Source organism: Undibacterium sp. 5I2, assembly GCF_035019605.1.
GTDB lineage: Bacteria > Pseudomonadota > Gammaproteobacteria > Burkholderiales > Burkholderiaceae_D > Undibacterium.
On sequence record NZ_JASJVS010000039.1, the window covers coordinates 1 to 42,875 of the forward strand.

Genomic DNA, 42,875 nt, shown 5'->3' on the forward strand with positions numbered 1-42,875 from the left:
CACTCATGGTCTGCCTCGTCTCTTTTCGACAGACACTAGTTTAAACTGTTGTCCGGATATGTGGATCCACTATAGCATTCCCGTGTTCCATATCATCTTCCTTCTAGCCGTGTAGTTTCGCAAACGAGCGCAAGGTCTTTCCCAGTCTGGACAGGATAAACTCCGCCACGTCGGGATCTAGGCACATGGTCACGCCAGTATCCATCAGCGCAGCTAACAGAATGCCGAGATGCCAGGCAGCGCCGTCCGCATCGACGCCATGGCGGCGTAAAAAAGTGCTGACGTCGCTGCGCTGAGCGCGTTGAGCCTGCGCCAACAGGTAATCGGCGATATCCTGCTCGAAATCCTGCAGCCGCAGGGTAACACCACCGATGCCACAGGCGCAGCCCGTCGCCAAGGCGACGTGCTGGCTAGACAAGCGTTGCCAGATATCGAGCAATTCCTGCGCAATGCAGGCTACTCCGGTGCTCATGGCAAGTTCCATGATCTCAGACCGTGGCAGACGGTTCGAGCGCGCGCAGACGCTCTGTGGCTGCGGCATCCACCTGACCATCCGCGGTCAGCGCTACCCGATATGCCTGTTCGGCTTGCAGCGTGCTGACGTAGCCTTCGCGGACATCGTGAGCCACCAACTCCGGGTCACGCTCAGCAGCGGCGCCAAAGCCACCACCACCGCCAGAGAGCATCTTGTAAGCATCGCCACGGGCAAGGCGGACATTGAAAATCTTGGCGTTGGGCAGCTCTTCATCCCATACGCCGTTGCGCCGAATTCCTATGCCGTTGCCGGCCGCTTCACTGCCTCCATCTAGCCCCCATGGCTTGCAGTGAACCCGATCGATACGGGTGGTGACGGCAAACGGTGACAAGGCTTGTACGACCATTTCTGCACCCAAGCCACCGCGCTGACGCCCTGGACCGGCACTGTCCTGACGCAAGCGATAACTTTCCACCAGCACCGGATATTTCGATTCCAATTGTTCGGTAGGACTGTTATGGGTATCGCCATCGTTAATGCAGACCGTTGCAGAGACTCCATCCTCGCGCGCCTTTGCACCCCAGCCACCGCCAAGCGGGCCGATACCGACAATAAATAACCGGCCATCCTCGGGCGAAATCCCGTGAATGTTGGGGAACACCAAGTCGGCATGGTGACCAGCAATGGCACGTGCAGGAATCGCTGATGCCAAGGCCTTGAAAATCGTATCGATGACCGTCATCGGGAAGGTCATCCAGACCCGCATCGGGAACGGCCGCTCGGCACTGATCACGGTTCCCATCGGCATAATCACCTTCAAGGAGCGGAAGCTGCCGTCATTCACCGGATAATCGGTCGGCGTAGTCAGGCATTTGTAGGCAACCTGTGCGCAAGCGATACCAGTACTGAAACCTGAATTGTAGAAACCACGTACCTGCTTGGCCACATCGGTGAAGTCGACCGTCATTTCATCACCCTGAACGATCACCTTGACCCGGATAGGAATGCGCTTACCGACTTCGAGACCATCATCATCCATAAACGATTCGGCCTCATACACGCCATCCGGAATGGTCCGCGTGTTCGCCCTAGCCAGTGCCTCTGAATGGTCCATGATCTGCTGTACCGAAGCCGTTACCGCCGACCAACCATAACGCTGCACCAGATCCAAATAGCGCCGCTCACCGGTCGTGATGGCGGTAATTTGTGCGCGCAGATCGCCCATGGCGCGTTCCGACAGGCGTACGTTCATGGCGATGATATCGAGTAAATCTTGATTGACGATACCTTCCTTACGATATTTGACGATAGGAATCTGGATCCCCTCGGAATAGATATCCGTAGTGATCTGACCCAAGGTACCGCCGACATCCAACCAGTGCGCCATACAGCAGGTAAAGCCGATCAGTTGGCTGTCGTGGTAGACCGGCATGGTGAAGGTGAAATGGTTCAAATGGCTGCCGGTGATGTACGCGTCATTGGTGACGAGGATATCGCCGGGCTTAATATTTTCCAATCCAAAATGACGTATCTTAGCCTTGACCGTCTCACTCATGCCACGGATGAACATTGGCAAGCCGAGGCCGATCGAGATCGAATCACCGTTGACCGTAAATAAGCCGACGGTAAAGTCGAGTGCTTCGTAGATAATCAGATTGTAGGCGGTGCGAGTCAGGTTAGACTTCATTTCTTCCGTCACGGCGATCAGACCGTTGCGGATAATTTCGACGGTTACAGCGTCGACTGCTGGTGTGGCTTTCATTATAATTCGCTCCCGATAGTTATTTGCAAGTTGCCGCACACGTCGACTATGGCATGATCACCCGGTTGTATCACCGTGGTTGAAGCGTGCTCCTCGATCAACGCCGGCCCATCGATGCGGTTCCCGCTACGCAGCAAATGACGTTTGTAGACATTGGTAGCGACAAAGGCCTGCGCCGAGCGGAAGTAGACTGGCTTACAGGTGCGCAGCGCCTCGTCCGGCGGCGTGATACCACCCTCTTCAACGGTATGGCGCGGCGGCTTGCGCATGACACCTAACACCGTCACTCGCAGACTGACCAGATCGGCCGGCTCAGCCGGCGCGGAGATACCATAACGAACTGCATGTACCGCATCAAAGCGCTGTTTAATGGCATCGCGATCTTGCCGCGCAAAATAGGCGGTCTCCAATTCAACCGCCACCGCGTGTTCTTGGCCAACGTAACGCATATCAGCGGCGCGTTCGATCACGATGGCTTCCGGCGTAACGGCAGACTGCGCTAAGGCGGCACGCCCCTCGGCTTCCATTTCCGCGTAGATCGCTTCGATATCCTCGAAAGAGACGTCGTCGAGCTTGCGAAATACCGAGCGGACATAGTCGTAACGCAGATCAGAAAACAGCATACCGTAGGCCGAGAAGTAGCCCGGCGCGTAAGGAATGAGTACCTTACGAATCCCCAGTTCACGCGCAATGGCCGAAGCATGCAAGGGACCCGCACCGCCATAGACCACCATGGTGAAACGTCCGGCGTCGAGTCCGCGCTCGGTGGTGACGGCCTTGACCGCATGCGACATGGCCGTAACAGCGATGCGCAAGATACCGTCGGCGGCCTTGATCGGATCGAGCTCGAGCGGCTTGCCTATGCGTTCGTTCATGGCATGCGTGGCAGCCGCTTTATCGAGCAGCATTTCGCCACCAAGAAAATTATTTTCATCCAAGCGGCCGAGCAAGAGGTTGGCATCGGTGACAGTCGGCTCGGTACCGCCGCGGCGATAGCACGCTGGGCCAGGTATTGATCCGGCACTCTGCGGCCCGACACGCAGCGCATTACCCACTTCCAACCGGGCAATACTACCGCCGCCGGTGCCGACTTCGAAGATGTCTATCATCGGTATCTGAATCGGCAAGGCCTTTTCATAACCGCCGATCAGCGCGCTGCTGCTGGTCAGTGGCTTGCCCTCGCTGATCACGCCAGCCTTGGCGGTAGTGCCGCCCATATCAAAGGCAATGGCATCACCCAAACCAAGTTGCGCGCAGATGGCTTGGGCACCGATCACTCCGGCCGCCGGCCCCGATTCAAGCATGCGTACACATTCGCGGCGCGCATGGTCGAGCGGGAACAATCCGCCGGTCGATTGCACGGCATAAAAATCGCCTGGGAATCCTTGCTGAGTCAAGTGCGACTCCAATTCACCGAGATAAGCCGACACCCGCGGTCCGACATAGGCATTGGCGGCAACGGTAGAGACGCGCTCGAACTCACGGTACTCTTGCGACAATTCGTGCGAAGCGGTGACGAACACGCCAGGCATTTCTTCACGCACGATTTCGCGCACGCGAATTTCGTGTGCCGGATTACGATACGAATGCAGCAGCAGAATCGCGACCGCCTCAACCCCTTGCTCCTTGAGTTCGCGTGCCAGAGCGCGTACTCGGTCTTCATCGAGGGCCTGGTAGATGCTGCCGTCGGCCAGCAGGCGCTCGGGTACTTCATAGCGCAACGAGCGAGGTATCAGCGGCTCGTGCTTGGAGAAAAACAGATTGTAAGCGTCGGGGCGATTGACCCGACCGATCTCATAGATATCACGGAAGCCTTGGGTGATCAGCAGCGCAGTTTTAGCACCGTTGCGCTCCAGCAGAGTATTGATCACGATCGTCGATCCATGCAGAAACAGGCCGCCATTTTCGACATGGGCACCGGCACTGTCCAAGGTATTCTGAATACCATCGACCAGTTGACCATGGGTAGACAGTGCCTTACCAAACGACAGTTCACCGGTTTGTTCATTGAGTATCGCCAAGTCGGTAAAGGTACCGCCGATATCCACCGCGATCCGCAGATGACCGGTACTGCGCTGACTCGATTTGTTAGGGTTCATCATATTTTTGACTCCAATTGATTTTTTTAAATGGCCTCAACGACATTGCGCAATTTGCCGATTTCTGTAATTTCCACTTCGACGACATCACCCTGCTTCAAATACAGCGGCGGTTCACGACGATCACCAACGCCACCCGGTGTACCCGTGGCGATGATGTCGCCTGGACTCAATGTAGTGAAACGGGACAGGTAGGCGATGATGACTGGCAAGGAGAAGATCAAATCGGACAGCGGCGCTTGCTGGACCACTTCGCCATTGAGCCGCGTAGTCAGCTCAACACGGGTGATATCGGCGATGTCGTCCGCCGTCACCAGCGCGGGTCCAAACGCACCGGTGTGAGCAAAGTTTTTTCCCGGTGTCCATTGGTGAGTGTGGCGCTGCCAGTCGCGCACCGTGCCATCGTTGAAGCAAGCGTAACCGGCGATGTGGCTGAGCGCATCGGCTTCGGCGATGTCGCTGCCACCTTTACCAATCACCAGCGCCAGCTCCCCTTCGTAATCGAACATATGCGACTTGGAGAAAGGAAAACACAAGGGCGCACCGTCGGCGATGAGGGTATCGGCAAAGCGTAGAAAAATTGCCGGATAAGGCGCGTCCGGACGCTTGGTCTCGGCGACATGTGACTTGTAATTGAGTCCGACGCAAAAGATTTTACGCGGGTTACTCAGCGGTGGCAGCAGTTGGACATCTGATAACGACAAGGTCGCCGCTTTACCAGCAACAGCGGCCGCAACGTCCGGTAAGGCTTGTGCATCGAGTACCGCGCGGATGTCCGGATACCGGGCCAGCAGGCTGGCATCGAGTTCGATAATTTGTTGGCCGGACAAGACGCCATAGACGGCTTGCCCATTGTATTCATATGCGACTAACTTCATTGCATGTCTCCTTGGTTTTCGAAGGGGGGCTGGCTTAACCAGCATTTCAGCAAAGTGTAGGCCATGCCATGATATGCGAGAAGACAGGTATCAGACATTTCAGCTATACTAAATATTACATAACTGGAGAGTGCATGAACTACTCAGCATGGAAGTTGTTTGTCGATGTCAGTGAACTGGGCAGTCTGACCAAAGCGGCGTTTGCCTATGGCACGACACAGCCTCACATCAGTCGGCAGATCAGCGAACTGGAACGTGAGTGCGGTGGGCGCTTATTCCAACGGACTGGGCGTGGCATGGTGTTGACGGAATTGGGGCGGCGTATCGCGCCACGCGTGCGCGTCTGGATCACGCAGACTGAACAACTGGAAAACGATATCCGTGCCACGGCCGGTACGCCGGTGGGTACGGTACGTATCGGCGTCTTGCCATCCACCTCGCATCCCTTGGCAAGCACGCTCTATCATGAATTAAAAAAACGCTATCCGCTGGTTCAGCTCATCGTACGCGAAGGCCAGGGGGCGCAGCTGGAAACCTGGCTGGAAAGTGGCGAAGTGGATCTGGCAATCCTATACCGCCACAACCCCGTCCCCAGCAATGGCGACATTTATTTGACCAAGACACCGACATTTCTAGTCGGGCCACATGGCGATCCGCTGACGCGTGCAGAAACGGTCCGTTTCGATACACTCGATCACCTGCCGCTGATACTATTCTGCCGCCCAAACTCATGGCGCGACCGCTTAGATCAATTGGCAGCAGACCGTGGCATCACGCTCAACGTCGCTGCCGAAGCCGATTCACTGGGTTTCCAAACCCAGCTCGTTGGCGGCGGCGGCATGTATGCCTTACTTGGCCCCTTCGCCATCTCAGGTGCCGACAAGGCACTGCGACTGCAGGCATCTCGGTTGGAAGAGCCAGAATTAAGCCGCTACATTGCCTTGGCAATGTCGCGCCATGTACAACTGACGCTGGCCTGCCGCGCCGTGATCGAATTAATTGAAGAAGTTGAACATCCTGAACTCCATCAACTGCCTGTTATCAACAGCTGAGCAAGATGGCTTCAGGCACCAGGGACTGGTTGGAACCCGGAAGAAATGGGGCGAATATCATCGTCACCCTCTTCCCCCAAAAAACCACCCGACTGACGCGACCACATACTGGCATACAGACCGCCGCGCGCCAGCAGGGTTTGGTGATCACCTTGTTCAAGGATTTCACCACGATCGATGACAAGCAATCTATCCATCGCCGCAATGGTACTGAGCCTATGCGCAATCGCCAGCACGGTCTTGCCCTCCATTAATTGCGCCAAGCTGGTTTGTATGCTTGCCTCCACCTCCGAATCGAGCGCACTGGTGGCTTCGTCGAGCACTAAAATCGGCGCGTTCTTGAGCATCACGCGGGCAATCGCGATGCGCTGCCGTTGCCCACCCGATAGCTTCACGCCGCGTTCACCGACATGGGCGTCATACCCACGGCGGCCCTCGCCGTCGACCAAACTGAGTATAAAGTCATGCGCCGCTGCGCGTTTGGCGGCGGCGATCATGTCGGCCTCGCTGGCATCCGGTCGGCCATAGATGATATTGTCGCGCACCGAGCGATGCAGCAAAGAGCTGTCTTGCGTCACCAGACCGATTTGTGCACGCAAACTGTCTTGCGTGATGTGCGCGATATTCTGACCATCAATCAGCACACGGCCCGATTCAATATCGTAAGTACGCAGCAGGATATTGACGATGGAAGACTTGCCTGCCCCCGAACGTCCGACCAATCCGATTTTTTCACCGGCACGGATATGCAGCGACAATTGATCAATCACGCGCCGCGTACCGCCGTAAGAAAAACAGACCTGCTCAAAGCGCAGCTCGCCGCGCGTCACGCGCAAGGGTGCGGCGTCCTCTTGGTCACGCAAAAGATTGGGCCGCGCTAAGGTGTTGATGCCGTCCTGTACGGTCCCGACATGTTCGAACAGCGCCGCCATTTCCCACAACATCCAATGCGAAAAACTATTGACGCGAATAGCCATCGCGGTTGCCGCTGCGACCGCCCCCACGCCCAACTGATCTTGCGTCCACAAGTGCATCGCCAACCCGGCCACAGCAAGTATCAACAGCATATTGAGCGTATGCAGCAGCACATCGGAGGCGGTAATCAAACGACTTTGGCCGTAAGCCGTTTGCAAATATTCTTGCATCGCCACCTTGGCATAATTCGCCTCGCGGCGCGAATGAGAAAACAACTTGATCGTCGTCATATTCGCATACGCATCGGTGATGCGGCCGGTCAGCATTGAGTGCGCATCAGATTGCTCTTGTGAGACTTTGGTCATACGCGGTACGAAGAAACTCAGCGCCAAAATATACAAACTGATATACACCAAGAACGGCAGCAGCAGCCAAGTATTGAGCGCGCCGGCCAATACCACCATGGTGACGAAGGTGACGCTGACAAAGACCAGCGCATCGGCCATCACAAACGCAATATCGCGTACCGCCATCGCGGTTTGCATGACCTTAGCCGATACCCGTCCGGCAAATTCATTGGCATAGAAACTACTGCTTTGACCCAACATCAAGCGATGAAACAGCCAACGTAAGCGCATCGGCATATTGCTGCCTATGGTTTGCCAGCGCAGCAGTGCACCGAGGCCGACCAAGAGCGGGCTGGCCAACATGATCCCAGCCAGAACAAGTAGCTGCCCGCGCGCATCAATCCAAAGGCGCTCGGGCGAGATGTTCGCCAACTGGTCAACGATGCTGCCCAGCATATTGAACAATAAAGCGTCAAATGCCCCGCTGGCAGCACTGCACAGCGCCATCGCGGCGATATAGCGGCGCACACCGTCAGTGCAATGCCAAAGAAATGCCAATAGTCTTTGGGGCGGACGCACCGGCTCCGCATCGGGATAGGGATGAGCTAATTTTTCAAACACACCAAACATAGATTCTCCAATCGCGCTGCTACCTGCGCGTCCTTAAGCACCCACGCGCCAGCGAAGGCAGAGTGGGCCGGTGGAATGTTTTACATGTAACAGGGGAAGCGCAGAAATTGCCTTGGAGCAAGTAGTTTCGTCGCGACGACCAGCTTAGTCATCTGAATTGGAAATTAGTTCTGAGGGGACACAGAAAAATTTTTTGATGTGGGAATGCGCGGACTCCAGCAAGCTGGCCGCGCCCCACAAATTTAAGGCAGGCTGTTTTTATAAATCTGCCCATCCTTCATGATCACAAGAAAATTCTTGCCGGGATCGGCCACAAGCTGAAGATGGGCGAGCGGATCTCCATCAACCAGCAACAAATCGGCCAAGGCCCCCTCCTGCACCACGCCAAGTTTGCCGGCATACGGGCTGCGCGCGCCCGACAGGGCCAGCAAGGCGGCATTGTCGGCCGTTGCCATTTTCAAGGCTTCCGCCGGCGTATACCAGCGCAGCATATCGACTAATTGTTGACCTTGTTTGGCTGCGGCTTGGGCGCTGAACAGTATGTCGGTGCCCCAGGCAGTTTTGATTTGATACTTCTTGGCCAGCGCATAAGCATGTTCGGTGCCGCCGACCATTTCGAGTTCTTTCTTACGGTTAGACGAGCCTTCGGCATGGCTGGAATGGCCGTCGTCCAAGAACGGCTGCAAGCTCCACCAAATGCCTTTTTTCGCCATCAACTGGGCCGTCGCCTCATCGAGCAATTGCCCATGATCGATGCATTGAACGCCGGCTTCGATCGCTTGGCGCACCGCACGCGGCGTGTAGGCATGCACGGTCACATACGTGCCCCAGTTAGCAGCCGCTTCGACTGCCGCACGCAACTCTTCCACCGTATATTGGGTCACGTCGAGCGGATCCATGCTCGACGAAACGCCGCCACCGGCCATCAATTTCAGTTGCGTCGCCCCAAGTGCCAACAACTCGCGGCTGCGCATGCGCACGGTGTCGGCATTGTCGGCAATGACCGTGGCACCGACTCGCTCGGCATATGAGGAAGCACCGGCTTGGATAGGAAATTCATTGGGAAAACGAAAATCGCCATGACCGCCGGTTTGCGACAGGAAGGCACCGCTGGGCCAAATCCGCGGACCGGGTACCAAGCCACTGTCTATACCCCGTTTCAAACCGAATACCGGTCCGCCCAAGTCGCGCACGCTGGTAAAGCCGCGCTGCAACATGTCGGCGGCGGCCTTGACTGCCGCCACATTGATGTAACCGATATCGGCCGTCAGCAAGACCATCTGCGGCACAGTTGCAAACATCAGATGGGTGTGGGCATCGATCAAGCCCGGCATCAGGGTGCGCCCTTTGCCTTGGATGATGCGGGTCGCCGAACCGGCCGCCGCTTGCAGCGGTGTGCGCGAAATTTTGACGATGTACTTGCCATCTACCAAGACATCCGATGGTGCCGACAAGCTCGTGCCGGTGCCATCAAAAATACGTACTTGCTGGAACAGCACGGCCTCGGCCTGGGAATTTTGCGTAAAAGCAAGCATCAGGCAGGCGGCCTGCATGATGCGTACTGTGGATGTTTTCAAGATGGATGGCATGTCTGCTGCTCCTTGTGGCTGGTGGGCTATGCATCCAATCAAGGATAGCAGTAAGCGATGAATGCGCAAGCTGCGCGCACATTGCTTCGTCTGAGCCTGGGGGTCTGCAATAGTTCCATCGAGGCGCAGCACTGCATATCGAGCAGCGCGGCCAGGCGATGGTGAAATGTCATTAAAAGTTCATATTTGCAAGTTTATTTTCTGCCATGCTGACGAACTGTGATTTTTAGCCCAAAACGATTTGGCGCTGCGATTGCACCGTTGTCTGTCGACATCCAACCTTGCTACAGGATTATTCCATGTCTAATTCGAAAAACGCATCAATGCATTTTTCTCTCAGTGCGATCGCCGCAGCGGCCGCTTTGCTGTCTGCTTGTTCCGGCAGCTCCACCGTCAGCGCTCCGACTGTCATCCTTAAGGGCGTGGTCACAGCCAGCGCCTTGATCGCCGGTTCAGCTACCGACCCGACCATCAAGGCCGGTTACCATCAAGCGGCACTGGTCTGCGTCGACGCCAATAACAATGGCAAATGCGACAGCAGCGAAAATCCGGTCAGCACCGATGCCAACGGTAATTTCTCAATTACTCTGCCAGCCAATGCTGCGCTGATCGCCGACCTCGGTACCAGTGCAACTAACAGCGCCAGCGGCGCTAAATTAGCCAGCCGCAATGTGTTCCGTGTCTCGATCGATCAAGTCGCCGAACAAGCTGGCACCGGCATCGTGATCAGCTCGCTGTCGTCGGAAGTGACACGCATGAGTGAAGCCAATGGCAGCACCTATGCAGTCGAAAAACAAAATCTCGCGACCCGTCTCGGCGTGGCAGTAACAGCCGTTCTGAGCGACGTCAACAGCGCTACCGGCACGACCCAAGCCGCCTTGCTGAGCGAAGCCAACACTTTGAGCAATCGCTTCGCCTACGCCATCACCAAGCTCGACCGCGGTGATTTGTTTCCCGATGCGCTGGCGGTACCGGGTGGCGATCCGCGCCTGAAAGGTTTGGGCAATGTCACGGCCATCACAGCCAATACGGCCGATACGCGCGCACCGATCACTTTCTTACAATCGCAGCAAGCCGCGTTCAACGTCGAAGGCGTGCCACGTTACGATCATATTTTCATTGTCATGCTGGAAAATAAAGCGACTTCATCGATTTTGAATTCGCCATTCGCACCGAAAATCAACGGCTATTTGCAAGCTGGCAATCAATTGACCAGCTACTATGCAACCGGCTACCCAAGTGAGCCGAACTACACCGCACTCGGTGGCGCCGATGATTTCGGTATCGCCGATGACAGCCAATGGAATTGCGACGCCACCGGTGCCAATGCGGTACAAGACACGCCGGTACCGGACAATACCCAGCCTGGCTTAGCCAGCTCGCCGTTTGCCTCGACTTGTACCCAAGTAGCGGCGGTCAATCACAATATTGTCGGCAAAGCGAATTTGTTCAATGCTCTCAGCAAGGTCGGCTTGAGCTGGAGAACCTATAACGAGTCGACCAATCCGGGCCAAGATTTACGTACCGACAGCGTGGCTGACGCCGCCGTGATCGCCACCGATCATGTCTATGCACCGGGCACTCTGGGCGGCAATACCAGCACCATCGGTAACGCCGCATTAACACTGTCCATGCCGGCCGGCCTGTACAAAACCAAGCATCATCCAGGCATGGCGTATCAAAATGTGCGCAGTGCCCCGGAATGGAAATACAGTAACCGCACCATGGGTGGCGGTCAGTGGGATGCTGTTTTGAAAAACGGCAGTGCCTATGCGATTCCGGCCAATTACAATGCCGATCAATTCGGTACAGATTTGCTATCTGGTAATGTCGGCAGCATCAACTTCATCATGCCCGATCAGTGCGACGACATGCATGGCATCACCATCAAAGGCACGCTCAATGGCGTGGTCACCTCGGCCAGTGATTGCTCCAGTGTTGCCAACAACGTCGCCGTTGCCACCGGCGGCGCGATCATCACCCGCGGCGATAATTTCATCGATGGTTTGGTGAAGAAAATCCAAGCTTCACCGTTGTGGACTAACCCGCAAAAACGCGTCGCCATCGTCTTGATGTTCGATGAAGGTAATGCCACCACTGGTCTCAATTCCTGCTGCGGCTGGAATGTCGCCAACAGTACCGTCGCTAATCCGCTCAAGCAAAATGCTGATGGCAGTTGGTCGGTCGACAGCAGCATCAACAACTACAGCAAGGGGAATCGTGGCCACGGTCAAAGTGTGTTCGGCATACTCAACAACCAAGCCAAAGCACCGAAGGGAATTGCCGACAGCGATGCCTACAGCCACTTCTCCTTCGTGCGCACCTTGCAAGACATGTTCGGCCTGGCCGATCCGGTCAATGATGCGAGCTATATGAATCGTTCCAAGTACACGGAAAAATTCATCTCGGCTAACATCCTCAATTTGCCGGAATATACAGGCAGCGCCGATACCCACTTTGACTCGGTTCGTCCGATCAATCACGCCTTCGTGATTCCGGCGACCTATGTACAAAAGCAAACCGCTGACGTCACGACACCGGCACAAACCGGTGCCGACGTCAACCAAACCAGTGTCTGGGCTTTGAAATAAGCCCTCCCCGCCTTACCCCTGCCGGCGTGCTGCATTGCACGCGCCGGCAGCTTGATTTGATCGACTATGCATAACTCTTTCTGCCTCCCCGTCCGCCACGTGTTCGTCAGTTTGTTAACTCTGGCGCTGTGTGCCTGCGGCGGCCCGAACAAAGTCGGCGACACCGTCGCTACCAGCAACAACGTCAGTGCCAGCGTGAGCAAGCTCAGTGCCGCAGCCTTGGTCGGACAAAAAATATTTTTTGACCAGAACCTCTCGGGTTCCGGCAAGATGTCGTGCGCCACCTGCCACGATCCGAATTTCGCGTATGGTCCGCCGAATAAGTTGGCGGTGCAATTAGGCGGTATCGCGCTCGATCAGCCCGGCAGCCGCGCTGCGCCATCCTTGCGTTATAAAGACGTGACACCGGCCTATGCCGATCTGCTCGACAATCCCGATGGCATCAGCGCGCCCGGACCGGGCGGCGGGTTTACCCAAGACGGCCGGGTCGACAGTTTGGCGGCACAAGCCGCCATTCCCTTGCTCAATGCGGCCGAAATGGCCAATGCCAGTGGCGACGCCGTGGTCGCCAAATTGAAAACTGCCAGCTATGCTGCACTGTTTACCGCCGCCTTCGGGACCGATGCCTTCGCCGACAGCAAGGCCGCCTTTAACAATGCCACATTGGCTTTGCAAGCATTTCAATTGGAAGACAGCAGCTTTCATCCATACAGCAGCAAATTCGATTTACATGCATCGAATAAGCTCGGCGGCACCTTCAGCGCTGCCGAGGCACGCGGATTGAAAATTTTTTCCGACCCGAACACCGGCAATTGCGCTTCCTGTCATTATCAAGGTGCCGGACGCGAAGGCAGCTCCGGTCTGTTCACCGATTTTTCCTATGCAGCCATCGGCGTGCCGCGCAACCGTGCCAACGCAGTCAATCTGGACCCGAGCTTCATCGATGAAGGCATTTGCGGCCCGTTCCGGCGCGACCATTTGCCCGCCACGGCCAACAGCGCCAATGCTTATTGCGGCATGTTTAAAACACCGACGCTGCGTAATGTCAGCACACGCCAAGTGTTTTTCCATAACGGCGTACTGACTTCTTTGCTGCAGGTACTGCAGTTTTATAATACCCGCGATACCAATCCTGAGATCTGGTACCCGACCATCGGCGGCACGGCCTTGAAAACCCCGAGCGCCAACTTTCCGAACTACGGTTTGATCACCACCCAGTACAGCGGTGGCACTGTCAGTAAATACGATGATTTACCGGCTCGGTATCGCGCGAATATCGATACCCAGTTGCCACTGGACGGACGTAAAGCCGGCAGCAAGCCGCCGATGTCAGACCAAGACCTGGCCGACTTGGCCTGCTTTCTCGGCACGCTGAACGATGGCTATCAAGCCGGCAGTCCGACCAACAACGCAGCCTGCCAATAAGCGCGCCACATTGCGTCATTTTAAAATATTGAAGACCATTATGTTCAACATGAAAAAACTGCTTCCTACCCTATGCGTCACCGCGGCACTGAGTGTGCTGTCGGCCTGCAGCGGCCAAACCGAACTCAATCGCGAAAATCTGCAAGTCGGCATGCAAGCCTATCTGGCGCAACGCGGCGATCTGTGTCTGGCAAAAAATACCTGGCCCATCGATGTCACGCAAAAGGAAATCGATCTCGGTGCGCGGAATGCCCTGCAAATGCCTGTACTCGAACGCCTAGGCTTGGTAAAATCTTCGGTGGCCAAAGTGATCAGCAGCGACGAAGACCGCAGTGCCGAAATGCTGGTACACCGCTATGAGTTGAGCGCACGTGGACGCGAATTTTATCTGAGCAAACCGATGCGCAGCATGAAATCCGATGGCAGCAGCAAAACTGCCAACGGCGATTTATGCGCAGCGAAACTAACGCTCGATCGCGTTGTTGACTGGCAAGCCGTCAGCAGCAGCGGCAGTGAGAAAATGGTCGTGGTCAATTACACTTATCGCGTCAGCGCCGCCGACTGGGTCAAGGATGCGGAGATTCAAAAGGTATTCCCGATGCTGGCACGCGTCATCAACGGTGCCGGCAGCATGCAATTACAAGAAAGTTTCAAACTCACGCCCACAGCTTGGGTGGCGGTCGATTTATAAGCGGAGTCTGGCCTAAGTATGCATACCGTCGTCAATTTTTCACCCGAACTGGGCAGCTGGATCACGGCCCATCTCGATAGTGGCCACACGCCGACTCAGCTGATCGAAGTCATGCAAGCGCAACAGATGGAAGCCGCTGCCGCGCAAGCTATCATGGCCGCCTTTGTCAAGGCGCGTCGTAACGGCCATGCTCTGCCCTTGCAGCAGGTGCCGCTGCATGTCGGCGTCGATACCGACGCGCTCGTGCATTTGCCAGCTACGCATGTAATCAACACGCATGACCGCCGGATCACGGTCACGGCCCGCGCCGCCAGGCCGGCGCTGGCCTTACTGAGCAATGTACTGAGCGCGGCCGAATGCGCCGAACTGATCGCCTTGGCGCGGCCGCGTTTGCATGCCTCGACCATCGTCGACCGCCACAGCGGTGCCGACATCATCAGCCCTACCCGCAGCAGTCAGGGCATGTTCTTTCGGCTCAAGGAAAATCCCTTCATCGCCGGGCTGGATCGACGCCTGGCCGAGATCATGAATTTACCACTGGAAAATGGCGAAGGGATACAAATTTTGTATTACCCGAACGGTGCCGGCAGCGCCCCGCATTATGATTTTCTGCTGCCGGAAACAGATGCCGTGCGCGCTTCGCTGGCGCGCAGCGGGCAACGCTGCAGCACGCTGGTGTGCTATCTGAATGAAGTCGAGGCTGGCGGCGAAACGGTGTTTCCCGAAACCGACTGGCGTATCGCGCCGATACCTGGCAATGCCCTATACTTCGAATATGTCGCTGCCGACGGCACGCTCGATTACCGCTCGCTGCATGCGAGCAGCCCGGTACAAGCCGGCGAAAAATGGGTGGCGACCAAGTGGATGCGCGAAAAAGCCTTTGTTTCAGCCTGAGCACAGCGTAAAAATTCTCACCCCGGCGGGGTGAAAAACTGGTGATAATGGCGACCTATGAATCCACCTCGCTACTGACCTATGTTACGCTTAAATCGTCTTTGCTTGCCGCTACTCAGCGTCACCCTGTTGCTGTCCTCGTCGGCGCATGCCGCCAGCGCAGCCGAACCGAGTGCGGCACTGCACAGCGAAGATACGGCCGCGATTCGCCGCCACCACATCAATAAGCTCACGGAACGCCTGAGCACCGATGAAGAAACGCTCAAGCAAAGCTGCCGCTTTGAATCCGAAATTTCGCTGGCACCGCCGCCCAAACAAATTGCCCTGACTTTCGATGATGGGCCCGAACCGCTACAAACCGAATTTATTTTAACGATACTCAAGAAGTACCAGATTCCCGCCACATTTTTCATGATCGGTGAAAAAGTCCGTGCCCACCCTGAGCTGCTGAAGCTGGTACAAGATTCCGGCTATGGCGTGATCGGCCAGCATTCATGGAGTCATCCGAATTTTCATGATATTTCTACTGACCAGCAGAGTGAAGAAATTCTGAAAAATTATGCCGAAACCAAGGCTTTCAATACCGCCCAATTGTTTCGCTACCCGTATGGAAATTCTACCTGCGCCGCGAATCAGTTACTGAAATCGATCAATCAGCACATCATCGGCTGGCACGTCGATTCCTGCGACTGGGCCTTCGAGCGTAAGGGTTCGGTCGACCTGAAGGAAGCACTGAGCTGCGGCGTCTCAGCACAAAACCGCAGCAATTATCAAGAGCATGTGATATCGGCCGTGCATGCGCATAATGGTGGTATCGTATTGATGCATGAAATTCATCCATCCACGCTCAAACAAATCGATGACATCATTCGCCGTCTGCTCGAGGAAGGCTATGTTTTCAAGAGCCTGGCCGAACCCAGCTTCGAGAAGTACTTCCGCTGACCCCAACCCTAACTCTGATTGAGGCTACCCCATGATCGATATCTGCGCCGTCATACTGGACTTCAACCGCAAGCGTGAAGCGGAACGTCTGGCGATGAAGTATCACAATATGACTACTTCGCCGTTTGTTTTTTTGCGTGCCACCTGCCATCTGTTTTACGCCCGTCTGGCCGCCGCGGCCAAGCTGGCACCGGTGCCGCTGACTTGGTGCATGGGCGACCTGCACTTGGAAAATTTCGGCAGCTATAAAGCCGATAACCGCTTGGCCTATTTTGATCTCAATGATTTCGATGAAGCCGTGCTGGCACCGCTGAATTGGGAATTGCTGCGGCTATTAACCAGCATACAGGTGGCGGCCGACAGCATGGCCGTCAGCGCACCCGAAGCGCGCGAGTTAGCGGAAGAATTTTTGCTGCATTATCGGCAGATTCTCAGTCAGGGCAAAGCCTATTGGATCGAGCGCGAAACCGCGCAAGGCTTGGTGCGCAATTTGCTCAGCGAATTAAAATTCCGCCAACGCAGCGATTTTCTCGACCGCCGCAGTTATTTTGAAAACGGCCAACGACGGCTGCGCATCGATGGTAAAAAAGCGCTGGCTGTAAGTGCTAAGCAAGCTGCCAAAGTGACGCGTTTTCTAAAAGCATTCGCACTGACCCAAAGCGATAAGAAATTCTTCAAACCGCTCGACATCGCGCGTCGGGTGGCCGGCAACGGCAGCCTCGGCGTCGAGCGCTACATCATTCTGGTACATGGTAAAGGCGGCACCAACGGCAATTACCTGCTCGACCTGAAACAGGCATTACCCTCCTCGTTAATTCCATTTTTAGACACCCCACAACCGCAGTGGAAATCCGAAGCCGAGCGCGTGGTGACGATACAAAAACGCATGCAAGCGATGTCGATGGCGTTTTTGCAGGATGTGCAAATCGACGGCCAATCGTATTTGCTGCGCGCTTTGCAACCAGCCGAAGACCGCATCAATCTCGATAGTTCGGCCAGTTCTTATGCCGATTTAAAACAAGCCATAGGCGTGATGGGCATAGTAGTCGCTTCGGCGCAGTTACGCAGTGCCGGCCGTTCCGGCTCGGCCAATGCCGATGCCTTGATCGCGCATGCTGCCGACCAGAGTTGGAGCAAACCACTGCTCAAACGCAGCCGCGAGTGCGCCAAACAAGTACAAGAAGATTGGAAAACCTATTGCAAGGCGTATCAGCGAGGCGATTTCAGCTTGCCAAGCTGAACAAGGGGAGCGCCGTCAGCGGCACTCCCTACTGCTTATCAGTGCTGCAGCATGGCGTTGATCTCATCGAGATCGGCTTCTTTGAGAATGCCGGCCGCGGCTTTCAAGCGCAAGCCGCTCATCACGGTATCGTAACGTGCCTTGGCCAAGGTTTGGCGGGTGGTATATAACTGTTGCTGGGCATTGAGCACATCGATATTGATGCGCACGCCGACCTGATAACCGAGCTTGTTCGAGTCGAGTGCCGATTGGCTGGAAATTTCTGCCGCCTCGTAGGCCTTCACCTGAGCCAAGCCGCTGGTGACACCAACATAGGCTTGGCGCGCGCCGAGTGCCGCAACGCGCCGCGCCGTTTCAAAATCATTACGCGCTTTATCGGTCAGGGCTATCGCTTCGTTAACTCTGCTGCTGACGGCAAACCCGGCAAACAGCGGGATATTCCACTGCACGCCGATGGCGCTCGGATTGCTCACACCGGTGCTGGAGACGCCAGACGCACCGCCGGAAGAATTGCGCCCAGTGCTGGCGACCAGATCAACGGTAGGATAATGGCCGGCGCGATTGCGCTCGATTTCACGCTTGGCAATTTCGACACTCACTTGCGAGGCGACCACCGAGAAATTCTGTGCTTCGGCCGAACTCACCCAATCTTCGATCCGTTGCGGCTGCGGCGGCGCTAACTGTATGCCAGGTTTCAACATGGCCAATTCACCGCTTTCCTTGCCGATGATTTGCTGCAGTGCCGAGCGTTTAACTTGCAAATCGCTTTGTCCGGCAAATTCCTGCGCCACGATCAAATCATAGCGCGCTTGGGCTTCGTGGGTATCGGTGATGGTCGAAGTACCGACATCAAAATTGCGCTTGGCCGAGGCCAACTGTTCGGAAATCGCCAGCTTTTGCGCTTGTAAGGTGAGCAAGTTGTCTTGCGCCGTCAAAACATCAAAATATGCTTGCGACACGCGCACGATCAAGTCTTGACGTGCTTGTGCAAACACAGCATCACTGGCGACGACCGATAACTTACCCTGTTCGTATTGCTGCCAGTTAGCCCAACGAAACAGTGGCTGCGTCAATGCCAGCGTCACGGTGTTGACGGAATTGCGCGCTACGCCATTGCCATAGCCGGGCAAGTCGAGTTCATTGCGAGTCCGTGAAATCGTGTCAGTGCCACTCAATCCTATGCTGGGCAGCAAACCGGCGCGCCCCTGTACGCTCTTTTCCATTCCCGCCACTTGCGCCGCACGTGCGCTGGCATACTGGGCATCATTGGCAAGCGCATCTTGGTAAGTCTGCAACAAATCGGCAGCATGGGCAGGAAAAGCAAAAAACGCAGCGGCAAGCAAGCTGGCGAGAACAGGATTACGCATTGAACGCTCCGAAGGATGGTATGAGTTAATAAGTCGGCATCTGAGGATCGACCTGAGTAGCCCAAGCATGGACACCACCACTCAGATTGATCACCTGGGAAAACCCCTGACGTTCGAGAAAATTTGCCACTTGCATGCTGCGTGCGCCATGGTGGCACACACAGACAATCGGGCGATCGGCATCGAGCTCATTGAAACGCGCGGGCACATCGTGCATCGGTATAAGCAGCACGCCGCCTATGTGACAGGTCTCGTGTTCCCAAGGTTCCCGCACATCGAGCAGTAACGGTGCCGGCTTGGCCGAGTCGGTCAGCCAGAGTGCGAGTTCAGCCGCAGAGATAGTTTGCATATGCGATAACTCCTGCAAGGTTCAGAACGAGAAAGCTGCGGCTGGCACCGATCCCGACAGCGCAGGCAAGACGGTATCGAACACAATACGGGTAGCAAACTCGGTGGCGCTGACACGGGTAGTTAATTGCGCATGCATCATTGGCAAGACGCCGGTCACGGCCAACAAACGACCGCCGACCTGTAACTGCTCACGCAGATGCGCCGGTACGGCATCGATGGCACCGGCTATCGCGATGACATCATATTTGCCGCTTTGTTGGGTCGACAAGCCATCGGCGAGTATGACACTGACATTGCGCACGCCATCGGCATGCAGATTATGCTCAGCCAATTCTTTCAGGGCCGGTACGGCTTCGAGTACCGTCACATGCTGGGTCAAATGGGCCAGCAAGGCAGCCAAGTAACCGGATGCAGCACCGATGAGCAGTACTTTGTCGGTCTTGACCACGTCGAGTTCTTCGACGAAACGCGCTTCCATCTTCGGGCTCATCGCCACCGCCGTACCAGGCAGGGGTAATTCAGTATCGAAGAAAGCCAGGCTTTTCTGATCCTGCGGGAAATAATTTTCACGTTTCACAACAATCAGCATGTCCAGAATAGCCTTGTCCAACACGTTCCACGGACGGATTTGCTGTTCTATCATGTTGAAGCGGGCTTTTTCGATATTCATGTCTTCACTCGATTGCAAAAATTATGGGAACCCGCATTTTAACAAATGCCGGTGCCACGATTAAGAAATACCGCGCTGTTTTTAGCACTGACGATCAATTCGCAGCGGTAGAGGCGGTCGGCTTGATCAACAAGCCATGCAAAGCCATCTCTATGTAGTGCTCGAGGTAGGTGCCGAGTTGTGCTGCCGGCACTTGACACATTCCACTCGAATGTTTCCACATCATCATCATGATCATCGGCGCGACCAGCAAACGCGTGTCAATTTCCAAATTGACAGTCCGAATTTCGCTGCGTGCCATGCCGCGTGCGAGTATGCTGGCGACCAGCTTTTCACCGCGACTGACCACTTCGTCCTGATAAAAGTTAGCCAGTTCCGGGAAGTTTCCTTCTTCGGCCATCATCAGCTTCGGCAGGCCGGAAAGCTTGGTGGCCCCGATATCAGTCCACCAACTCATTGCCACCAGCCGAAATAAGGCTTCCGTGCTGCCGGTAAATTCGTCTATGATGCCTTCGGCCCGGCCTATGCTCGGTACGATACTTTCACGAACCACGGCCTTGAACAAATCTTCTTTACTCGAAAAATACAAATACAGCGTGCCCTTGGAAACACCGGCAGCGCGTGCGACATCATCGAGTCGGGTCGCTGCAAAGCCGCGTTCGACAAACAAATCGAGGGCCGCTGCCAACAATTCCTGAGGCCGCGCTTGTTTGCGGCGCTCCCATTTGGGTTTGAATGGACATGACATAATAACAATAACCTGATTAACCAAATAGCTTTCCGGCTCGTGCCGGTGAGAATAACTTACTCTAGAGTCAGTAATATAATCCGCTACTCAGGCAGCGTCAAGCGCCCATTGCTATGCATGATCGCGAAAACAGCGCGGCAAAGCCAGAATGATGTGATGAATTGCTGAAACAAGCAGCTGAAATGACAGCATGGCCGATCAAGCGGAAACGCTATGTCGCAGATAACAGAATATTGACGAAAGAAACGCCATGAATTGTCGCGACCACTGCGGTGCCTGTTGCATCGCCCCATCAATCACCAGTCCCATCCCCGGGATGCCCAATGGAAAGCCGGCCGGCATCCGCTGCATACAGTTGGGCGACGATATGCGCTGCCGCATTTTTGGCCGGCCGGAGCGGCCGGCATTTTGTGCCGGATTGCAGCCAGCCGCCGATATGTGCGGTAACAACCGAGAACAGGCGCTACGCTGGTTGGACGAGTTGGAATTTGCCACCAGGCCGGATAAGCTGGCCCCCCGGCTGCGGTGAGCTGATCCATCAAACGCTAGGAGCCTGAGCAACGAGGGCGAACGATATTGGCAAGCGTGTCGGCAAGCACTGGAGCAAATATTTGAAGCGGACCGCGCGATCACTTTTCAGTCACTTATCCGCAGAACCGGCACCGGTCGATTTCATGCTCGAGCGCTTTAAATTAGCGGCCGCCAGTGGACCACGCTGAAATATCAGCTCAAGCGCAGCGCGCCTGTCACTTATAGCTTGATACGCATACTGTCACCATTCAGAAACTGCATGGTGACACCATCCTCATGCGGCATGATGCGCGTCAGATGTTGTTCGAAGCAATTGGCATAGACTTTTTTACCATCGGCACGAAAAATACCAAACCAACGCTTACCGCTGGCCACCATCTTCGAGGCGGAATTGGCCGCTACCAGCAGGTATTCGGCATCGCGTATGCGTAAGCTGGCCGAAAGCAGTTCCCCGCGTGAAAATACCGCCGGCAAGTGCGCCGAGATGATGCGTTGACCATGGCGTTCGACTTCCATCAATACGCCCTTGGCAGCTTGAAACGGCACCACGGTAAATTGATACATGCCCATGCGCGTCGGTACACGCGCGGCGATTTTGGCGCTTTCTTCAAAATCGGCGAAATATTCGTGTTGCGCAGGCAATGCGCGGCTGGCGATAGTCGGTACGGTGCTCATGGTGTTTCTCCTCCGGTAAGCAAAACGAGCTGGCGACTGGACGCAGATACGAGCAGAATCAGCACTGATACAGTATTGCGAGAATAAACAAAGTTCTCAATTGAAAACTAAAAGGTACTGAAAAACAGTACCTTTCGTCCATCCACGCAGGAGAATTGCTGGCTTAGACCAAATAGTACATAATCCGCCGCCGAACGCTGCTTGCCGTTCCGGCAAAAAGCCAAGCCCGCAACGAGCCCGCATGGTAAGCTTCGTGCCGTTCGAAACCACCTCCACTTTCTCATTTAACGGCATACCATGGACTTATTACTGGCAATTAAAACGATCATTATGGGCATCGTCGAAGGCTTGACGGAATTTCTGCCTATCTCCTCAACCGGGCATTTGATTTTGACCGGCAGCTTGCTCAACTTCACTGGCGAAACACAGAAAGTATTTGAAATCGTGATACAGGCCGGTGCGATTTTCGCCGTGTGCTGGGAATACCGCGCCAAGATCGCCAGTGTGCTCGGTGGTTTGGGCAGCGATCCCAAAGCGCGCAAATTCATGCTCAATCTGATTGTCGCGTTCTTGCCGGCGGCCGTGCTCGGTGTGCTGTTTTCCAGGAGTATTAAAGCGGTCTTGTTTGCGCCGGTTCCCGTGGCTTTGGCCTTCATCATCGGTGGTTTGATCATACTGTGGGTGGAACGCAAGCATCAGCAGGTCGATGTCAGCGATGACAGTCATGCGCGCATCAAGAGCGTCGATGATATGAGCATGCTCGATGCCCTCAAAATCGGTCTGGCCCAATCGTTGGCTTTGATTCCAGGAACCAGCCGTTCCGGTGCCACGATTATCGGCGGCATGTTGTTCGGTTTATCGCGCAAGGCAGCCACCGAGTTTTCCTTCTTTTTGGCCATTCCTACTCTGCTCGGCGCGACTGTGTATTCGCTGTATAAAGCGCGTAATGAATTGTCGATGGCCGATTTGCCGATGTTCAGTTTAGGTACCGTCGCCGCCTTCATTTCCGCATTTTTCTGTGTGCGTTGGCTGCTGCGCTATATCAGCTCGCATAATTTTAATGTTTTCGCATGGTATCGCATCGCATTCGGGATTATGATATTAGTGACTGCTTACACTGGTACCATCGCTTGGGTTGATTAATTCTGTGTCACTGAATCGCATGAACGAAACCGCGCCCGATACCGTTGCCGAAGCCTTGCACTTGTTGCAAACGGTATTCGGTTATCCGGCCTTCCGCTTGCAGCAAGGCCAAATTGTCGAACACGTCGTCCATGGTGGCGACGCGCTCGTGCTCATGCCTACTGGCGGCGGCAAATCGCTGTGCTACCAAATTCCTGCCTTGGTACGCAAGGGCGTCGGCATCGTGGTCTCGCCGCTGATCGCTCTCATGCAAGACCAAGTCGATGCACTCGATGAAGTCGGCGTGCGCGCCGCCTTCCTCAATTCCACGCAAAGTTTTGAGCAAATTCTCGCGGTCGAAAAGAAAATGCGCGAAGGCGAACTCGATCTGGTCTATATTGCGCCGGAACGTTTGCTGACGCAGCGTTGCATGGAACTGCTGCAAGTCATCGACATCGCCTTGTTTGCGATCGATGAAGCACATTGCGTATCGCAATGGGGTCATGATTTCCGGCCAGAATACATCCGCCTGTCGGCCTTGCACGAGCGCTTTCCACATGTGCCGCGGATTGCCCTCACTGCAACAGCTGATCAGCAAACGCGCGATGAAATCATTCATCGGCTGCAGCTCGAAAATGCCCTGCAATTCGTGTCGTCCTTCGACCGTCCCAATATTCGCTATCAAATCGTCGAAAAAGCCAACGGGCGCAAACAATTACTCGATTTCATCGAAGCCCAACACAATGGCGACGCCGGCATTGTGTATTGCCTGTCGCGTAAAAAAGTCGAAGAAACGGCCGAATTTCTCAATGAACACGGCATCACGGCACTGCCTTATCACGCCGGCATGGAGATGCAATTACGCAGCCGCAATCAAGCGCGTTTCTTGCGCGAAGAAGGCATCGTCATGTGCGCCACGATTGCCTTTGGCATGGGGATAGACAAGCCCGACGTGCGCTTCGTGGCCCATCTCGATTTACCGAAAAGCGTGGAAGGCTACTATCAGGAAACCGGTCGTGCCGGTCGCGATGGTGCGGCTGCCAATGCCTGGATGGCTTACGGTTTGCAAGATGTGGTGCAACAACGCCGCATGATCGATGAATCAGAAGCCGACGAAACGCATAAGCGTGTACTGGGCGTAAAACTCGATGCCATGCTGGCCTTGTGCGAAACGCTCAATTGTCGGCGTGTGCAATTGCTCGATTACTTTGGCCAAGCCTCGCAAGCTTGCGGCAATTGCGATACCTGCATCACGCCGCCGACCTCGTTCGATGGCAGTGTGGCAGCGCAAAAAATTCTCTCTACCGTGTATCGGGTCGACCAGCGCTTTGCCGCCGGTCATGTGATCGATATTTTGCGCGGCATCGATACCGAACGGGTGCAGCAATGGCGCCACGCGCAACTCTCCACCTTCGGCATCGGTTCCGATAAAAGTGAAGCCGAGTGGCGCGCCCTGTTGCGGCAATTGATCGCGCTCGGTTTGCTGGCGGTCGATTATGAAAATTACAGTTCGCTCAAACTGACCGAGCAGTCACGCGCCGTGTTGCGCGGCGAATTGAAAGTACAACTGCGCCAGTATAAAAAAGCCGAGAAGGCTGTCAAGCATAAACGGCAGTCGGCTAAAGATTTTTCCGAGAGTGAATTATCTAATGATGAACAGGTCTTGTTCGATAAATTACGCTGGTGGCGCGTCGAAACGGCGCGCACCCACAATGTGCCGGCCTATGTGATTTTTCCCGATGCGACGCTGCGTGAAATCGCCCGACAGGCACCGCCCTCGCTGGCCGATCTGCGCGCGATTTCCGGCGTCGGTGATAAGAAGCTCGAGAGCTATGGTGCCGAAATTCTGAGCTTGATCGCCCAGTTGCTCGGGCGTTAAGATCATGGAAGCTCATCTTAGCGCTGCCGCCTTGAGCACCGTGCCAGCGGACAGCAAACAACAACGCCGCCTGCAAATGGCCGATATTGCCAGGCTCGCTGGCGTCTCGACCTCGACCGTGTCGCGCGCCTTGAGTGGCAGCCCGCTGGTAAATGAAGAAACGCGTGTGCGCGTGGCTGAACTGGCACGCTCGCTCAACTATGCAATCAATATCGGTGCACAAAATTTACGTCTCAAGCAAAGCCGCACCGTGGCCGTGGTGGTACCGTATGAAAGCGAACAGCGCCAACATTTGTCTGATCCGTTTTTTCTCAGCATGCTGGGCAGTTTGGCTGATGCGCTGACTGAACGCGGTTTCGATATGCTGCTTACGCGCGTCGATGCCGAACGGCTCGACAGCGTGGCGCAAATTTACGATACCGGCCGCGCACTCGGCATCATCCTCATCGGCCAGTGGCGCCATCACGATCAATTGAATCAATTGGCGGCACGCCATGTACCCGTGGTGGTCTGGGGGGCGCAATTGCCGCAGCAATTGTATGTCACGGTAGGCAGCGATAATGTCAGCGGCGGCGCTTTGGCGACTCGCCATTTAATCGACAGCGGCCGCCGACGCATCGCTTTTTTCGGTGATATCCGTTTGCCCGAAGTGGCGCAACGCTATGCCGGTTATTGTCAGGCACTCAGTGCCGCCGGCCTCACTACCGAGCCGCAATTGCTGATTGCCGCCTCGTTTACCGCCGATGCCGGCCGCCTTGCAGTAGAGCAACTGTGCGGCAGCGGCGTGGCCTTCGATGCTCTGTTCGCTTGCAGTGATTTGCTGGCAATGACGGCCATCAATTCGCTCCGCGACAAACACTTCCGTGTGCCAGATGATGTCGCGGTGGTTGGTTTTGACGATATCGAATTAGCGCGCTACTTTCACCCACCACTGACAACGGTGCGACAAACCATCGCCGTTGCCGGTACCGCCTTGGTCAGCGCCGTGCTGGCCTTGGCCGAGCAACGCGGCAGTGCGCCGTGCTTGCTGGCTACCGAGCTGGTGATACGCGACAGTAGCCGAGCCTGCGCTTAGGACCATATCACGCGGACAGGTGAAAACCATGGCTACAATCGATTGCAATTCACTCTTAATCAACTCTGTTTGATACCATTTTCAGCACAAAATAATGCTGCATCACAGCAATTCCTTGTTGCCGCGAGCATTTGTTGCATAATTCAAACAGTATTTTCGACCCCCTCCGCCCTCTCAGTGTAGTCTACCAACTCGAGCTTTCAGTAAATTTAACCGGATCAAGCGCGAACGCAGGAGATTTGCTGCATCGCATTATTGCAATCGATTGCAATAACTTTTCCTCTGCCTGATAATCTGTCTCACCTGCAATGTACAGGCCGCGATCAAACTGACTCAAACACACAAATTACAATCGGTTGCATATAAAACTGAACACGGAGACTCTCATGCCCACATCGACACCCCAATTAACCCGTATCGCCAGCTTGGTATCGCTGGCAGTATTCCAAATGAGTTCGGCCTTGGCTCAACAAGCTGCGGTCCCGGTCGAGAACGACAAAAATTCGCTCAACCTCAATTCTGTCATCGTCACCGGTACCGCCATCCGTACCTCGAAGATGAAAGCCAGCGTTTCGATCAGCTCGCTCGATGCCGACCAAATCGCCCAGGCGGCGCCAACTAATGCGGCTGAAATTCTGCGCTCGGTACCAGGCGTGCGCGCTGAATCCTCGGGTGGTGAAGGCAATGCCAACCTGACGGTGCGCGGCGTACCCATCTCGGCCGGCGGCGCACGGTATGTACAATTTCAAGAAGATGGTTTGCCACTGCTGCAATTCGGCGATATCGCCTTTGCCACGCCCGATATGTTCTTGCGTGCTGATGGCGGCCTCAGTCATTTGGAATTCGTACGCGGCGGGACGGCTTCGACCATGGCGACCAATGCGCCAGGCGGCATCGTCAACTTCATCACTAAAACCGGCCAAGAAAACGGCGGCAGCTTGGGCATTACCAAGGGCGTCAATTTCGATGAAACCCGCTATGACTTCGATTATGGCACTGCCATCGCGGCTAAAACACGCATGTTTGTCGGCGGTTTTTATCGCACCGGTGATGGCGCGCGCCCAGCCGGCATGAATGGCGAAGATGGCGGCCAGTTGCGCGCCAATATCACACAAGAACTCGAGAATGGCTATATCCGCCTGAGCGTCAAACATCTCGACGACAAAACACCGATGAATATGCCGCTGCCGGTAAAAACCGTCAATGGCTCGATTTCCGCCTTGCCGGGCATGGACCCGCGCACTGCCAGCTTTTATTCGCCATACTGGACACCTGACCTGGTGCTCGACAAGAACAACAATAAAATCGCCACTAATATCAATGATGGCTTGCATGTGGTGAATAATGCCTTCGGTGCCGAAGCCTCGCTTGATGTTGGCAACGGCTGGAAGTTCGATGACAAATTCCGCAAGTCGACCAATACCGGACGTTTTATTTCGCTGTTCCCCGGCGATAACGGCTCGGTTCAAAGCGGCATGAGCTACGCGACCGGCCCGAATGCCGGCAAAGCCTACACCGGCGCAGCCTTCACCGAAACGGTGTTCAATGTGTCGCTCGATGATCTCGGCAGCACCGTCAACGATGCACGTTTGTCGAAAGTGTTTGAACTGGCCGGTGCCAAATTGGCGACTACGGTCGGCTATTACAGCTCGCTGCAACATGTCGGCTTGACCTGGAACTTCAACCAATACCTGTTGCAAGCCACCGGTGACAAACCGGCCTTGCTCAATTCGGCCGCCACCATTGCCGGCTCACCGGGTTTGTTAGCGCAAGGCACCAGCGTGTTCGGCGGTTGCTGTAACCGTGTCATCGATGCGCAATACAAAACCAATGCGCTCTATACCAATTTGGGCTGGGAAAGCGGCGACTGGAATCTCGATGGCAGCCTGCGTTACGACAAACAGCAAGCCAGCGGGGTTTATAACCAAGCGGTCAAGCAGTTGTACTCAACGGCCAACGCCAAATACATCGATTACGGCGTCAACCATACTTCGTACTCCTTCGGTGCCAATTATCGTTTGAACCGGGATCTGGCGCTGTTCGCCCGCACCAGCGACGGTATCGCTTTCAATGCCGACCGCATCATGTTCGGTAATCCACTCGACGGCAGCGTTCCTATCAGTACCAATATCGTCAAGCAAAATGAAGCTGGTGTGAAATGGAAGCGAGATAATTTCAGCAGTTTCATCACGCTGTTCCAAGCCAAGACTACGGAATCGAATTACGAAGCAACCACGCAGTCTTTCAGCGCCAACAGTTATGATGCCAAGGGTGTGGAAATCGAAGCCAGCTATCGCCTCGGCGACTTCCGTGTCAGCGGCGGCCTGACCTATACCGATGCCAAGATCGTCGCTGCCAGTGATCCGACTACCATCGGTCACGCGCCACGTCGCCAAGCTAAAGTGATTTATCAAATTGCGCCGACCTATACCTTTGGCAATGCTGTCATCGGTGCCAGCGTCATCGGTACCGGCAAATCCTTCGGCGACGATGCCAACACCATCACCTTAGACGCCTTCCGAGTGCTCAATACCTTCATCAATTATCAAGCGACTGAGCGCTTGCAAGTGTCCCTGAGTGCGAACAATCTGCTCAACACCATCGGTTATACCGAAGTTGAGGGCGATGGTCATGCCGCCCGCTCGATCAACGGCCGTACCCTCAGAGCAACTGTAAAGTACGCGTTCTGATTGTCTTTATCTCCTCGTAGTGTTGGCTGCCCTTGCTGGTAAAAGCAAGGGCAGCGTTTTCTTTCACTCCTTAATTTCTTAATTTTCACGACCCACCATGCTTTCTCGCTCGCTCCACGATCGTTGCCTGTCCCAATTACTGACTGCCGTGCCAGCGGCATTGCATGCGTCCGTCAGCGCGCGCTTTCACCAACATGCAGACCATCTGCTGACGCGCTTGCAGGCGCTGTATGGCAGCAGCTTCGCCGACGCAGCGGCCTACCAAACTTGGCTCGACAGCTTTTTGTGCAGCATAGGCGAAACCCTGGCACAGCGGCCAGCGGCATTGCTGGCCCACGATGCACAACGGGTGGCTGAGCCGGACTGGTTTTTACGTGAAAACATGCTCGGCTATTGCGCCTATGTTGATCGCTTCAGCGGTACGCTGTCGGGTTTATCGGCGCGCATTCCGCACTTGCAAGAACTGGGCGTCAACTATTTACACTTACTGCCGTTTTTACAAGCCCGCGCCGGCGAAAACGACGGTGGTTTCGCGGTGGCCGACTTTGATCAAGTCGAAGCAGCCTTAGGCCAGAATGCCGATCTGGAACAGTTGAGCGCGCAATTACGCGCGGCCGGCATCAGTCTGTGTGCCGATTTCATCCTCAATCATGTGGCCGACGACCATCGCTGGGCGCAAGCGGCAAAAGCCGGTGATCCGCACTACCGCGACTTTTTTCATCATTTCCCCGATCGTCAATTGCCCGACGCGTATGAAGCGCAGTTGCCGCAAATTTTTCCGCTGGTCGCTCCCGGTAATTTCAGTTACATCGAGCCTATGCAAGCCTGGGTCTGGACCACTTTTTATCCGTATCAATGGGATTTGAACTATGCCAATCCGGCCGTGTTTGCCGAGATGAGCAGCGCCATGCTGCGCTTGGCCAACCGCGGCGTCGAAGTGTTTCGACTCGATTCCACGGCGTTTTTATGGAAGCGCGCAGGCAGCAATTGCATGAATCAGCCGGAAGCGCATTGGCTGCTGCAAGTCTGGCGCGCACTGACAGCCATCGTCGCGCCGGCGGTATTACTCAAAGCGGAAGCCATCGTGCCGACGGCCGACTTGCCAGCCTACTTAGGCGGCCCGCAACAGCCAGAGTGCCATATCGCTTATCACAGCACCTTGATGGCAGCATCTTGGGCGGCGCTGGCCGAACAAGACACCAGCATGCTGCAGGCGGTGATCGCCACCACGCCGGCACTGCCGCCAAAGACCAGTTGGCTGACCTATGTGCGCTGCCATGACGATATCGGTTGGAATGTATTGCGTCCCGAAGCCAGTTTACTCAATGCCGATGGGGGCGCGCGCTTGGCAGCGATCAGCCGTTTTTATGCCGGTACCGATGGCAGTGGCGCGCGCGGCGCCAGCTTTCAAGCCAGCGATCCACAAGCCGTGCACGGCACGGTCGGGATGGCGGCGGCGCTGTGCAGTCTCAGTCTGACACCGAGCCCGGCGCAGCGCGCTGCCGCACGCGCACGCATGTTGCTGTTGTTTGGCGTGAGTCTGTATTTCGGTGGTCTGCCTTTGCTTTATATGGGCGACGAATTCGCTCAAGATAATGATGCGCAGTATGCCGATATGACGGCGCAAGCCTTGGATAGTCGCTGGCTGCACCGACCGCACTGGGATGAGCAAAGCTACCGCAGCCGCCATGACCGCAGCAGCGACGCCGGTGCGATGTTCACGGCCTTATCGAATTTATTACGCACCCGCCGCCAATTGCCGCAACTGGCAGCACGCCAGCCGCGCCGCTTGCTAAGCTGCGCCAATCCGGCCATCTTGGCCTTGTTGCGCGGTGAAGGCAGCCAAGTACTGCTGTTACTGGCGAATTTTTCTGAACACGCCTGCGTGCTCGATCTGGCTACCCTGCTGCCGCCGCAAGATGCCGCGCAAGCTTGGTTCGATCAGCTCAGCAACACGCAACTGAGCACCCAGATCACGCTGGCAGCTTGGTCGCAGCAGTGGCTGACGCCAGTCCCGGTCTTACCTCACCATCAGGAGTCCATCGCATGACTATCCGCTCCGCTTGGCAACGCGTGACGCACAAACCAATGCTGAGTTTTCGGCAGATACTGAATATGAATATCGGCTTTTTCGGGATTCAGTTCAGCTTTGGTCTGCAACAAAGCAGCATGAGTCCGATTTACAGCTATCTCGGTGCCGATGAAGCCAGCCTGCCCTATCTGTGGCTGGCCGGGCCAGTCACCGGCTTATTGGTGCAACCGCTGATAGGCGCGCTCAGTGACCGCACGGTCAGTCCTTGGGGCCGGCGCACGCCGTATTTCTTGATCGGTGCCATCTTGTGCAGCCTCGGTTTGCTGCTGATGCCTTTCAGTTCCAGCTTGTGGATGGCCGCCAGTATTTTGTGGATACTCGATGCCGCCAACAATGTCACCATGGAACCTTACCGTGCCTTCGTCAGCGACCGCCTCGAACCGAGCCAGCACTCACTCGGCTTTCTGACACAAAGCGCCATGACCGGCTTGGGCCAGACGCTGGCTTACCTGACCCCGTCGCTGCTGGTTTGGTTCGGTATGAGCCGGGATGCAGTCAATGGCAACCAGATTCCCTACATCGTCATCAGCGCCTTCTTAATCGGTGCGGTGTTCTCGCTGTCATCGATACTGTGGAGCCTGAAGACGACCCCGGAACTTGCGCTCGATGCCCAGCAATTGGCAGCAATTCAAAGCCAGCCACGCGGTTGGCGTGCCATCGCTACCGAGCTCATCAGCGCCGTCCTCGAGATGCCGCCAACGATGCGACAACTGGCGCTGGTCAAACTGTTTCAATGGTATGGCATGTTCTGTTACTGGCAATATATCGTGCTCTCGCTCGGGCGTACCCTGTTCGACAGTACGCTGCCGGGCGCTGCCGGTTTGCGCGAAGCCAGCCTGCTCAACGGTAAAATCGGGGCCTTCTATAATTTCGTCGCCTTTGTCGCCGCCTTCGCCTTGGTACCGTTTACCCGCAGATATGGCCCGAAAATCACCCATGCGGTGTGCCTGGTTCTGGCCGGCCTTGCCATGCTCAGCATTCCTTCGCTGCATACGCCATTCTGGCTATGGCTGCCGATGTTAGGCATAGGTTTAGCCTGGGCCAGCATCATGGGTAATCCGTATGTGATGTTGGCCGGCTGTATTCCGGAACAACGCACCGGCGTGTATATGGGGATCTTCAATATGTTCATCGTTATCCCGATGATCATACAAATTTTTACCCTGCCCTTGATTTACCACGCTTGGCTGGGTGGCAATCCGGAAAATGTCATCCGTTTGGCCGGTGCCTTGCTAATCTGCGCGGCCGTGGCAGTGAGTATGGTGAAACTGCTGCCGGCAAAAAAAATCTGAGGCCACTTGTCGGGACGGGTCGCCTATGCTTAAATAGCTGTATGTCCCTGCCCACCCCGCCCACATTGTTGCCACCCGCTTTGCTCGACGCTGCCGCCGAACTGGCGCAACGTCGGCGCGACGGCAGGCGTGGTGAGCGTTTGGCAGAGGAGCAACGACCGCAGAACTGCCGACAAGCTTGGGCGCTGCAACAACGAGTCAGTGGTCTGTTGAATTGGCCGATAGGCGGCTGGAAATGTGCGCTGCCAAACGCCGAGCAAATCGTGGTGGCACCGATCTACCGCCACAGCATCCACCAACACGGCGAGCCCTGCCCGGTTTGGCCGATCGATACCAAGGCGCGCATAGAACCGGAGCTGGCCTTCGTGTTCGCGGCCGCGCTGCCGTGCCGCCCACAGCCTTACAATCCAGCCGAAATCGACGCCGCTATCGGCAGCGTTCATCTGGCCTTGGAACTCATAGGCAGCCGCTACCAATGCCCGGAGCAAGCCAGCTTTGCCGAACATCTGGCCGATGGCTTGTTCAATCAAGGCTTGCTGCTGGGCCCGGCCATACCAATGGAAGCGGCGGATGCGGCGCACCTGCAGATAGAAATCAGCGACGCGGCAACGCCGCGTGTGTGGTCAGGGGTACACCCGGCCGGTCAGCCGCGCGCGCCGTTGTATTGGCTGCTTGAATTTTTGCGCGCCGCCGGCATCGGCCTGCAGCGTGGACAATGCGTGATTACCGGTTCGTATGCCGGCAGCCCCGATGTCGCGCTCGATACGCCCTTGACGATACGCTTTGGCGAACTCGGTAGCTTGGCGGTGCGCTTTACCGACGCCAGCGGTTTTGAGTAATTACTTCTTACGGAACAACAAATCCCACACACCATGCCCGAGGCGCAGCCCGCGGTTTTCGAATTTTGTTACTGGTCGGTAAGCCGGACGCGGCGCATAGCCATCGGCGGTGTTTTCCAGCGTCGCTTCGGCCCCTAATACTGCCAGCATCTGTACGGCGTAGTCTTCCCAATCCGTCGCGCAATGCAAATAGCCACCCGGTGCCAAGCGCGAAACCAGTAACTCCACCAGCGGGCCTTGAATCAGACGGCGCTTGTTATGCCGCGCCTTGTGCCATGGATCAGGGAAAAACACATGAATGCCATGCAGCGAAGCCGGTGCAATCATGTGTGTCAGTACTTCGAAAGCATCGTGTTGAATGATGCGCTGATTCTGCAAGCCCATTTCTTCACTCAGTTTCAGCAGACTGCCGACACCCGGCGTATGCACTTCGACGCCGATGAAATTTTTCTCCGGCATGCCGGCAGAAATTTTGGCGCTGGTCTCGCCCATCCCGAAGCCGATTTCAAACACCGTTGGTGCCGAACGACCGAAGCTCGCATCGAAGTCGAGCACGGTTTTTTCATAGGGAATGCAGTACCGCGGTGCCAGCGTTTCAATCGCGCGTGCCTGTGCATCAGACAGGCGCCCGGCACGAGTGACAAAGCTGCGGATGCGCCGCTCGGTAGGATCATAAAACAGCGCTTTGGCGCGCTCTGCGAGTGTGGAATCGGACATGGAAACTTCTTCTTGAAAGAGAAACGGCGGCAAGCGTGGTGAAAAATTCACAGTCAGGCAGCGCCAAGGTGGTGGGCACAGCAGGCTACACCACCACAAAAGCGGTATTTTACCAGACGAATCGGCAATTTCCGACCACCGCGGTGTAGTCGGTGTCGGCTGTAAAATTAATTCCCATTTGAAATAATTGACAATAAATATATAATTGGCGCTACCCTTTAAGGTCTGCTCCAGCCATGCTGCCACCATTCAAGCGATCCCCCGCCAGCGCACGACCACCAATCATTTGCTTGGCGATCGCCTTCGTGTTGCTGGTTTGTTTGTCGCTCATAGGCATGGATGGCTGGCGCAGTTGGGCCGCGCGCCGCAATCAACTCAGTCAAATGCAAGTCTCGTCGGCGAATATGGCGCGTGCCATTGCCCAACATGCTGACGATACCTTCAAAGAAGCCGACACCGCACTGCTAGGCTTGGTCGAACGGGTGCAGACCGACGGCAGCGCTACGGCAACGCTGGGGCGGCTACGCAAACTGATGCTGTTACGCAGCGACAATTTACCGCAGTTGCACGGTTTGTTCATCTACGACCAAAACGGCCATTGTCTGGTCCATTCCCTCAACACGTCCTTGGGCACGCAAACTAATGAAGACCGCGATTATTTCATCCATCATCGCCAAGTCAATGATGGCGCATCGTATATCGGCGCGCCGCTACACAGCCGTTCCAACGGCGCTTGGACTCTCACTCTGTCACGCCGCATCAATCGCGCCGACGGCAGCTTTGCCGGCGTCGCCTTAGCCACCATCGAGGTCGAGTACTTCACTCGTTACTACCACAGCTTCGAAATCGGTCAAGCCGGTGCCATCATGCTGTTGGCGGAAAATGGCACGCTACTGACGCGCCGCCCTTTGCTCAGCGATTCGATCGGCAAAGACATGCGTCAGACCACGCTGTTTCGCAACGCGGCCAACAAATTTACCGGCAACTTCACGGCCGTCTCGCCCAGCGACGGAGTGAAGCGGCAAATCAGTTTTCGCCACATGGAGCATTTCCCGCTACTGACCTCGGTTGCCCTGTCGGAACAAGAAATTTTGAGCGAGTGGTTGGCCGACACCTATATGCATACGGCCGGCGTGGCGGCGCTGATTTTGCTACTCGGCTCACTCGGCGTTTACCTGGTGCGGCAGATTCAAATGCGCGTCGACGCTGAAGTAGAAATTCTGCAGACGCGCGATGAAATGGCCGTGCTCAATCAAAAGCTCGAACGCTTGTCGCTGCAAGATGCGCTGACCGAATTAGCCAATCGGCGCCACTTCGATATCGCGCTGCAGGAAGAATTCCGGCGCGCGCAGCGCCACGCGATGCCGCTGGCATTGCTGATGATCGACGCCGACCATTTCAAACGTTTCAATGATCGCTATGGCCATACCAGTGGCGACGACTGCCTCAAGCAGCTGAGCCGCGTCATGAAAAACCATCAGAGCCGGCCCGGTGACTTGGCGGCACGGTATGGCGGCGAAGAGTTTTGCATGATTTTTCCCAATACCGATGCGAAGGGTGCCATGCATCTGGCCGAACACATCCTCGCTGCCGTGCGCGCACTACAGATCGAGCACGCTGCGAACCGCGATGGCGGCGGCATCGTCACCGTCAGCATCGGTGTGGCTGCCTGTGTGCCGTCCCGTGAACACGATAAGCCGCGCGAGTTATTGCAAGCCGCCGACCGCGCTTTGTATGCGGCCAAAGATGGCGGACGCGATCGCTGCGTACTGGCGCCGGCCAACCACCCAATCACCCTCCCCAGTTTGCCCCCACCCGGAAAGTCATGATGAAATTGATTTCTACTCTTAGTTTGCTCGCGCTGTTGTGCGCGCATCCCGCCCTGCAGGCCGCAGAAACCTCGGTATGCCAGTCACTGTGTACGGCCGAGCGCAACAGTTGCCGCAAACAAGCCGATAGCAATAGTTCGGCCGATGTATCAGGCTTACTCAAACAGAATGCCCCGAACCCATCACAAGCGAGCGGTCACGACATGAACGCATACCAAAACACTGCGCAGCAACGCAGCAGTGAGGTGCAAAAATTACGCAGCGAAAAATACCAAAGTTGCGACAACATTGCTGCCAGTTGTGCGCGCAATTGCACGGGTAGTAAGCGCGGCGACTGACGGCCCCGCCCCACAGCCAAGCTTACGTCAACGGCGAGTGCAAATTACAGCGCAGCGCTTGCTTAACCGGCGGGCAACCACAGGGTAACCGTGGTGCCGACGTCTTTTTCACTGGCCACCTCAACCCGCCCACCATGCAGTTCGATGATTTCTTTGACGATGCACATTCCCAGCCCAGTGCCGGGGATGTTACCGGAGGGATCGGCGCGGAAAAAGCGTTCGAACAAGCGCCCCATCTGCTCCGGCGTGATGCCGATGCCATGGTCACGCACGCGTAAGCCGACTTCACTCAAGCCCTCACGCACTTCGCACAAGACACTCAGGTCGATACTGCCACCAGCCGGCGAATACTTGTAGGCATTGCTCAGTACATTCATCAGTGACTGTCCGATTTTTTCCGCATCGATACTGAGTTCTGGCAAACCTTCGGGAATCGACACATTGACGCGACGTGGATCATTATTAACTAACAGCGCGGCCACAGCATTTTCCACCACAGGAGCGATCGCTTGACGTGAAAATTTGAAGTCTTTACCGGCACGTGCTTCGATGCGCGCCAGATCTAACAATTCATTGATCAAATTAATCATCACTGCAGCCTGGCGATGTATCGTGCCGAGCAAATCTTTCTGGGTCGCCTCATCGTATTTACGCCGCAGCAGCAATTCGGAAAAACCGAAAATACTCGCCATCGGGGTGCGTAACTCATGTGCCGCCGTCGATAGAAATTCGCTCTTGATACGATCAATTTCTGTCTCGCGCGTGACATCGCGGAAGTACAGTACTTTTTCCAGCGAACCGGCGGCTACCATGCGCACCGAGCGAATTAAAATGCGCGGCTGCGGTGTCACCAATGTCAGCATCTGATCACCGCTCTGCATCTGCGCTTCCTCGCCGGTTTCGCCGTTCAGTGCACTGTCATTCAATGCCGAGACGTAAGCATGAGCAGGATCGCACAGCGAGCGCAGCATATCGTCGAATTCTTGCATGTTCACATTCGACAACTCGGCATTCGAAAATCCCGTCATTTCCAAGAAGGCGGGATTGACATTGGTCAGCTTACCATCAGCATCAAACGCGACCACACCATCAGGACTGAGGGTGCAGATGGCATCGAGACGCATCGAGCGAATCAAGAAATTTTGCTCAGCCAAGACGCGATCCGTCACGTCGTTCTGACTGCTGACATAATGGCTCACCTGGCCCTCGGCATCAAACACCGGAGCGACCGATAAATCGTTCCAAAACAAGGAGCCATCCTTGCGATAATTGCGTAGCAAAACTTTGCATCCGCGTCCTTCCTTAATCGCCTGCGATACTTCGGCGATCTCTAACTGACAGGTATCGTCGGCCTGCAGTAGGCGGCAATTCATACCCAGCATTTCGCTGGCACTATATCCGGTGATACGCTCGAAGGCTGGGTTAGTGTAAATAATCGGCTGACTACTCATAGTCATATCGGCGATGGCGATGCCATTATTGGCCGCCTCGATCGCTTTGAGTCGCAATTGCAGTATGGCTTCGGCCATCTTGTCGTCGCTGATATCTCTGACCATCAGCGAAAAATTGATTTCGTCATTCTGCTGGAACTGGCTCAGCGAGATCGCCAAGGGGAATTGGTCACCGGAAGAGCGGATGCCGAACGCTTCCACGCGCGCGGTACGCAAGGCACTACCGGCGTTACCATAACTGTTGAGTAAGTCTTCGAGTCTTTCCACCTCCATGCCGACGATCAGAGTGGACAAGGGAATCCTGTCTAGCTGCTCGGCAGAGAAGCCGAAAATATGTTCGGCCGCCAAGTTTACCGACCCAACCCGACCATCACCATCGACCCGCAAAATACCATCGGCGGTCGAATCGAGCACGGCACGCAAAGTGTTCTCACTGCGACTCAGCTGTGTCGTCATTTCCTTGGCCATATCGAAGGCGCGGTTGCGCGTGGCGGTGAGATTTTTAACGAAAAAAGTCAGTAAGATGGTCACCGCGATGCCGGCGACCAGCATCATGTGGCTGATCACATTATTCGATAAGGCTTCGAAGCTTGGCAGACTGGAAAAGCGCACGCTCCAGGTGCGTCCGTTGAATTCCATTTGTCGCGTGCTCAAATAATGCGCATTGGCGATATCGATCGAGGTGGTACTGGAAAACAGCAAGGCGCTCGGATCGGTTTGCTTTCCTTCGAATACTTCCACGCCGACGCTGGCATCGACATTAACGAGCACATTGCGCATCATATCGTCGGCCCGAAATGGGCTATACACATAGCCGAGTAAAGAGTCACGCCGTTCCGCCATCGAGCCGCGTGGTAAGCCATTTTTGTAGACCGGAATGAAGAGTAAAAAACCGGCTTGCCCACCTTGCTTACCTTCCTGTACCAGCGCCACCCGTCCGCTCAAGGCCGGCTCGCCAGTGTCCCTGGCTTGCTCCAAGGCCGCCTTGCGGATCGTTTCTGTGGCTAAATCAAAACCGAAGGCACGCAGATTGCGTCCCCAGAATGGCTCCAGATACAGCACCGTCAGATATTGGGCACGCTGGCCAACCGGATGGATGGTGTATTCAGGATAACCTTCGGCGCGCACTTTGGCGGTGTGAGTGATTTTCTCCGCCTCGTCGACCCGCATAATGAAGCCGACGCCTTGCATGCCGGGCGAGGTTTCATCCAGCCGCAAGCTCGACACATAGGTGCGCCATTGTTCGCGCGAGGTAGTATTGTTCATGCTGAACAACGCCGCGCCACCGCGCAGTATTTGTTCATTGCTGTTCATGCGACGTTCCAGCGAGGTCGTGATCAATTCACCGGTGCTGATGAAGCGCGCGCGCTCGACATCTTCATGGCTGCGCAAACTAAGCACCCACACCGCCACCGACATTCCCAGGCCGATCACCAGAATCAAGTAAGCCAGCCACTCTTTGCGTAAAAATTTAGATAGCCCGACCAACAGCCGGTGCATGCGATTAGCTTGCGTATTCTGATTCATGGACGACTCCTGCCGCAATCACGAGGAACGCTGCGCATCAGTGGCCGACAGCGCTGCGAGAATAAATCACATCGACATCAATTCAATCATGCTGCATTTTACAGAAGCTCAATGCTGGGTAAGTCGCTCAACTTGCTCGAGCAAATCATTGAAATTAAAGGGCTTTTCAAAAAATACATCAGCCCCGGCCAGATCAGCTTGGTGTCGCTCATCGGCGCGAAAGAACGCGCTCAGCAGTATCACCGGTATCTGTGCCAGTTGCGGATCAAGCCGAATCGCGCGGCACAAACCCAAGCCATCGATTGGGCCCGGCATACGGATATCGATGATGAAGCAATCAGGCCGTTCGGCGCGCGCCGAGCTCAAGGCCATGCTGGCGTTGCCGGCTTCGCGCACGGTGTACGATTCAACTTCCATCACCATGCGCACCAGTTGCCGGGCCTCCGATTGATCGTCGACCACCAGCACACTGCGACTCATGACAAGCCGCCGGCGGCTTCTATTTCAGAAAAATAGTTTTCCACCGTGTCCATCAATTCCAGCGGGCTGAAGGGCTTGATCATGTAAGAATTGGCCCCCATTTTCAAACCGGTATCGATATCCGATTGCTGGCCTCGGGCGGTCAACATGACAATGCGGGTGGCGGCATAGCGCGGATCTTTTTTCAAGCGCTCACACACTTGCAGACCATCCATACTGCCCGGCATCATTACGTCGAGCAAAATAATATGTGGCATCACCGTTTGCGCCATTTGATAGCCGCTGTCGCCGTTATCGGCTTCGTGTAATTCGTATTCGCCGAAATCGAGCGTCATACGGATGAGCTTGCGGATATCGGCTTGATCTTCCACGATCAAAATGCGTTTGGTTTTCATGTCCATCTCCGAATCATTATTCCCTCACGGGCATGCTTACTGCATTATTTTTCTACTACCGGCGCTTTTTTCGCCGTCTGCATACGCCGCATCAAAGCCACCATATCATGTGCGTAGCGCTGCGCCTGTTGGGCGTCGAGTACTTGGGTATCCTGTACCGGGGCACCGGTTGCCAGCTCCAGATTAAATTCGATGATGTCATCGCCCTCGCCCTCGACCACAGTCATGCGGCCACCGTGCAGATGCAAAATTTGCTGACAAATTGGCAGGCCCAGACCAGGGCCGCCGGGCGCACCGGTTTTCACGGTTTTTTTCTCGCGCACATAGTCTTCGACGCGGTTGAAGGGCACGAACAATTTCTTTTTCAACAAACCGCTATTGGCAAAATGCCCGTGGTTGCGCAAGCTCAGAATCACATGGGTGCCAGTGCAGCGCAACACGATTTCCAAGCGTGATTTGGGTGAAGCATGGCGCGCGGCATTAGCGATCAATTCACGTAAGGCGCGCGTCAGCCAGACACTGCTCCCATACACAGGCGGCAGCTCGGCATCCAAGCCATCCAGAAACACTTCGAGGCCGCGGGCGCTAAGTTGCTGGCTTTCGGCGTTGAGAGCATTGGAAATCATGGCATCAAACATCAGTCGCTCTTGATCGACCAGGGGCGAACTGCCAAACAATTCAGCCAGCATTTCTATGCGTTGCAGACGCTCCGAAATCACCCGGCCGTTTTCAACCAAGCTGTGGGTTTCTTCCGAACTTTCTTCTTCAACAAAGAAATCGAGTTGTTCCGAAAATTGCTTGATAGGACGCGCCAGATCGATGCGAATAAATTCATAGAAATTTTTCAAGGTCATTTCATAGAATTGCTTCTCAGCCAACACTCTGGTCACGATGGCATATTGATTCGCTACCGGCAGGGGCATCAGTTGCGCAATACAGCCGGCTGGGCTACCCATTTGGGTTGGTAAAGGAATAGACAGAGGAGCTTTACCGAAACCGGCGGCCAAATCACGCACACCCTTGACCACCCGCGGATCGGGAAACGGCTGGCCGACTTTGGCCGCGAAGACGATTTGACCTGGTTCGTTGACATAATCAACCACGCCATCGCTATTGGCTATCGCCACGCCATCGCTCAAAGCATCGAAAAATACTTTCATCTGCGCATTCATACCGACCTCGTTTGTGCTGACCACCTTACTCGATGCGCACCATGGCTTGCCACAATCAATGAGAAGTGCGGCAACTCCCTGCAAAAAAAGTGCTGCCCCCTTGATGACAATAATATGCTGTTTCAAAGTATTTGCAACAAGCAATGTTTTAAACAATTGTCAATTAACATTGCTGCAATGCATCATTTTTAATCATACTGAGGGGGTTTTTGATCGCGTTGCGAGGCACTGTGTAGGCCAGCTCGTTCTTGACGCGGAGGGAATTTTATAGTGGATCCACATATCCGGACAACAGTTTAAACTCGTGTTTGTCGAAAAGAGACGAGGCAGACCATGAGTGAAAATAAGAGAAAAATATTTAGCGGCGCACAAAAAGCCAAGGTAGCAGTTGAGGCAATCAAAGGCGAAAAGACGGTCAATCAGATCGCCCAAGAGTTCGGCGTGCATCCGACGCAGGTTAGCCAGTGGAAGAAAGAATTACTGGAAAATGCAGGCAGTCTGTTTGAAGCTAAACGCGCTCCGAAACCAGCCAGCGGCCAGCACACAGAACGACCCAGACCGTCTCTGTGCCAAAATTGGGCAACTGAAACTATCTTAAACTCTTTGAATAATTGTCTGGACTTAGGAGGCCACTGTACGGGTCGCATTGGGAATTATCGTGCCCGTCCCGAATCACGCATTTTTTCAATATTTGTTTCAGCAGCCTTGAATCCGTGGGCGTAGGCTTTTTTGTATAGATCGAATGCAAGCTGATCGTTTTGTGGCACACCTTCACCTTTAAAGTACAAATTTCCTAGTTGATTCTCAGCTTTGGCATTACCTTGTTCGGCCTCATATTTGGCGATAGAAGCGGCATGTTCAAAACGGCCCATAATCTTGGCGTTGAAAAAATCAACTAACCATGCTTCGTCATCCCACGTTGTTCCATTAACGCAAAGTATCTTGGCAACTACCTTGTCATCGCCGCGCCATTGTTTCGCACCGTGATCCAAGTTAATGGTGAAGTGAACGACGGACTCATTGAATAGACCTGTCCAGAAATAATTGTCAGATGGTCCGGTGACGAAGTTGCTTTCATACTGACGAATCACCTCTTTGGCAGTGGGTAAGCGCCAGGCAACACCGTCCTTATTGGCTAGTTGTTCGCAATACTCATAGGCACCCCTCCAGTGAACCTGGGTATCGTTTGATGTCCATTGAAGGCCTACACGGGCCTTCAATGCCGCGTTTGCAACGCCCTTGGAGTCACAGCCTGTCAGGTTGCAAAGTACCAAGGTGATGAGAAGGCCGAGCCCTTCTGATCGGATTCTTTTCAAAATGCTCTCCGGAAAATAGATCAGGAATTTTTTGATTTGATAAAACTCAATTTGTCTGATTCGCTTATTTAGTCGATTTCTCTAAATATATTTCCTAAAGACAATCTTGGCGACGATCCAGTAAATCTTGAGTTCATACAACAGGAATATTTTTATTAACAATAAAAATATATAGTTTGCCAATGTTATGATGCTCCACAGTAAAAATATATTGTGTCGAATACTGGTTTCCCCTTCGGGGATTACGGATAGCCTTCCCTTGCCATGCAGTGATAGATTGCTGTTTTAAAAATTTAATGCAGAAGTCAAATGACGCGATGGCAGCAAAGGGAGGAAGATAAAACGCGAATACTTGAGGCTGAACGACAAGTGTTCTTACAAAATGCGCTCGAACCTATGCGGCTGATGTCTTTAAGAAGTGTCTTGGCTTTCTCAAAAAAAGTATGGATGTATTTGTTTCTGGTCTGGATGACGTTCTTTTGTTCGGTAGCGACGATTCAGATTTCATCGGAAATCAAGAGGCAGGAAGATCATTTCCAGCAAACCTCGCTCAATCTATACGAATTAATCCGGCAACGTCTTTCTCAAAATGAGGCGGTATTAGGCGGGCTGGAAGCACTGCTGCATACTTTTGACCAGCTTCAATTTAATGGTGTTCGTGCCTACGCAAAGGAAATGCTGACGCGCTATCCCCATATTTATACCGTGGGATTGCTATAGTGGATCCACATATCCGGACAACAGTTTAAACTAGTGTCTGTCGAAAAGAGACGAGGCAGACCATGAGTG

36 protein-coding genes are annotated in these 42,875 nt (G+C 54.9%); 19 read left to right on the forward strand and 17 right to left on the reverse strand.

Annotated elements, in window-relative coordinates:
- Positions 1-103: 103 nt before the first annotated feature.
- From QN359_RS13490 to QN359_RS13505, 4 genes are read right to left on the reverse strand one after another with little or no spacing between them, the layout of a single operon-like run.
- Positions 104-472: a hypothetical protein gene (locus tag QN359_RS13490; RefSeq protein WP_322249587.1), complete on the reverse strand. Its 369-nt coding sequence runs from the start codon at positions 470-472 to the stop codon at positions 104-106.
- A 16-nt stretch (positions 473-488) separates the two neighbouring features.
- Positions 489-2,237 carry a hydantoinase B/oxoprolinase family protein gene (locus QN359_RS13495; RefSeq protein WP_322249588.1) on the reverse strand — a complete coding sequence of 583 codons (1,749 nt, stop codon included), beginning with the start codon at positions 2,235-2,237 and terminating at the stop codon, positions 489-491.
- Positions 2,237-4,339 carry a hydantoinase/oxoprolinase family protein gene (locus QN359_RS13500; protein ID WP_322249589.1) on the reverse strand — a complete coding sequence of 701 codons (2,103 nt, stop codon included), beginning with the start codon at positions 4,337-4,339 and terminating at the stop codon, positions 2,237-2,239. Before QN359_RS13500 ends, QN359_RS13495 begins: the two co-directional genes overlap by 1 nt.
- A gap of 23 nt (positions 4,340-4,362) precedes the next feature.
- Positions 4,363-5,214 carry a fumarylacetoacetate hydrolase family protein gene (locus tag QN359_RS13505; RefSeq protein ID WP_322249590.1) on the reverse strand — a complete coding sequence of 284 codons (852 nt, stop codon included), beginning with the start codon at positions 5,212-5,214 and terminating at the stop codon, positions 4,363-4,365.
- Between the two features lie 134 nt (positions 5,215-5,348).
- Here QN359_RS13505 and QN359_RS13510 point away from each other — a divergent pair, with 134 nt between their 5' ends.
- A complete protein-coding gene (locus QN359_RS13510; protein WP_322249591.1) occupies positions 5,349-6,266 on the forward strand; it encodes a LysR family transcriptional regulator in 918 nt (305 codons plus the stop codon).
- An 11-nt stretch (positions 6,267-6,277) separates the two neighbouring features.
- On the opposite strand, the gene QN359_RS13515 is transcribed toward QN359_RS13510, so the two are convergent.
- Together QN359_RS13515 and QN359_RS13520 are read right to left on the reverse strand one after the other, a co-directional pair.
- The gene (locus QN359_RS13515; RefSeq protein ID WP_322249592.1) at positions 6,278-8,158 is read right to left on the reverse strand and encodes an ABC transporter ATP-binding protein; all 1,881 of its coding nucleotides are present in this window, start codon (positions 8,156-8,158) and stop codon (positions 6,278-6,280) included.
- 242 nt (positions 8,159-8,400) lie between these two features.
- Positions 8,401-9,747: an amidohydrolase family protein gene (locus tag QN359_RS13520; RefSeq protein ID WP_322249593.1), complete on the reverse strand. Its 1,347-nt coding sequence runs from the start codon at positions 9,745-9,747 to the stop codon at positions 8,401-8,403.
- 299 nt (positions 9,748-10,046) lie between these two features.
- Here QN359_RS13520 and QN359_RS13525 point away from each other — a divergent pair, with 299 nt between their 5' ends.
- The 6 genes from QN359_RS13525 to QN359_RS13550 all read left to right on the forward strand — a co-directional run bounded on the left by QN359_RS13525 (position 10,047) and on the right by QN359_RS13550 (position 17,530).
- On the forward strand, positions 10,047-12,338 hold the full coding sequence (locus QN359_RS13525; protein WP_322249594.1) for a phosphoesterase: 2,292 nt from the start codon (positions 10,047-10,049) through the stop codon (positions 12,336-12,338).
- A 66-nt stretch (positions 12,339-12,404) separates the two neighbouring features.
- Positions 12,405-13,763 (forward strand): cytochrome-c peroxidase, encoded by a 1,359-nt coding sequence (locus QN359_RS13530; protein WP_322249595.1) that lies wholly within the window; start codon positions 12,405-12,407, stop codon positions 13,761-13,763.
- A 40-nt stretch (positions 13,764-13,803) separates the two neighbouring features.
- Complete coding sequence (locus QN359_RS13535; RefSeq protein WP_322249596.1) at positions 13,804-14,454, forward strand: hypothetical protein; 651 nt, start codon at positions 13,804-13,806, stop codon at positions 14,452-14,454.
- Between the two features lie 18 nt (positions 14,455-14,472).
- Positions 14,473-15,348: a 2OG-Fe(II) oxygenase gene (locus QN359_RS13540; RefSeq protein WP_322249597.1), complete on the forward strand. Its 876-nt coding sequence runs from the start codon at positions 14,473-14,475 to the stop codon at positions 15,346-15,348.
- Positions 15,349-15,429: 81 nt separating this feature from the next.
- Positions 15,430-16,290: a polysaccharide deacetylase family protein gene (locus tag QN359_RS13545; protein ID WP_322249598.1), complete on the forward strand. Its 861-nt coding sequence runs from the start codon at positions 15,430-15,432 to the stop codon at positions 16,288-16,290.
- A 31-nt stretch (positions 16,291-16,321) separates the two neighbouring features.
- Complete coding sequence (locus QN359_RS13550) at positions 16,322-17,530, forward strand: DUF2252 domain-containing protein (protein ID WP_322249599.1); 1,209 nt, start codon at positions 16,322-16,324, stop codon at positions 17,528-17,530.
- 38 nt (positions 17,531-17,568) lie between these two features.
- On the opposite strand, the gene QN359_RS13555 is transcribed toward QN359_RS13550, so the two are convergent.
- The 4 genes from QN359_RS13555 to QN359_RS13570 form a co-directional block, all read right to left on the reverse strand.
- On the reverse strand, positions 17,569-18,897 hold the full coding sequence (locus QN359_RS13555) for a TolC family outer membrane protein (RefSeq protein WP_322249600.1): 1,329 nt from the start codon (positions 18,895-18,897) through the stop codon (positions 17,569-17,571).
- A 25-nt stretch (positions 18,898-18,922) separates the two neighbouring features.
- Positions 18,923-19,246 (reverse strand): rhodanese-like domain-containing protein, encoded by a 324-nt coding sequence (locus tag QN359_RS13560; RefSeq protein ID WP_322249601.1) that lies wholly within the window; start codon positions 19,244-19,246, stop codon positions 18,923-18,925.
- Positions 19,247-19,267: 21 nt separating this feature from the next.
- Complete coding sequence (locus tag QN359_RS13565; protein WP_322249602.1) at positions 19,268-19,918, reverse strand: protein-L-isoaspartate O-methyltransferase; 651 nt, start codon at positions 19,916-19,918, stop codon at positions 19,268-19,270.
- A gap of 94 nt (positions 19,919-20,012) precedes the next feature.
- Complete coding sequence (locus QN359_RS13570; RefSeq protein WP_322249603.1) at positions 20,013-20,666, reverse strand: TetR/AcrR family transcriptional regulator; 654 nt, start codon at positions 20,664-20,666, stop codon at positions 20,013-20,015.
- Positions 20,667-20,916: 250 nt separating this feature from the next.
- On the opposite strand from QN359_RS13570, the gene QN359_RS13575 reads away from it, so the two are divergent.
- The gene (locus QN359_RS13575; protein ID WP_322249604.1) at positions 20,917-21,195 is read left to right on the forward strand and encodes a YkgJ family cysteine cluster protein; all 279 of its coding nucleotides are present in this window, start codon (positions 20,917-20,919) and stop codon (positions 21,193-21,195) included.
- Positions 21,196-21,416: 221 nt separating this feature from the next.
- Here the strand turns inward: QN359_RS13575 and QN359_RS13580 are convergent, their stop codons facing one another.
- Positions 21,417-21,872 (reverse strand): hypothetical protein, encoded by a 456-nt coding sequence (locus QN359_RS13580; RefSeq protein ID WP_322249605.1) that lies wholly within the window; start codon positions 21,870-21,872, stop codon positions 21,417-21,419.
- Between the two features lie 297 nt (positions 21,873-22,169).
- On the opposite strand from QN359_RS13580, the gene QN359_RS13585 reads away from it, so the two are divergent.
- From QN359_RS13585 to QN359_RS13615, 7 genes are all read left to right on the forward strand, one after another.
- Positions 22,170-23,015, forward strand: coding sequence for an undecaprenyl-diphosphate phosphatase (locus tag QN359_RS13585; protein WP_322249606.1), 846 nt, complete (start codon positions 22,170-22,172; stop codon positions 23,013-23,015).
- A 19-nt stretch (positions 23,016-23,034) separates the two neighbouring features.
- A complete protein-coding gene (gene recQ / locus QN359_RS13590) occupies positions 23,035-24,873 on the forward strand; it encodes a DNA helicase RecQ (protein WP_322249608.1) in 1,839 nt (612 codons plus the stop codon).
- Between the two features lie 4 nt (positions 24,874-24,877).
- Positions 24,878-25,948 carry a LacI family DNA-binding transcriptional regulator gene (locus QN359_RS13595; protein WP_322249610.1) on the forward strand — a complete coding sequence of 357 codons (1,071 nt, stop codon included), beginning with the start codon at positions 24,878-24,880 and terminating at the stop codon, positions 25,946-25,948.
- A 386-nt stretch (positions 25,949-26,334) separates the two neighbouring features.
- A complete protein-coding gene (locus tag QN359_RS13600) occupies positions 26,335-28,638 on the forward strand; it encodes a TonB-dependent siderophore receptor (protein WP_322249611.1) in 2,304 nt (767 codons plus the stop codon).
- A 97-nt stretch (positions 28,639-28,735) separates the two neighbouring features.
- Positions 28,736-30,688, forward strand: a complete 1,953-nt coding sequence (locus QN359_RS13605) for an alpha-amylase family glycosyl hydrolase (RefSeq protein ID WP_322249612.1) — start codon at positions 28,736-28,738, stop codon at positions 30,686-30,688.
- The gene (locus QN359_RS13610; protein WP_322249613.1) at positions 30,685-32,022 is read left to right on the forward strand and encodes an MFS transporter; all 1,338 of its coding nucleotides are present in this window, start codon (positions 30,685-30,687) and stop codon (positions 32,020-32,022) included. The genes QN359_RS13605 and QN359_RS13610 overlap by 4 nt, the downstream gene beginning before the upstream one ends.
- A 41-nt stretch (positions 32,023-32,063) precedes the next feature.
- On the forward strand, positions 32,064-32,861 hold the full coding sequence (locus QN359_RS13615) for a fumarylacetoacetate hydrolase family protein (protein WP_322249614.1): 798 nt from the start codon (positions 32,064-32,066) through the stop codon (positions 32,859-32,861).
- Here the strand turns inward: QN359_RS13615 and trmB are convergent, their stop codons facing one another.
- Entirely contained in the window at positions 32,862-33,578 is a 717-nt protein-coding gene (trmB, locus tag QN359_RS13620) for a tRNA (guanosine(46)-N7)-methyltransferase TrmB (RefSeq protein ID WP_322249615.1), read from the reverse strand. It abuts the gene before it with no gap.
- Positions 33,579-33,814: 236 nt separating this feature from the next.
- On the opposite strand from trmB, the gene QN359_RS13625 reads away from it, so the two are divergent.
- Positions 33,815-35,407, forward strand: coding sequence for a diguanylate cyclase (locus tag QN359_RS13625; RefSeq protein ID WP_322249616.1), 1,593 nt, complete (start codon positions 33,815-33,817; stop codon positions 35,405-35,407).
- Entirely contained in the window at positions 35,407-35,745 is a 339-nt protein-coding gene (locus QN359_RS13630) for a hypothetical protein (RefSeq protein ID WP_322249617.1), read from the forward strand. The genes QN359_RS13625 and QN359_RS13630 overlap by 1 nt, the downstream gene beginning before the upstream one ends.
- Positions 35,746-35,807: 62 nt before the next feature.
- Here the strand turns inward: QN359_RS13630 and QN359_RS13635 are convergent, their stop codons facing one another.
- The 4 genes from QN359_RS13635 to QN359_RS13650 all read right to left on the reverse strand — a co-directional run bounded on the left by QN359_RS13635 (position 35,808) and on the right by QN359_RS13650 (position 40,770).
- Positions 35,808-38,723, reverse strand: a complete 2,916-nt coding sequence (locus QN359_RS13635) for a CHASE domain-containing protein (RefSeq protein WP_322249618.1) — start codon at positions 38,721-38,723, stop codon at positions 35,808-35,810.
- 108 nt (positions 38,724-38,831) lie between these two features.
- A complete protein-coding gene (locus QN359_RS13640) occupies positions 38,832-39,203 on the reverse strand; it encodes a response regulator (RefSeq protein WP_322249619.1) in 372 nt (123 codons plus the stop codon).
- Positions 39,200-39,598: a response regulator transcription factor gene (locus QN359_RS13645; protein ID WP_322249620.1), complete on the reverse strand. Its 399-nt coding sequence runs from the start codon at positions 39,596-39,598 to the stop codon at positions 39,200-39,202. Before QN359_RS13645 ends, QN359_RS13640 begins: the two co-directional genes overlap by 4 nt.
- 44 nt (positions 39,599-39,642) lie before the next feature.
- Positions 39,643-40,770 carry a sensor histidine kinase gene (locus QN359_RS13650; RefSeq protein ID WP_323493306.1) on the reverse strand — a complete coding sequence of 376 codons (1,128 nt, stop codon included), beginning with the start codon at positions 40,768-40,770 and terminating at the stop codon, positions 39,643-39,645.
- A gap of 333 nt (positions 40,771-41,103) precedes the next feature.
- On the opposite strand from QN359_RS13650, the gene QN359_RS13655 reads away from it, so the two are divergent.
- Complete coding sequence (locus tag QN359_RS13655; protein WP_323493587.1) at positions 41,104-41,493, forward strand: transposase; 390 nt, start codon at positions 41,104-41,106, stop codon at positions 41,491-41,493.
- Here the strand turns inward: QN359_RS13655 and QN359_RS13660 are convergent.
- Positions 41,424-42,086, reverse strand: a complete 663-nt coding sequence (locus QN359_RS13660) for a hypothetical protein (protein ID WP_322249622.1) — start codon at positions 42,084-42,086, stop codon at positions 41,424-41,426. The two genes, QN359_RS13655 and QN359_RS13660, sit on opposite strands and share 70 nt — an antisense overlap.
- A gap of 309 nt (positions 42,087-42,395) precedes the next feature.
- On the opposite strand from QN359_RS13660, the gene QN359_RS13665 reads away from it, so the two are divergent.
- Positions 42,396-42,806: a hypothetical protein gene (locus tag QN359_RS13665; protein ID WP_322249623.1), complete on the forward strand. Its 411-nt coding sequence runs from the start codon at positions 42,396-42,398 to the stop codon at positions 42,804-42,806.
- Positions 42,807-42,875 lie beyond the last annotated feature (69 nt).

Coding starts and splice junctions, on each gene's coding strand:
- QN359_RS13635 (WP_322249618.1), bottom strand. CDS start 38,723: ATGAATCAGAATACGCAAGCTAATCGCATGCACCGGCTGTTGGTCGGG.
- QN359_RS13530 (WP_322249595.1), top strand. CDS start 12,405: ATGCATAACTCTTTCTGCCTCCCCGTCCGCCACGTGTTCGTCAGTTTG.
- QN359_RS13650 (WP_323493306.1), bottom strand. CDS start 40,770: ATGAATGCGCAGATGAAAGTATTTTTCGATGCTTTGAGCGATGGCGTG.
- QN359_RS13605 (WP_322249612.1), top strand. CDS start 28,736: ATGCTTTCTCGCTCGCTCCACGATCGTTGCCTGTCCCAATTACTGACT.
- QN359_RS13655 (WP_323493587.1), top strand. CDS start 41,104: ATGAGTGAAAATAAGAGAAAAATATTTAGCGGCGCACAAAAAGCCAAG.
- QN359_RS13585 (WP_322249606.1), top strand. CDS start 22,170: ATGGACTTATTACTGGCAATTAAAACGATCATTATGGGCATCGTCGAA.
- QN359_RS13580 (WP_322249605.1), bottom strand. CDS start 21,872: ATGAGCACCGTACCGACTATCGCCAGCCGCGCATTGCCTGCGCAACAC.
- QN359_RS13540 (WP_322249597.1), top strand. CDS start 14,473: ATGCATACCGTCGTCAATTTTTCACCCGAACTGGGCAGCTGGATCACG.
- QN359_RS13520 (WP_322249593.1), bottom strand. CDS start 9,747: ATGCCATCCATCTTGAAAACATCCACAGTACGCATCATGCAGGCCGCC.
- QN359_RS13595 (WP_322249610.1), top strand. CDS start 24,878: ATGGAAGCTCATCTTAGCGCTGCCGCCTTGAGCACCGTGCCAGCGGAC.
- QN359_RS13665 (WP_322249623.1), top strand. CDS start 42,396: ATGACGCGATGGCAGCAAAGGGAGGAAGATAAAACGCGAATACTTGAG.
- QN359_RS13550 (WP_322249599.1), top strand. CDS start 16,322: ATGATCGATATCTGCGCCGTCATACTGGACTTCAACCGCAAGCGTGAA.
- QN359_RS13545 (WP_322249598.1), top strand. CDS start 15,430: ATGTTACGCTTAAATCGTCTTTGCTTGCCGCTACTCAGCGTCACCCTG.
- QN359_RS13640 (WP_322249619.1), bottom strand. CDS start 39,203: ATGAGTCGCAGTGTGCTGGTGGTCGACGATCAATCGGAGGCCCGGCAA.
- QN359_RS13525 (WP_322249594.1), top strand. CDS start 10,047: ATGTCTAATTCGAAAAACGCATCAATGCATTTTTCTCTCAGTGCGATC.
- QN359_RS13575 (WP_322249604.1), top strand. CDS start 20,917: ATGAATTGTCGCGACCACTGCGGTGCCTGTTGCATCGCCCCATCAATC.
- QN359_RS13565 (WP_322249602.1), bottom strand. CDS start 19,918: ATGAATATCGAAAAAGCCCGCTTCAACATGATAGAACAGCAAATCCGT.
- QN359_RS13500 (WP_322249589.1), bottom strand. CDS start 4,339: ATGATGAACCCTAACAAATCGAGTCAGCGCAGTACCGGTCATCTGCGG.
- QN359_RS13515 (WP_322249592.1), bottom strand. CDS start 8,158: ATGTTTGGTGTGTTTGAAAAATTAGCTCATCCCTATCCCGATGCGGAG.
- QN359_RS13615 (WP_322249614.1), top strand. CDS start 32,064: ATGTCCCTGCCCACCCCGCCCACATTGTTGCCACCCGCTTTGCTCGAC.
- QN359_RS13570 (WP_322249603.1), bottom strand. CDS start 20,666: ATGTCATGTCCATTCAAACCCAAATGGGAGCGCCGCAAACAAGCGCGG.
- QN359_RS13555 (WP_322249600.1), bottom strand. CDS start 18,897: ATGCGTAATCCTGTTCTCGCCAGCTTGCTTGCCGCTGCGTTTTTTGCT.
- QN359_RS13490 (WP_322249587.1), bottom strand. CDS start 472: ATGAGCACCGGAGTAGCCTGCATTGCGCAGGAATTGCTCGATATCTGG.
- QN359_RS13535 (WP_322249596.1), top strand. CDS start 13,804: ATGTTCAACATGAAAAAACTGCTTCCTACCCTATGCGTCACCGCGGCA.
- trmB (WP_322249615.1), bottom strand. CDS start 33,578: ATGTCCGATTCCACACTCGCAGAGCGCGCCAAAGCGCTGTTTTATGAT.
- QN359_RS13600 (WP_322249611.1), top strand. CDS start 26,335: ATGCCCACATCGACACCCCAATTAACCCGTATCGCCAGCTTGGTATCG.
- QN359_RS13560 (WP_322249601.1), bottom strand. CDS start 19,246: ATGCAAACTATCTCTGCGGCTGAACTCGCACTCTGGCTGACCGACTCG.
- QN359_RS13495 (WP_322249588.1), bottom strand. CDS start 2,237: ATGAAAGCCACACCAGCAGTCGACGCTGTAACCGTCGAAATTATCCGC.
- QN359_RS13610 (WP_322249613.1), top strand. CDS start 30,685: ATGACTATCCGCTCCGCTTGGCAACGCGTGACGCACAAACCAATGCTG.
- QN359_RS13645 (WP_322249620.1), bottom strand. CDS start 39,598: ATGAAAACCAAACGCATTTTGATCGTGGAAGATCAAGCCGATATCCGC.
- QN359_RS13625 (WP_322249616.1), top strand. CDS start 33,815: ATGCTGCCACCATTCAAGCGATCCCCCGCCAGCGCACGACCACCAATC.
- QN359_RS13630 (WP_322249617.1), top strand. CDS start 35,407: ATGAAATTGATTTCTACTCTTAGTTTGCTCGCGCTGTTGTGCGCGCAT.
- QN359_RS13505 (WP_322249590.1), bottom strand. CDS start 5,214: ATGAAGTTAGTCGCATATGAATACAATGGGCAAGCCGTCTATGGCGTC.
- recQ (WP_322249608.1), top strand. CDS start 23,035: ATGAACGAAACCGCGCCCGATACCGTTGCCGAAGCCTTGCACTTGTTG.
- QN359_RS13510 (WP_322249591.1), top strand. CDS start 5,349: ATGAACTACTCAGCATGGAAGTTGTTTGTCGATGTCAGTGAACTGGGC.